This is a genomic window from Paenibacillus sp. HB172176 (assembly GCF_011947265.1).
Lineage (GTDB): Bacteria > Bacillota > Bacilli > Paenibacillales > Paenibacillaceae > Pristimantibacillus.
Map to the genome: position 1 here is coordinate 548,727 of NZ_JAATHD010000001.1, position 45,010 is coordinate 593,736.

Below are 45,010 nucleotides of genomic sequence, written 5' to 3' on the forward strand. Positions count from 1 at the left end.
AGGAAATTCAACTGGGCGTGCTCATGGATCAGGAGATTGAATCGCAGATCGAAGCGGCGAAGCGGCGAGGAGAATCCGAGGATAAGATCCGGTTTATTACGGAGGAAGTGCTGTTCCCAATGCGCCAGCGCGTGATGGATTTACAGCAGATGCTCGTCGTGAACCAGCAGGGCATCATGGCGATCGAAGTGGTGATGCGGAATAATAAGGAATTGATTCGCGGCGTTGATCGAGCGCGGAATGTGACGGTGTCCGCTCTTAAGATCTCTGTCACCGTAGCCAGCGCGCTCTACAACCAGCGCATTGTGCTGAAGAAGATTGAATTGCTGAACCAAACGACGGATGGGCTGATCAGCGGCACTTCCCGCATGTTGAAGGAGCAGGGAGCAGCCATTCACAAACAGTCGCTGGAGAGCAGCATCTCGGTGGATACGCTAAAGCAGGCTTTCACGGATGTGCTGTCGGCGCTGGATTCGATCAGCACCTACAAGCAGGAGGCACTCCCCCGCATGAGGGAGACGATCATGCAATTCAAGGAGCTCGCCGACAGCGGCGAGCAGCAAATCAGACGTTTGGAGAAGGGACAGCTGCTGGGGTTGTGATTGAATTATGATTGAATCAATGATAGATTCTTGATTTGAATGTTCGTTTGATTCAAAATTAGATTCGTTATATAATATAGAAAAGTGTTATGGGAGGGTTTTTATGATTGAGAAGAAACAGTTAACGGTTAGACTTCCGAAGTCTGTCATTGAATATATACAGGAAAAAGCAAAAAAAGAAAAAAAAGCATTGAACGACGTGATGACTGATATTACGGAAGAATATATGAAATGGCATGAGAGCGAACAATTGCTGCAGGACATCTTCGTCATACGGGAACGAGTGAAAAACGAATATGGCGTACACCCTGATTCGACAGAGGAGATTAGAGACCTCCGGGATGGTGACAGATGAATAAAGTATGTTTAGATGCGAATATATGGATTAAAGTACTGACAGAAGAACAGAATTCTCCTCAAGCAGAAAAACTTGTGATTCAATTATTTCGTGAACGTCAAGAAATTATTGCTCCTTCCATCATGAAGGTGGAGGTTGGAAGTATTTTGCGTAAGAAATGGAGCAAGAAGCTTTTGTCAAATGAAGATTTACAAGAATTATGGAAGAAGTTTGAGTCATTGCCCATAACGTATGATGAAGATAGACGGATTTATGAACGAGCATGGCATATAGCTGAAGAAAATCGTTTAATCCATCTTTATGACGCAGTTTATTTGGCGATTTGTGATCATATACCATTTTGGACAGCGGATGCAAGATTAGTTCGATCCGTTTCAACAACAACAGCTCAAATTCAATTATTGGAGTAATGGTGATGCATGCGAACTTTATTTCATCAAAGTACCAGCGACAAGCTGCTAAGAAGAGCTTTGTCGGTGGTTTTTTTATGCATAATATAAATTGACAGTAACTATCATTTGATATACACTTTCATTATATTAAATGGCGGAGGTCGTATCGTTATGGAAATGAACGCAGGCGCTGACCTGAAAACAAAGGAACGGAAAAACAACAAAGTATTGATTGTAGTCGGCCTTATTATCGGAATTATTTTCTCGGAGCTGGATGAAACGGTGGTCAGCACGGCGATGCCGTCGATCATTCGGGATTTGCATGGCTTGTCGCTGTATGGCTGGGTTGCGGGCATTTATATGCTGACGATGACGGCTTTCATGCCGATACTAGGCAAGCTGGCGGATCTGTATGGCCGCAAACGGATTTACATGCTTAGCATGGGTCTGTTTATCGCGGGTTCGATGCTTAGCGGATTTGCCCACTCGATGACGACGCTTCTCATCGGAAGGGGCATCCAAGGCATGGGAGCGGGAGGCTTGGTGCCGCTTGCGATGGTCATCTTCGGCGACACCTTCACTGTGGAGCAGCGAGCCAAAACGCAAGGGCTGTTCGGAGCGGTTATGTTCATCCCGCAATTGCTTGGTCCGCTCATTGGCGGATATTTCACGCAGCACATCTCTTGGCATTGGATCTTCTGGGTGAACATTCCGGTGGGATTGCTGGCCGCAGCCGTGCTCTCGGCGGGATTATCGGAGTCGAAGGGAAACAAAGACGCAAGAATTGACTGGGCAGGCGCGTTCTTGCTTGTTGCCGCGATTATCGCGTTTCTCGTTACTCCGGTGCTTCACGAGACGGAGGGCTATGGATGGAGCTCGCCCGTTCTGATCGGATTATGGGCGCTCGGAGCGATGCTGCTGGCGATTTTCGTCATGGTAGAAAGGAAGGCGAAGGAGCCGATCCTTCCGATGCATCTCTTTCGGAATCGGACGTTTACGATGCTATCCTTGATTGTGTTCACGTTGGTCATCGGAATTATGGGGCCTTTCATCTTGTTCCCGTTCTTCGCGCAGAATGTGCTTGGATTAACGCCCATCGCATCCGGTTACATGACTTTGCCGCTTATGGCTGGCGCGGCGATTGCAAGCGTCATCTCGGGGCGGCTCATAACGAAGATATCCTACCGTCTCATCTTCATCGTGTCCATGATGCTTCCGGCAATCGGGTTCTATCTGATGACCGGTGTAGATGCGGCAACATCTGTAATCGTCATATGCGGTTATTTTGCCATACTGGGTCTGGGATTCGGAGTGTTGTTCAATAATAATCTGATTGTGCAGGAAACGGTCGAGAAGGAGAACAGCGGCGTGGCGCTGACTTCGATTACATTATTCCAATCCTTCGGCTTAACGATCGGCGTGAGCGTCTTCGGAAGCTTGCTTGCGGGATCTATTCATTCAGGCATGGAAGATTTGGAGGCTGGCATTCCTGCGGGCAGCGTTGCCGAGCTAGGCGATGTCGCGCAAGGAGGAATTCCGGCGGGCTTGGACGCCGCCATCGTAACGCAGGTTAAAGATGTGTTCTCTGATGCCTTCCAGCATCTCTATTGGATTGCCTTCCTGTTCGCTTTGCTCGTTGTATTCTTATGCTTCTTCCTGAAGCGGGAGGTGCTGAGCACAGCATCTGCGGAGGAAGAGAATGCGTCTTCTCTAGAAGGTTAAAGCTCATACATGGTACAATGACTGTTGAGGTGAACATGCCATGTCTCCAGATCATTCTGCACCGGAGAAAATCGGTCTCCGCGAGAAGAAAAAACGAAAGACGCGCAAAACGATGCAGCAGCAGGCGATGCGTTTGTTTAAAGAGCAAGGCTACCATGAAACGACGATTGAACAAATAGCAGAGGCGAGCGAAATTTCGCCAAGCACTTTTTTTCGTTATTTTGCAACGAAGGAAGCATTGGTCATGCAAGACGAATACGATCCCATGCTCATACGGAATTTCATGGAGCAGCCGTCTGCGATGAATCCTCTGCAAGCTTTAAGAGCCGCGATTCATACAGGCTTGTCGACATTGAGCGAAGCGGAATTGGAGCTTGTGAAGCTCCGCATGGATCTTGTCTTCAAAGTGCCGGAGCTCCGGGCCGCCTCGCTAAAACAGATAAATGATTCTCTGGCGGTAATCGCTCGAATCGTTGCGGATCGTCAAGGACTTCCGAGAGATGATTTCGGCGTATTAACGTTTGCCGGCACCGTGCTAGGTGCAATTATGGCCGTGCAGCATCATTGCACGGAAAATCCCCAGGCGGAATTTTTGAAAACGCTGGACAGCGCCTTCGAGCAACTGGAGGCGGGGTTTCCTGAATTGTTGAAAAATTCGGGCGTTTAGCGGCACTTCTATTTCTGTTTGCGTTCGAACCTGCATAAGACCGACCAACTTCATGTTGGCCGGTCTTTTCTCTGTGAGGAATGCATCATGACGAAAATTCCAAATATCGTTATACTCTATGTAAGCGCAAGAGCTTGAATTTTATATGGAGGAGAGAATTTATAAAGTGCAGAATAACGGAAAGCAGTCCACTCCGTCCATGCTGTTCAGAAGCAGGGGCAATCATGATTCAGGCAAGGTATCGTTTATTGAATTGTTTTTTGATCTGATCTTCGTATTTGCGGTAACGCAGCTGTCGCATTCCTTCCTGGAAAACTTCACAATGGAAGGCGCGGTCAGATTGGCGCTTATCACAATGGCGGTCTGGTGGGCGTGGATCTTCACGGCCTGGGTCATTAATTGGCTTAACCCGGATTCGCGGCCTGTTCGACTGATGCTTGTTGCGCTCATGCTGGTCGGACTAATCATGTCGTCCTCGATAACCCAAGCCTTCGAGCATACCGGTCTATATTTCGGAGTCGCTTACGCGCTGTTCCAGGTTGGCAGGACCGCATTTACCGTATGGATGATGCGAGGCGGGGCGGATGAATTGCGTATTAATTTCATCCGCATTCTCGGCTGGTTGACTCTGTCGGGAGTGTTCTGGGTCGGCGGAGGTTTTATGCATGACTCTTGGCGTCTCGCGCTGTGGATTATCGCGCTTGTCATCGAGTATCTCTCGCCGTCCATGGGTTTCTGGATGCCGCGGTTGGGGCGCACGCCAACCCAGGTATGGAATGTGGAAGGCTCTCATATGGCTGAGCGCTGCGGCTTGTTCATCATTATCGCGTTGGGCGAATCAATCCTCGTGACAGGTTCAACGTTCGTGAAGCTGGAGTGGGATATTGAGACGCTGGGCTCCTTCGCCGTCGCGTTCATCGGGACGGTAGCCATGTGGTGGATTTACTTCGAATCGCTGGCCAAGACGGGGCATCATTATATCGCCCATTCCAGCGATCCGGGGAGGGTGGCGAGATCGGCGTACACCTATACCCATTTGCTGCTTGTGGCAGGCATCATTCTGACCGCCGTCGCCAATGAACTGATGCTCTCGCATCCTTTCGGGCATGTGGATGGAGGAATGGCGGCGGTCATGCTCGTCGCTCCGGCGCTTTATTTGCTAGGAAATATTCTATTCATGCGGATCGTTGCCGATGTGGTGCCTATGCCATCCTTGGTCGGACTAATCGTGCTTGCGGGCATCGGCGTGTTCGCGCGCGAACTGACTCCATTCGTGCTTTGCCTGTCTACTTCAGCGGTATTGACAGCGGTGTCGATATGGGGAAGCGCGCATGCGAATCGGCTGTGCAGCCGCATTCCGCAGGCGGCGCATGCTCAGAAGTCGTGAGACGGAGGGCGGCAATTATTTTTTTGCAAAAAAATGTTCCATTCTTGTCGATCTTAGTGCTGTTCGTACGTCGTCTATATAGAAGCGGAGAAAATCGCTTAACTTGAAGGAGGAGATTACGCATGCGATTCATGATGATTGTTAACGCGACAAAGGATTCCGAGGCAGGGAAGCCCCCAACGAAGGAATTGATTGAAGCTATGCAGCGTTATAATGAAGAACTGGTGAAAGCGGGAGTGCTTGTCGCGGCTGACGGGCTTCATTCGAGCTCGGATGCGATTCGCATCACATATCCCGAGCCTGGCGGCAAGCCGAAGCTGATCGACGGGCCGTTCACCGAAGTGAAGGAGATGATCGCGGGCTATACGCTGATCGAGGTGAGATCAAGGGAAGAGGCGATCGAGTGGGCGCTTCGGATGCCGGATCCGCATGGCAACGGAGAAGGTCAGATTGAGCTGCGGCAAATCATTGAACCGCATGAAATGATGGAGGATTCGGAGACGCTGGCTAAGGAGCTTGCCATGCGTCAGGAGATCGAAAGGACGAAGGGCTAATGACGGTTTCCGCAGCAAAGCGAACAATCGAGGCCATCTGGCGAATGGAATCCCCCAAGCTTATTGCCGGACTTGCGCGTATGGTGCGCGATGTCGGCCTGGCGGAGGATTTCGCTCAGGATGCGCTGGTCATCGCCATGGAGAAGTGGCCGGAGCTCGGAATTCCCGATAATCCCGGCGCATGGTTGATGACGGCCGCCAAGCGTCGCGCGCTCGATTATTTGCGCAGAAGCAAGCTGCGGGAGCGGAAGTATGAAGAGATCGGCAAGGGCGGGGCCATGTTCGCGGAGGATGATATCAATCTGACGGCGATAGACGGGGAGATCGACGATGATCTTCTTCGGTTAATCTTCACGACCTGCCATCCAGCCTTGTCGCGAGATGCGCGCGTCGCTCTAACGCTGCGGGTGCTTGGCGGTTTGACAACCGACGAGATTGCGCGCGCCTTCCATGTTGCCGAATCAACGATCGCCCAGCGCATTGTTCGGGCGAAGAAGACGCTCAGCGCGGAGAGAGCGGGCTTCGAAGCGCCGACGGGCGAGGAATTACATGCAAGACTCGCAGTTGTGCTCGAGGTAATCTATCTCATGTTCAACGAGGGCTATTCCGCGACTTCAGGAGGGAGCTGGATCAGACCGACGCTCTGTCAGGAAGCGTTGAGACTCGGAAGAATACTGACGGAGATTGCTCCGAGAGAGTCTGAGGTTCACGGCTTGACCGCCTTAATGGAAATTCAATCCTCGAGATTTCGGGCGCGAACCGATGCCGAGGGCAATCCGGTTCTGCTGCTGGATCAGAATCGGGCCTTATGGGATCATCTGCTCATCCGGCGCGGACTAGCTGCAATCGAGAGAGCGCAATCGCTTGGACAACTGCTGGGCCCCTATGCGCTGCAAGCATCGATTGCCGCTTGTCATGCAAGAGCCGGCACTGCCGAAGAAACCAATTGGCCGCGTATTGCAGCGCTCTACGAGGCATTGCTGCGGACCCAGCCTTCGCCGATTATCGCGCTGAATCGGGCAGTTGCAATTGGCATGGCTTTCGGTCCCGAGTATGGTCTCCAGCTTGTAGACGAGCTTTCGAACGAACCTTCGTTGATAGTGTATTCTCAGCTCCCCAGCGCGCGGGGAGACTTGCTCGCCAAGCTGGGGAGAATGGAGGAGGCTCGGGAGCAATTCGAGCATGCCGCCTCGCTGACTCGCAATGAGCGGGAGCGGCAGCAGCTCGAGAAGCGAGCGAAGGCATGCGCGGCACTTGAGGAACATGGCGAAGGAGGGAATCCATCCTGAGATTTCTCATACTATTAAAAGCATCGCAGCGCTATGAAGCGGGTTTGCGACCGGGCAGCTCGTATCAGACGGATATGACCGTATATCTTGAGCGCTTGAAGGCGGCAGGCAAGCTGCTGGATCTAGGACAGCTTGAGCCAAGCTCGTTCGGCATTCGATTGCATCCATCGGAGGGAGAGTCGCAACGATTGGAAGCAGGACCTTTTGAGAGGGGAAACGATGTGCTCGCGGGCTATATTCAGATTGAAGCTTCGTCGATGACCGAAGCGATGAAGTGGGCGAATCGATTGCCGCTTCCATACGGCGGAACTCTGGAGAACGAAATTGAAGTGCGTCAGTTGAAGGAAGAAGTTTCGGCAAGCGGAGCCTTATATTCTAATAAGAAGGAATGATGAGAATATGAAAGCACAATTAACCCCTTATTTGATGTCAAACGATGCAAGAAAACAGGCGGAGTTTTATAAGAATGCGCTTGGAGGAGAGATTGTTTCCGTCATGACGCATAATCAGACTCCGGGCATTCCAGAAGAGCTTAAGGATAAAGTGATGCATCTGGTGCTAACGGTAGCGGGCGGCAATACCTTGTTCTTCTCTGACTCCTTCGAGGGAATCGAGGCAAGCAGAAGCTTGAATCTGTCGCTTGGGTTTCAAGACGAAACCGAGGCAAGAAGCGCGTTCGCGAATCTTTGCGAGGGCGGAACAGAGAAATTTCCGCTTCAGTTGCAGCCATGGGGCGCTATGTATGGTGAAGCGGTGGACAAGTTCGGAGTAACCTGGATGATAGTAACGCAATAACGCAGCTGATGCCGGAGAACAAACCAAGGAATAACAAGGGGAGGGATACCGCTATGAGCGGAGAAGTAACGACATTTATTGAAGCAATTGATCAGCCATGGCAGGCGGAGCTTTGTACGGAGCTGCGGGAGATTGTCCTGCAGGCTATCCCCGAGGCGCAGGAGCGCATGCAATACAAAAAGCCGCATTTTCTGAAAAACGGCAAATACGCAGCGGTGATCTCCACCTCGAAAGCGGCTGTCAGCTTCACGATCTTTCACGCGGACGGGCTGACGCTGCCCGAGGGTCTGTTCGAAGGGCCGTCGGAGCGCAAGACGATCAAGCTGAAGCAAGGTCAAACGGTTGAGGGGGAGCTGCTCGTCTCACTGCTTCGTCAGGCTTCGGCCGCTCTTTAGCGAGCACTCGGTACCAAGCGTCTTCTTCGGCATCCTTCTTTCTATCCCGATACGTGCATTCTGCAAGCTTCCCTGTTTCGCAGCTGCCCCTGTCAGGGTACTGAGAGAAGAGGAGGGATGCGAGATGCCTTGGACGAAGGATGATTATCCGGACTCGCTCAAAAATTTCATGGCGCCGATCCGTTACAAAGCAATCGAAATTGCAAATGCGCTCCTGGAGGATGGTTATGAAGAGGGCAGAGCCATATCGATCGCAACGGAGCAGGCGAAGGAATGGGGCGAGAATCGCGACAAGAAAATCCGCAAGGATTCAGCAGAGTGAGAAAGCCCGAGAGTTAAGCTGAAGCTCAGTCAGCTGCTCTCGGGTTTTTGTTTGTCTGCGAAATCAGTCACTATGACCCTTTGAATTCCCGAAAGCCCGCAGGATGGACGAATTGTACCCCGAAAAACAGGGAAGATGTACGCAATATTCGCAGTTGTACCTGTCTACCGCCGCTGATGGTCACTATAATCAAACCTGTAGAAAGCGCTATCATTTCGAAGGGATGGGGATTATGAATTACAATTCAAAGCGGGTAAGAAAAAAGTGGCTTAGCCTTGCATTAGCTTTTGTGGTTATTGCGCAGCTTGGCTTCATCGCGCCTAAAGCGGGCACGGCGCATGCGGCGGATAACGGCTTGGCCGATAAGCCGTATATGGGCTGGAGCAGCTACAGCATGCAGGTATACGACGGTCCTTCGGGCAACTGGATTTCCGAAGCGAAGCTGAAGCAAATGTCCGATATTATGCATGAGAAGCTTCAGTCGCACGGCTATAACTATATTAATATCGACGCGGGCTGGAACGGCAGCATGGATGAATACGGCAGACCTGTGCCGAGCGACGTTCATTATCCGAACGGGTTCGAGAATCTGATCGATTACATCCATAATAACGGCCAGAAGGTTGGTATTTACTTAATTCCGGGCGTCTCGCCAACGGCGGTTGAGCAGGATCTTCCGATATACGGAGCCCCGGGCTGCACAATTGGGGATATTGCTGTGACGCCGTATAAGTACGCGGATTATTGGAATTTGGGCTACAAAATCGATTTCAGCAATCCTTGCGCGCAAAAGTATATCGATTCCATCGCCGACGAAATCGCCGCATGGGGCGTCGATTTCGTCAAGTTCGACAGCGTGACGCCGGGCTCCGGGCATAACGACGAATCCATCGATGCCCGGGATGACGTCAAAGCCTGGTCGGAGGCGCTGAGCAGACATCATATCTGGCTTGAGCTGAGCTGGGCGCTCGATCATAATTACGTCGACTACTGGAAGCAATACGCGAACGGCTGGCGGGTAGACTGGGATGTGGAGTCCTATGACCGCGAGGTAGGCATGACGCAGTGGGCGAATATTGCCAGACTGTTCCCGGACGCGGCATTATGGTGGCGGGATGCGGGACCTGGAGGCTGGAATGACTTCGATTCCTTGAATGTCGGCAATGGAGCGACCTCTGGACTGACCAAGGATGAACGTCAAACGGCGATGACGCTGTGGGCAGCCTCGTCGGCGCAGCTCTACACGGGAGACGACTTGTCCAATCTTGACGATTACGGCCTGTCCATACTTACGAATGACGAGGTCATTGCCGTCAATCAGGCCGGCAGACCGGTGCATCCGGTTTCTACGGCAACAAGTCAGCAGGTGTGGTACGCCAATAACGGCGACGGCACGTATACGGTCGCTTTGTTCAATCTGGGCAGCAAAGGCGCGAATGTGAGCGTGGACTGGAGCGACATCGGTCTCACGGGCTCTGCCTCCGTTCGCGATTTGTGGAGTCATAAGGAGCTTGGCTCGTATGCTTCCGGCTATGGTCCCGTCTATCTCGAGCCGCATGCTTCGCGCTTGTTCAAGGTAACGGCCGCAAGCGGAGCGTCGCTTGTCAATGATGACGATACGGGGATGCGCTATACGGGTGACTGGACAAGAAACGGCGGCAATGAGCTTGTACATGATTCGCAGGATCTTGTGGTAACCGTCGCAGACTCGGCCTCATCGGGTCAATCCGGTTCGAGCGGTGAGAACGGGGAAGAGTCGCAAGGATCGGGCGCGAACGAAGGAGAGGTGTCCGTCACCCATTCGGTCTATATTAACGACAGCGATCCCGCGATTCAGTATTCGAACAAATGGGGCTACAGCAGCGGCAGATCCTTCGGCGATTTCGAGAGCGATGTGCATTACGGCGAGCCGGATAACGGGATCGAGCCTGAATTCTCGTACACCTTCGAAGGAACGGGCATAGAGCTATTCTCGGAGCAAGGCTCCAGCAACGGGAAAATAGACATTTATCTCGATGATCAATTCATGGAAACCGTGGATGCGAACGGCTCGGAGCAATCGGGTCAATATTCCGTCTACAGTGTGTCCGAATTGATGCAAGGAGAGCATACAATCAGGGCGGTTCGCAATCCCGGCGGACAATATTATCTCATTCTGGACGCCTTGAGGGTGGAAACGGACACCTTGCTTGGTGAGCCGTCTGCAACCAGCTTCGATAAGGATTTGCCAGCCGACATAGCGCTAGAGCTGCCGCTTGGAGGAAGCTCGCTGACGGGCATTAAGAATGGCGATACTGCGCTCTCGTCTCCGCAGGATTATGCGATAAGCGGCAATACGCTGGCGATTAAGAAGGAATACCTGCAGCAGCAGCCGTCCAGCCAGACGACGAAGCTGGATTTCAGCTTTGCCGGCGGCGATTCGCAAAGCTTGTCCATTGCGGTAACGGGGACATCCATCGCTCCGTCCTCTGCCAGCTTCGACTTGAAGTCAACCGCTCAGACTAATATTTCGGTTGCTGTAACACTTACCGACAGCAACAGCCTGACGGCGATTAAGAACGGAGAAGAAGCTCTCGCGGAGGGCGAGGATTATACTTATTCGAACGGAACAGCTACCATTCTGAAAAGCTATCTTGCCGAGCAGCCTGTCGGTATGACGAATTTGACATTCGAATTCGAGCTGGGCGCTTCCCGCACGCTGGCGATTACCGTTATCAATACGGCTTCGCCGGGACGATTCGCCTACATCAATGATGACGATCCTGCGATCAAATATACCGGAAGCTGGAATCGCAGCACCGGCAGACCGTTCGGCGATTACAATTCTGATGTGCATTATGTCGAGAATAACGGTGATTTCTTCACCTATACCTTCAATGGCACGGGAATCTCTTATGTGACCGAGCTCGATCAAGGGCAAGGCGAGGTCGACATCTACATCGATGGAAGTCTTCATGGAACGGCGAACACCTATGAAGCGAACGCGCATAACCTGGCTCAGCAAACGGTATACACGGTTGAAGGGCTGACCCCGGGCTATCATACCTTGAAGGCGGTCAAAAAGTCGGGACAGTTCATGCTGCTCGACGCGCTCAAGGTGCAGCTTACTGAATTAATCGACATATCCGCTGCTGATTTCTACAAAGAGCCTGCGGAGCAGACGGATATTACAGTCGAGCTTCTGGGAAGCGTCGATAGCTTCAAGGGCATCTCGAATGGAAGCTATTCACTTGTTGAAGGAACCGATTATGTCATTGCGGGCAATGAGATAACGATTAAGAAGGACTATCTGGCCGCGCAGCCTGTTGGCGATGCGACCTTGACGTTCAGCTTCAAAGGCGATTTCGGCGACGATGTTCACGCCGCGACGGATAATGGGGATTATTACAGCTATACCTTCCGCGGGAAAGGGGTGGAGCTGCTTTCCCCGACCGGCCCGAAACAAGGCGAGATGGACGTTTATTTGGACGGGGAGCTTCAATCGACGGTAGACGCTTACTCGTTGACGCGCGGCGTTCAGCAAAGCCTGTTCCAGGCGCAAGAATTGTCTTCAAGCGGAACCCATACCATTAAAGTGGTCAAAAAGTCGGGCGATGTCATGCTTGCAGACGCTTTGATATTTGATGTTGTCGGCCAATCCGACACCAGCACGAACCCGCCTTCGGGCAACGGCGGATCAGGAGGCACGGGAGATGCGGGAAGCGTCGGGTCCGGGACGGTGAATGTTGTTCATTCGACTCAGCCGGACGGCACCGACAAATACGAAGTCAATCCTTCGAGCGGAGAGACGAAGTCGCTGATTGAAAAGCAGAAAGCTGCAGGCGCCAAATCTGTCGTCATTGCCATACCGGATAAGGGAGACGGAAAGTCTCTGACGGATGTGACGCTGGACACGGAATCGTTGGCGCAGTTGGCGGACAGCGGTCTGGCTGTTGACATCGATACGGCGAAAGCGAAGCTATTCATCCCGAACGGGTCGCTTCATGACTTGGGAGAAGAAGTATACTTCCATATCAGCGGCATTGCTCCTGACGACCAAAGCAGCGAGCTGGAGCAACGGGCGAACGGGACGGCTATCATAACGGCAGCGGCGGGCGGCAAAGAGGTGACCTTGATCGGCCAGCCTATGGAAATCGAGTCGAATCTGCAGAATCGCGAAGTTACGCTCGTATTGCCGCTTGGAGAGGAGCTAAGCGATGCCGAGCTGAATCAGCTTGGCGTCTACATCGAGCATAGCGACGGAACGAAGGAATTCAAGAAAGGCGTCATTACATCCTTCGGCGACGGTCAAGGCATTCGGTTCACAATTGATAAATTCAGCACCTTCGCGGTATTCAAGGCGGATGGCACAGTGTCCGACTATCCTCATGAATCGTATATCGAAGGATACGAGGGCGGTCTGTTCAAGCCGGAGAACAACATTACCCGTGCAGAGATCGCAACGATTCTGTCCCGAGTCGTGAATCGCGATGCGAATGCGGACAGTTGGACATACAGCGATGTTGCCTCGCAGTATTGGGCGGCTGAAGCCATTGCAGCTGTGACGAAGATGGGCTTGATGCGGGGCTATGAAGACGGAAGCTTCAGACCTGAGCAGGGAGTTACTCGTGCGGAGATGGCGGCAATTGCTGCCGGCTTCGGACTGAATGAAGCGCAGGCTGGAAAAGGTTTTACGGATATTGCAGGCCATTGGGCGGAGGAAGACATACTGGCTGCTCAGGGAGCAGGATTGATCCATGGTTATACGGACGGCAGCTTTAGGCCGAATCAAACGCTGACCCGCGCCGAAGCTGTAACGATTATCAATCGTGTGCTGGGAAGAGGTCCGCTCTATGGCATAGAGCAATCGCCATGGAAGGATGTCGCGAAGGATCATTGGGCGATTAGAGATATTGAAGAGGCTTCAATCGCTCATAGCTTCGAGGCGAGAGACGAGGGCGGAGAGTTGGCTGTAGACTAAAGAACAAACCGAATCTGTTGATAGAAGATAGAGAAAGGACCTCATACTCCCGAACAGGGGGAATGAGGTCCTTCTTGTAATCCATTTATCCAATGGATCGCATGCGGTCATCCTTGTCCTTGACGGATTCCTCTGTCGGCTTCTTCTTCATCGTACGGATGCCGATGAGGGCGATGATCACCGCGAGACCGATTGGAAGTATAAGATGCAGAGAGCTGAAGTTCTCCTCGATCCAGTCATGCGCAGCTTTGTCTCCGACAATCATCTCGCCCGAAGTATATCCAAGCAGCGCAGCGCCTAGCAGCACGATGATCGGAAATCGATTCATCAGGCGCATGAGCAGTTGACTGCCCCAAATAATAAGCGGTATGCTGACTGCAAGTCCGAGCATGATAAGAAGCAAATTGCCGTCAGCCGCGCCGGCTACAGCAAGCACATTATCCAGGCTCATCACGAAGTCGGCTATAATAATCGTGCGGATTGCTTCGCTTATGCGGCTGCTTGTCTTGATTTTCTCGTCTTCGTCATCCTTCTTCAGAAGGTTGATCGCAATATAGATCAGCAGCAATCCTCCGAGAATTTGGATAAAAGGAATTTTCAAAAACCAAACCGCGACGAAGGTAAGGATAACGCGCAGACCGATCGCTCCAAAGCTGCCCCAGAAGATCGCTTTCTTCTGCTGATGGGCGGGAAGAGCGCGGCAGGCGAGCGCAATAACAACCGCATTATCTCCGCTTAGCACGATGTTGATAAGCATGAGTTCGAGTAGGGCGAATATAAATTCACTTGCATTCACTAGATCTGGCTCCTCCTTCTTGTTGCCGATAAATCCTGCTTTTCATTCTGACCGCTTTTATTTTGTCGTCCTCATTTAGAGGTTGTCTTTTTACAGCATACCACTTGGGCATTTCTTTGTCATGCAAAGAAAACGGTTGCAGGAAGCATGTATGAAAATTTTTCTTCCTATTAATACATCAATAAAGAGATAGGATCATTTGAATTATCGTGCGCTATTTCGCCTATTCTCATTCATCCTTATATGAAAAACAAAACGAAGCAGCGACGCTTCGTGTTCGTTCAATAGAAAAAGCCGATCGCTTAAACGACCGGCTTTCACCAAAAGCATCCCATTAACTGATCATTGCCACCGCTTGCTGCATCGCTGCGGCAAGTCGGTCCCGAATCAAAACTACTTCTCCGATGATGATAAGAGCAGGATTCTTCACCTTCATCGATATGGCGCGATTATGAATATCCCCCAGCGTTCCGGTGATCACGCGCTGCTTATCGGTCGTTCCTTGTTCAATTAATGCGACGGGAGTGACGGACGGCTTGCCATGCTTCAGCAGCTCCAGACTGATCTGCTCCAATTGCCCGACGCCCATATAGACGGCGAGTGTATCCACGCTATGCGCCAATAAGTCCCAGCGAACAGGCTCATGATCGCCGTTGCAGCGATTGCCCGTTACACAGGCGAAAGATGCTGCCACGCCGCGATGCGTTAAGGGAATATCGGCGGAAGCTCCAGCTCCAATGGCGGAGGTGATTCCCGGGATGGTCTCATACGCCATTCCCATCGAGACCAGCTCCAAAGCTTCTTCGCCGCCCCGTCCGAATACATAAGGATCGCCGCCCTTCAGTCTGACGACAATATGTCCTTGCGAAGCATAGTGGATAAGTGAATCGTTAATGGCCCTCTGAGTCATCGCATGAGCGCCGGGCAGCTTGCCGCAATAGATAAGCTCGGCGTCGCCCTTGGCATGCGAGAGCAGCTCGGGGTTCACAAGCCTGTCGTACAGAATTACATCAGCGGTTTGAATGCAGCGAAGCGCCTTGAGCGTTATTAATTCGGGATCGCCCGGCCCAGCGCCGACCAGGTAGACCTTGCCTTTGTTCGTCGTCAACATGCGTATCTCCCTTCTGAGCCATTATTTCGAATTGTTTATATTTCCTAGACGGAAATATAAATCGATCCGTTCTCCGGGTCAACTTCGGTCTCGTAGGTGTTCACGCAGCCTTCATCCGGAGCTTGAACCTTGCCGGAGTGAAGGTCGATTTTCCAGTCATGCAGCGGACAATGAACCGTTGTTCCACATACCATGCCCTCCGAGAGAAGCCCCTGCTTATGGGGGCACAGATTCTCTACGGCCAGCACGCTGTCGTCGCTTAAGCGGAAGACGGCGATTTCGGTTCCATCAAGCTTGATTCGGCGAGAGCCGAGCACATCGATTTCATTTAAGGTGGCTACCAATACTTTTGTTTTCATGTGAGGGCCTCCTAGCTATTTTGCGGCTGCAAATTCGAAATGGATTCAAAATTTTTGCGAAGCTCTTTCGTTTCAACGATTTTTTTCCATGGATCGGTTTGCAGGCTGATTGCCTTCTCGATGCGTTCTTTGAGCACGAGTCGATCCTCTTGCTTCTCCAGCGCCTTCTTCACAAAATCAAGACCGACTCGCTCGATCCATTGCGCGGTTCTTTCGTTCCATACCGCATTCTCGCGATAGAGCTGCAGGAAGGCGGAGGACCATTCCATCACTTCTTCCTCCGTCTTGACGACGGTGAGCAGATCGGTTGCCCGAACCTTCACGCCGCCGTTGCCGGCTACATGAATTTCCCAAGCGCCATCAATGGCGACTACGCCGACATCCTTGATTGTGGCTTCCGCGCAGTTGCGGGGACAGCCGGATACGGCAAGCTTGACCTTGGCCGGCGTGTTCAGCCTCTCGAACGCCTTCTCCATCTGGATGCCCATAGCCATGGAATCCTGCGTGCCGAAGCGGCAGAACGTATTGCCAACGCAGGTCTTCACGGTGCGAAGCGTCTTGCCGTACGCATGACCGGAATTCATGCCGAGGTCCTCCCACATGCCAGGCAAATCTTCCTTTTTCACCCCAAGCAGATCAAGCCGTTGACCGCCGGTGAATTTTACTAACGGAACCTGGTATTTCTCCGCAACCTCTGCGATCTTCTTCAAGTCGGCCGGAGAGGTTACGCCGCCGTATACCCTTGGCACGACGGAATAAGTGCCATCCTTCTGAATGTTGGCGTGATAACGCTCGTTTGTAATTCTCGATTCCTTCTCGTCGACATAGTCTTCCGGGAAGAGCATGCCGAGATAATAATTGAGGGAAGGTCTGCATTTCGAGCAGCCTTCGGGGTTGCTCCATCCCAGCACGTTCATGACTTCCTTGGTCGTCTTCATGCCGGTGCGCTGAATTTCGGCGACAATTTCATCCCGATCGAGCGTCGTGCATCCGCAGATGCCTTCCTTCACAGGCTCGCCTGCCTCATCGCCGGCATAGAGGTGAAGCAGTCCCTCAACGAGCGGCTTGCAGCCGCCGCAAGAGCCGGATGCCTTCGTGCAGGCTTTGATGGAGCTGACGGTATTGCAGCCTTTGTTCTGAATTGCGTCTGCGATTGTTTCCTTCGTTACTCCGTTGCAGCCGCAGATGATTTCATCCATGGGCAGGGCAGCCAAACGTTCCGCAGGATTCGCCTGAGCGGCGCCTCCGCCCGGAGCGAAGCCAAGCAGGAGCTCCTTCTCGCGGCCCTTGATGGACTCACCTTTTTTCATCGTGGAGAAGAGCATCGCTCCGTCCGTCGTATCGCCGTACAACACGGCGCCAATCAGCTTGCCGTCTTTCATAATCAATTTTTTATAAGTGCCTTCCAGTTCGTCCTGGATCTTCAGAGCTTGCGTTCCCGGTTCTTCGATGAATTGGCCAGCCGAGAATACGTCACAGCCTGATACCTTCAATTTAGTAGAAGTAACAGAGCCGTGATACCCGTCAGTTGCCGATCCTGCCAGATGCTTGGCAAGGACAGCGCCTTGCTCGTAAAGCGGTGCGACCAATCCATAGACGATGCCGCGATGCTCGGCGCATTCGCCGACGGCATAGATGTCGGGCACGCTGGTTTCCATGAGGTCATTAATGACGATGCCGCGATTCACTTCAATGCCGGAGTTCTTCGCCAGCTCGACATTGGGCTTGATGCCGACGGCCATGACGACGAGATCGCCTTGCACGGAAGTGCCGTCCTTGAAGGCAAGGCCCGTAGCGCGTTGCTTGCCGGTAATGGCGACCGTGGATTTCTCCAGCAAGAAGTTCATGCCTTGCGCCTCCAGCTCCGCTTGCAGCATTTTGGAAGCTGTCTCGTCAAGCTGTCTCTCCATCAAATAAGGCTGAATATGCACAACGTTAACTTCCATGCCCAGATAGAGAAGTCCGCGGGCCGCTTCCAGACCCAGCAAGCCGCCGCCGATGACTACCGCCTTCTTATAGCTCTTCGCGGCATCGACCATCGTCTCGCAATCCTTGATATCGCGGAAGGCGATGACGCCTTCCTTGTCCGCTCCCGGAAGCGGAAGCATGAACGGATTCGAACCCGTCGCGATAATGAGCGAGTCATAAGCGACTTCAAGGCCGAGATCTGTTTTCACTGTCTTGCTTTGCGAATCAATGTACGTCACGGTCTGACCGGTATGAAGCGATATGTTGTTGTCCTTGTACCAGTCCCAGTCGTTCAGCACAATATCCTGCATGTTGGCTCCGCCTGCTAATACGGATGACAGCATGATTCGGTTGTAGTTGGGATGCGGCTCGGAACCGAAGATCGTAATATCATAAGCTTCCTGATTTAATTTTAACAAATGTTCAATGACTCTTACCCCGGCCATGCCGTTTCCGATGAGTACCAGTTTTTTTCTGTGTGTCATGTTATCTCTCCTCTCGCTTGCCTGAAAATATAGAAAGGCCTGCCTAGTAAACATGGGTGCAGTGGAATCTCCCATGAATGCTAAAAGCAGGCCTCTTTGCCGCTTTCATACGAATACGACATTGTACTCGCGAAAGAAATATTTGAATGTTGTAGAGTTAATATACCGCGGATTTAAGTTTTGTGTCAACTTATCTTACATAAAATCTTTTTATAATTTGGCAGTCGACAGTTTCTTGACGTTTGTGTTATAAATATTCACAACAAGATGGAGAGGAATTGGAGATGCGAAACTTGATGATTGATGTTAGGAATGCAGGGAGGGGAGTGTTCGTTCATGCGATTCTTGTTATTGATTGAACGCGGCATCGCCACGAACGAGTCGCAAGGCAGAACGTCGCAAGCTGCCGACAAGACACTGTCGCCAAAGCATGTATTGCAGTCGCATGGGTATGAAGTGAAGCTGCTGAAGTATAACGATCCTCCGGAGAAGAGCATGGACGGCGTCGACGCCATTGTTATGAACTTGCCGCTGAGCGAGGCGGAGGGCTGGCGGAAGAAGCTGGTTGGCCACAAGCCCATGCCGCTCTTGTGGTGGTGCAGCGAACGCACCGCAATTGCCTCCAATGCATTTTGCGAGGATGATATATGCGTGGACGGCATCCTGACCCGGGACATGAGCAATCAAGCGGTGGAATGGGCGCTTCATATCGGAGCGAAGCAGAGCATGGAGCGCCAGCAATGGCATATTGAGAAGAAACAATTGGAATCCCGTCTGGAAGAGCGGAAATGGATTGACATGGCGAAGGGGATTTTGTGCAAAATCAAAAATGTATCGGAAGCGGAAGCATATGAAATGCTGAGGAAGCAAGCGATGAATGAACGAAAGCGCATGGTGGATGTAGCAACCTCCATTGTGAAGGTCTATCAGCTGCTTCAAGATCAAAAATAGGGGAGGGCGTACAGATGATAACGCAATTACTGAAGGAAGTAGGCCGCGGCAAGCGGGGCGCCCGGGATCTCGAAGGAGAAGAAGCATCCCTGGCAGCGGATCTTATTGTCAATAGGAAGGCGACGCCGGCGCAGATCGGAGCCTTTCTGATCGCAGAGAGAATCAAGATGGAAAGCGTCGATGAGCTGGAGGCTTTCGTGCTGGAATGCCGCAGCCAGGCTTATCGGGAGCCTATTCATCAAGGACTGGATTGCGCAGGGCCCTATGACGGACGCAAGAAATCATTCTATGCGACCTTCCCTACCGCGTTCTTGCTCGTATCGGCAGGGCTGCCGATTACCTTGCATGGAGCGCCGTCCCTGCCGCCCAAGTGGGGCTTGACACTTCATGATTTATTGAATGAGCTCGATATTAAGGCGGATCGGCTGCCAAGAGAGCAGCTTATTCGGACAGCCCGTGATACTGGCGTGCTCTACGTACCTACGGAGGAGTGGTGTCCGCCGCTCGGCAAGCTGCGCGGCATCCGGGAAGAGCTCGGCATGCGCACCGTTCTGAACACAGCCGAGAAGCTGATCGACTTCTCCTTGTCCCCTTATCTCGTGTACGGGGTATACCACAATACCGTGTTCGAGAGAATGTCCAAGCTGATGTCGAATCTGAAATACAAACGGGCATTGATCGTTCAAGGCGCGGAAGGCTCTGAGGATGCGTTCATCGATCGTCCTACCCGCACCTACCTTGTGGAGAATGGCGAATCCGAGCTGCATGTCTTAAATCCGGACAGCTACGGCGTGCAGACCCAGCTGCCCGAAATCGAATGGACAGCCGAGAGGCAAGTGATTGTCGCCGAGGAAGTGCTCAGCGGCGAAGGCCATATGGCCTTCGCCAATCAGGTGATGCTTAATGCAGCCGTTCGATTGCGCCTTGCTGACAAGGTTGATTCCATCGAAGAAGGGTTGTATACATGCAAATCCTTGCTCGACAGCGGCAAGCCGCTGGAGCTCTATCGACGCTGGAGAAACTCGCTTCGCAGCGGCGTGAAGACGGTGTAGAGGAGCTTGGCGCGAGGTTCACGGGGCTTGCTGCGAGATTGCTATCACTTGGGAAAGCCTATTGAAGGGCGGGATCGTCATTCGTCATTCCAGACCCGGCTTTCATCGAAGTCCCTTGCATACGAATCATCACGACAGCGCAACCTATGAGCTGGAGGTGTATGGGATGGCAGCGAAGAGCAAGTCGGGCTTGCAGAGCGGAGTCAGCGACAGGCAGGCGATTAAGGGAAGCCAAACGCGCGAGTTCGATCACGAATTCGCGAATGAACCGTTGACCGAAGCCGAGAAGCTGAACAATAAGAAAACGAAGAAACGTCAATAGGCAAATCCTATGAGCGCGCGGATGAATTTCACCGCGCGCTTTTCCTGCACGCCAGAACTTATAAAGTTTCGGCCAGGGGTCTTCCGCCTGGCACTGATTACGATAACAACACGATCCAAGGCAGCTATCCACTTGCAGTGTTGGTGACCAGCGTTGCAGCACCATCCCAGGCAGCTATCCACTCAGCAGCGTTGATGACCAGCGTTGCAGCTTCCAAAACAGCACGGTACCGCGTATTTGTGCTGATTAACTCTTTGACAAGGAAATAGTTAGTTTTTTTATATGAAAAATTCGTGGTTTACATTGCATATAGCGCGGCCTCCAATTTCTCTCGCAATGCAGCTGAAATCGGGGTCATTGGAAGTCGCAACTGATCGCTGTCAATCAAGCCGTTCTTGGCAAGCAGCCATTTGATCGGCGCGGGATTAGGCTCTTCGAACAGCAATGCGATGAGTTCCGTAAGCGAGTCAAATGCGGTCCTGGCTTCCACGAATGAGCCTTTCTGAAACGAATTCCACACTTCTGAGAAAATCTCCGTGTTCACATTGGCCGAGGCCAGAATGCCGCCGCTGGCTCCAAGACACAGCTTCGTATAGAAGAAGGAGTCGTCACCGCAAAGAATCGGCTTTGATTCATGGCGCGTAAGCTCCGAGATCAACTCGATGCCGCCGCTGCTGTCCTTCAGACCAATCACGCCGTCCAAATCCATGATGCGGCGCATGGTACCCACGCTCGTGCGAATACCTGTACGCGATGGAATCTCATAAGCGATAACGGGGACGCCGACCGATGAGATTTGCCGGAAATGCTCATAGATCCCTTCCTGAGACGGTCTGCTGTAATAAGGTACAACAACCAGCGCGGCGTCTGCGCCAAGCTTGCCTGCAAGCTCTGTTCTTCGAATGCTTGAGGCCGTATCGTTCGTTCCGGTTCCAATGACGATAGGCATTCGTGGAGATTTTGCAGGACTTAAGCTCCTTGTCGTTGCACTTAAGCTCCTTGCCGTCGCACTCAAGTTCCTGGTCGTAGCAGCCTGTTTCCTCGTCAATTGAAAGAGCGATTCCACCTCCTCCCACGCGACAGTCGGACTTTCGCCGGTTGTTCCATTTACGACAAGCCCCTGAATATTTTCTTGAAGCAGCTTGCCGATATAGCGCTCATATGAAGTTAAATCCAGCTTTTGATTAGGCAAGAACGGTGTTATGACAGGAATGAACAGACCTTCTAAAGCGTTGGCGTCAAGCATACAGGATCCCTCCAAGTGATTTGTTATCGCTAACGTAACATAGAATTAGTCATCGACGTTAGCTATAATAGTTGATGAGTCATATCAATAATATTGATGGGGTGACTGCCATGGATCTGACCTACTTTCATACCTTTCGAACGGTTGCCAGACGACAAAGCTTTACCCGGGCAGCCGAGGAGCTTGGCTATGCGCAATCCAGCGTAACCACGCAAATTCAGAAGCTCGAGAAGAGCTACGGCGTTCAATTATTCGAGCGTCACAGCAAGGGACTCCGTCTGACAACGGCCGGCGAGGAGCTTCTTCGAATTACGGTTCAAATGCTCGATCTGTATCAGCAATCCAAGGAAAAGCTGACAAAGCAAGGAGGGGGAACACTGCATATCGGCACGATCGATTCCCTTGCAGCGTATTATTTGCCGCCGATTATCCAGCAGCTTCGGGAGCGGTATGAAGAGCTGACCATTCAGCTCCTGCCGGGTATGGAGAATGAAATTGTGAGCAAGGTGAAGGAGGGAGAGCTCGATATCGGCATCATACTTGAGAGAGAGCCTTCGGACCCCGCCCTTCACTGGACGGCTATTCGCGAAGAGCGGCTTATTGCAGTCGCGGCGAAGGGGCATCCATTGGCAGGCCTGGAACCTATTATGCTGCGGGATTTGGACGGCATGGAATGGATTATGGCAGAGGACACCTGCAACTATCGCATGATGCTGGAGAAGGTGCTGAACAAGAACAACATTGCCTATCAGGTTGGTTTGGAGCTGGGAAATCCGGAGGCGATCAAACGATATGTGATGTCGGGCACAGGAATTGCGCTGCTGCCGCAAATGGCGGTGGAGGAAGAAATTCGGAGAGGGGATCTGGAGGCGCTGCCATTCTCGCATGGGGATATTAGTCTGCAGCTGCAGTGGTTTGTCCATCCGAACAAATGGATTTCCCATGCGTTGCAGGCATTCATCGACTCGCTAAGGTGAGGTCACAATCGTGAAATCGATTCGCTGTCTTCTTGACCTTTAAGGTTTATTACGATAAACTTCTCAGTGAGGTTTATTTAAGTAAACCTAAACGGGAAGAGGTGAATTTCTTAATGGAAATGTACAAATTGTATGATGCTGAATATAAATTCGCAAGCTTGATCTGGAGCAACGAACCTATTAATTCGACAGAGCTTGTGAAGCTCTGCCAAGAGCAGCTTGGCTGGAAAAAATCAACCACTTATACCGTTCTGCGGAAGCTGTGTTCGAGAGGAATTCTGCATAATGAAGCTGCTGTTGTGACGGCCTTGGTGAAGCGCGAGGAAGTTCAGGAATTTGAAAGCGAAGCGCTTATCGACAAATCATTCGGGGGATCGCTGCCGACCTTTCTCACGGCGTTCTTAGGGAAGAAGAAGTTGTCCGCCAAAGAAGCTGCTGAACTGAAACGGATTATTGAGGAGGCAGCGGAATGAACGAGCTGACGTCGCTCTTCATTATGATTCTAAACATGAGCATCACGGCAACATATGTGGCTGTCGGTGTTATGATGATTCGATTGCTGCTGCGGAAGCTGCCGAAGATCTACTCTTACGCGTTGTGGTCCGCCGTCCTGTTTCGTTTGGTGACACCGTTTACGATTACTGCGGCGATTAGTTTATTGGGATTCCTGCATGGGAGCGATCAGGGCAGCAACGGTGAATTCGTCTATGTTCCGCAGAGCATCGGAATGATGTCAGAGCCGCAAATACATACCGGAGCAGGCAGCACAGTAGACAGCTCAGTCAATCAGATATTGCCTGAACCGCAAATAACGAACAGTGTGAACGGGATGCAGATTTTTATGAGCGCTGTGAGCTGGATTTGGTTGATTGGCGTAGCAGGACTGCTCGTGTATCATGTTGCTTCCTACTGGCGGTTGACCCGTATGCTACGGACGGCGACGAAGGTGTCCTCGACCGCCAATCGAATCTTCGAATCGGACCGCATTCAATCGCCATTCGTGCTTGGTTTCTTCAAACCGGCGATCTATGTGCCGATCGGAATCGAAGAGAATGAGCTGAGGCATATTGCTGCGCATGAGGAGATTCATATTCGCAGACGTGATTATTGGGTAAAGCCTATTGCTTATCTGGCAGTCATTATGCATTGGTTCAATCCGCTGATGTGGCTTTCCTTCGCTTTGATGAGCAAGGATATGGAGATGAGCTGTGATGAAGCGGCTGTAAGGAAATTGGGCTTGGAAGAGAGAAGAGACTATTCTCGAACCCTCCTATCTTTAGTTGTGAAGAAGCATACTGGGCTTCGAGGAATTCCACTGTCTTTCGGAGAACATCATATCTCATCAAGAATCAAGAGCTTACTTCGTTATGAGTCGCCAGGTTCTAAGGCTGCTGCAATTGGTGTGCTGGCGGTCGTAATCTGTATCATCATGCTAATCGTAAATCCAGGGTCGACAGAACCATCTGACGATAACGGTCATCCCGGAACAGCATCGTCTAGTAAGGACGCGCAGAATGCAGTACGCCATTATCAGATTGACGAGCTTCTTTCCAATCAGACCGACTATATCGGCGACAACAGCAAGGTTGCGGCCTTGATCGCTTCCTTGCCTGCGGTTCCGGGGATAGAGCGAGGTACTTTCTCTTTGCAGACAGAGCAACAGCCTTACGAGCTTACCATTCATTATAAAATAAACCAAGACGAGTTTTCAGATCAGCGGCGTGGAGCTGCCGAGATCGAGGTTTACCGCAATGCAGTCATTCTGTTCAGCTTGATTGGGAATGCTGGTCAGATTAACAATGTAATCTTGTATGATGATGAAGAATCTAATGGCAGCATTCAACCGGCAAGCAGTCAAATCAGCTATACGAGAGAACAGATCGAAAAGTTGTTATTTCAAGATGTTAGAGTACTTGCAGAAGACAAACCGAAATTCACAGAATTTCTGCGGCGGGTTTCACAATTAGGCCGAAGGGATGGTAGTTCTGAATGGTCTATTCCTGTCCAGCAATCGATTATTCCGCTGACGAATATCCTTATAAATAATCCTCCCGGAAGTCTATATTTCGTTAGAGTGGAACTGACAGATGGAAGCATCCCGGTTGCGGATGGATGGGATTTCGCGGGGAACTTTCAACTGAGAGTGAGGAATCCGGCTTTATCAAAACTTGACAATACAACTTCAATATACACCCAGTTATCAAATGATTTCGACCAAGAAATCCTGCAATTTGCCGATCGCTTTGATCTCCTATTTGCGGATTATAATGGGGATGGTGATCTGGATTTCACCTTAGGTCAAAGAGTCAGTGATGAGAATAGCGTATACCAGCTGTACACCTTGTCTGACAAGGGCGAGATCATGAAGTTAGAGACAGAGGGCGCATTGCTCCTTCATGGAAGGAATCCTTCCGTGAAGTTTGAGAAAGCGGGCAACACGGGCTTTATCGTGGACATCTACGATGAACAGAGCCAAACGTATCAGAAAAAGCAGTTTCATTGGAATGGCGCTAAGTTTGTTTTATATGCGGATAGTTAATATTCTTTGAGCTGTAAGGGATGAGAATAGAAACTCAGAACTGCATAAGCCGCAATTTCCAATTGACGCCTCGAAGTCCCCCTGCTATAATGATTGGCAATTAAAGATTTCCAGCGATGACCGAAGACATGATTTCCTTCAAGGGCTGTTCAGAGAATGAGGTGAGTGGTGCGAGCCTCTGCAGCGACCGGATGGAGATTACCCCTTCGCAGCCGTGATGTTGAACCCGAGAATTGCTGTGATTCCGGAAGTATGCATGACCGATTTATCCTCGATACCGGATACTCAATAAGGATTTGCTTGACCGCGCTAGGTCTATGACTATGACATATGACACCCGGCAGCAAATCGAATGAGGGTGGAACCACGAGCTGAACGCACTCGTCCCTTGGTGGAGAGCTGCGTTTTTTTTGCGTTCAGAAAAAATCTGAGGAGGTTTTACTCGTGGGTATCAGAATTACACTCGGAGACGGTCGGATTCGGGAATACGAAAGCGGGATTTCTCTTGGCGAAATTGCCAGCTCGATCAGCTCGAAGCTCGGGCGAAATGCGGTGGCAGGCAAGCTGAATGGACGAATTACGGATTTGCAGAAAGGGGTAATAGAGGATGGGAAAGTCGAGATTTTGACGCTCGAGAGCCCCGAAGGACTTGCTATTCTGAGGCATAGCGCGGCGCATCTGTTGGCGCAAGCCTTGAAGCGAATCTACGGAGATAATGCGGTGAAGCTTGGCATTGGACCCGTGATTGATGGCGGATTTTATTATGACATCGATATGGAGCGGACGGTATCCGTAGAGGATCTGGCAGCTGTCGAGAAGGAAATGAAGAAGATCGTTCAAGAGAATCTGCCCATTTCGAGAAGGGTCGTGAACCGGGAGGAAGCGATACGCCTCTTCGAGAAGGCGCAGGATCCGTACAAATTGGAATTAATTCACGATTTTCCTCATGATGCGGAAATTTCGATCTATGAGCAAGGCGAGTTCTTCGATCTATGCCGCGGGCCCCATCTTCCTTCAACAGGCAGAATAAAAGCCTTCAAATTAATGAATGTTGCGGGAGCCTACTGGCGCGGCGACTCTGACAATAAGATGCTGCAGCGCATCTATGGCACTGCTTTTCCCAAGGAGAGCGAGCTTGCGGAGCATTTGCGATTGCTGGAGGAGGCGAAGCAGCGTGATCACCGCAAGCTGGGAGCAGAGCTAGGATTGTTCATGTTTTCCGAAGAAGCTCCCGGGATGCCTTTCTATCTTGGGAAAGGGATGACGATCAGGACGCAGCTGGAGAATTTCTCGCGAGACGTGCAACATCAGCATGGATACGAGGAAGTGCGCACGCCATTGATGATGAACAGCCGGATGTGGGAGCAATCGGGGCATTGGGATCATTACAAGGATAATATGTATTTCGCGCAGGTGGACGACGAAACATATGCGCTCAAGCCGATGAATTGCCCCGGCCATATGTTGATGTACAAGGGCAGTCTACATTCTTACAGAGAGCTGCCGATTCGCCTGTCGGAGTTCGGCCAGGTGCATCGGCATGAATATTCGGGCGCGCTCAGCGGGATGATGCGCGTGCGGACGTTCTGCCAGGATGACGCTCATCTCTTCGTCAGCCCCCGCCAGATTGAAGCGGAAATTGCCGGCGTAATGGCATTGATCGATGAGATGTATGCGGTATTCGGTTTCGACTATCGCATCGAGCTGTCCACGAGGCCGGAGGATTCGATGGGCTCATCCGAGCTGTGGGATCAGGCGGAGTCGTCGCTGCGAAGCGTACTTGAGGCTCGGGGCATCGACTATCGGTTGAACGCTGGGGACGGAGCTTTCTACGGGCCTAAGATCGACTTTCACATACTTGACGCTTTGAAGCGGAGCTGGCAATGCGGCACGATCCAGCTGGATTTCCAAATGCCGGAGAAATTCGATCTGAGCTATATCGGCGAAGATGGCTTGAAGCATCGTCCGGTTGTTATCCACCGCGCCATCTTCGGCTCGATCGATCGGTTCATGGGCATTCTGACGGAGCATTACAGCGGCGCCTTCCCGGTATGGCTGGCTCCTGTTCAGGTGAAGGTGCTCCCTGTATCCCAACATGAACTGGAATACGCTCTGCAAGTGAAACAAGCGCTGCTCCAAGCGGGCATTCGCGTCGAGGTGGACGCGCGCGGAGAGAAGCTTGGCTACAAGATCCGCGAAGCGCAGCTGGAGAAGGTTCCCTATATGCTTGTGCTCGGAGAACAAGAGCGCATGGCTGGAATCGTATCTGTCCGCAAGCGCGGCGATGGCGATATAGGACAGTTGCAACTGAATGAGGCGGTAGAAGCGATTAAGGCGGAAGTCGCCGCCAAAAGGTAGACGAATCGGGCTCGCACGGAACCGAGATGTTCTTCTGAAAAGAGAATAAGTTCGTCTCTTCCTGCGAAGAGGGGATAGTGTCCGCAAGCTCCGTGAATAGACGAAGGGGTACATCAATCAACCAGAATTTAACATTACCCAGCCTGCCCAAGGAAATAAAACAATCCGATTAATGTGATGGATAGGATCATCCAACAAACGCACCTGTTCTTCGCGATTTAGCGCGGTCTGAGCAGCGTTGAAGCCGCTGGCGGATATCAGCTTCACCGGCACTTCATCCGATGCATAGCCTGTAGGCTTGATCGGCAAGGAGCCGATGTCCGCAATGGTTTTGATCATTTCAAGCTCTGCAGTCACCGTTACAGGATGCTGCGTATCTTCGACGATGATGCGCTTTACGGCCTCATCGAAATTGCCGCCTTGGGACAATAGCATATAGCTGAACGGAGCATCCTGCCTGGATGATTGCGCGATGCTGTAATAAGAACTGAGGCCGACGGAAACCGCGCTAATGGTAACCGCTATGAGCAGCGCGATCATGGTGAATATCCGGACTGAAGATCGTTACGAATAAGATCAGAATGATGGATGCTTGCGTGAAGATGGAGAGAACGCCTGTAGTCGACTTAATACTCGCTTGTATTTCTGGACTGAACTGCAGGGAAGTGAAGGTGTAGAAGATGACTACGCTAAGAATCATGGAAGCGAAATAAACCAGGTAATGCTTGGCGTTGCCAATCATATTTTTGCGAAGCAGGCTATACATGCTCATTGACGGCACCTCCGAATACGACGAGCACATCGAGAAGCTTCTTGTAAAATTGTCTCCGTGAAGCATCGCCTCGCGCGAGCTCTGTGAACATACGGCCGTCTTTAATGAACAAGACGCGCTGACAATAGCTTGCGGCAAACGCATCATGCGTCACCATCAGAATAGTCGCCTGATCTTGCTCATGCAAATTCTTGAAGCTTTCAAGCAAATCGGTCGAGGATTTGGAATCCAGGCGCGATCGTGAATCGGAACAAGCTAATGAGAAGTTTGTGGGAGGACGAAAGCTTTGTGGACGATAATACATTGACCGTTAATATTGCAAGATTGTGAAAGAAGCTGGAGGAAATCGGGAAGCCGAATTTCATTTTAACCCGGAAAGGCCAAGGGTATATGATCTTATGAGTTTTTGGGGATATCTCTGGGACAAAAGATTTTTTATTATCGTTTATTGCGCTTTGCTGCTGTTTGTTTCCTTGTGGCAACGAATGATGTCACAGTGATTAGCAATCTGTTGTATGTGAATGTGATCGGTTTGATTTTGGGAGGGAGCTACCTCGTAATCGGCTTCTATTACAGGCGAAGCTTCTATTCCGCTATCCCTGCGCTAGGACAGCTTAAGCCGGATGAATGGATCGCCTCCTTGCCGACTGCGCAAAGCTATGCCCAGAAGCAGCTCCTTGATCGTATGGTCAGTTCGCATGGCCTGCATATGCAGCAGCTCCAGAAGCTGATCGACGAGAAGAGGGAGCATCAGGAGTATATATTGTCATGGATTCATGAAATGAAGCTGCCGATTGCCGCCGGGCGATTGCTAATCGTCAATAGCGAGGGGAAGTCGACAGATTATATTGCAGATCGATTCGAGGATGAGCTGTCGGAGATCGATCACTTTGTCGAGCAAGCGATGTATTACTCCCGCATCGATTCTTTCGCGAGCGAATATCTGATCGCCGAAGTATCACTGCAGAATTCGACCCTATCATTTTACAATTTATGCTATAATAGTACAGGCACTATAGAACGGTTTGCAAGGGCGGTCGGCTAACTCTCTGTGAAGGGAGGGATGCCCATGGAGGTTAAAGATGCTTTAACGTTAATGATTGGCTTTAGCACGTTTGTTATTTTGTTGCGGACGCTAGTTGTGATGATCGTTACAGCATTTAACCAAAAGAAATAGACCGCCCATCTGCCAGGTGTACGGTCTATCTCTGATCGCAATACCGAAGCCGACCGCCTTTGAAGCGGACTTCTGTGCTACTGAGTCGTGTTGACGCACGACTCTTTTATTAGTTTTATTATAACGTTAAGTAATTATACATGCAATATTTTAACCAAACGTATCGATAGTTAATCTCCGCACGACTTCTCTCTCATTTCGCTCCACTTCCATAAAGCCTAAAGATTCATATAGCTTCTCAGCTGCAATATTCTCACCTCGATGTCCCAGATAAATCGTGTCGCAGTCATGCTCTGCTTTCATGAATGTAATGAGCTCGCTTATGCCGGCTCTGCCGCAGCCTCTGCCCTGACGCTTATGATCAATCATATAAGTCATGATCCAATAGGAGCCGTTATCGGGATCTACGGCATATACAGCTAATCCAATGACCTGCTGACCAGAATAGAGCGCAAGAGGCTTGAATCCGCAATAAGCCGACTCTGCCAGCCAGTAGACGGCAGGTATGGGGTAGAAATGCTTCTGCTCTGCGGTTACCTCTAGTTGATTGACGGCATACCAATTCTCATGATTAATCTGGCCGAGGAGCTTCGCTTCAATATGCTGAAGTCGCTCAAGAGCACCTGAGTAACGGGGATATTGACTAAGAATACCGGCAGTGAACTGACATACATCTTGCCAGGTGCGGTGAGCAATGCCGGGAGACGGCTGATAGGCTTCCGAACAGAGATGCAAGGTACCCAAGGACTTGCCCCATAACAGGATGTGGCTGTCTTCCATATCTTCCAGCGGAATTTGTTTGCCTGGAGCTTTGCTGATCACCACGCCATAGTAGCAGCCTTGTTCCGTATTAACCGACTCCGTATCATTTCCGTGCAGGGATAAGATGGGAGAGACGTCATTGCCATCTTCCTCGAATCTGTACAAGTTCAAATGAAAATTATAGTGCTGGCAGCAAGTTCAAAAAAGCTTTCGCAGCGGAAGATAGGGGCATTCCCTTCATAGTAGCGATGCCGATATGCCGTTCCGGGAGCGGCGGATCGAGCGGGATCTCTACCAATTGTCCTGCTGCCAGCTCCTCCTCGATGAATTCACGGATCACGAAAGCGAGTCCGAAGTTTTTCTTGGCGAAATCAACGAGCAGTTCGATGCTGCCAAGCTCGAATTCGGGACGAAGCTGGACGCCTTGCGAATAGGCATATTTCTCAATGTAGGTGCGTGTGCTTCCTCCTGCTTCGAGCAACAGAAGCGGATGCTTCGAGATTGCTTCGAGCGAGACTGATTCTCCAGCTTGAGTTAGATGTTCATAGGCTGCTCCGCCAACAAGGCAATCCTGAATGACTGCGCTCTTGCGAAAATAAACCTGCTTATCCTCTGTCGGCAGACTGACAATGCCGAAATCGATTTTACCGGCTTTCAGCAGCTCCATTATTTCTGGCGTTGTTCGATTGGTCATATGCATTCGAATGCCGGGGCAGCTCACACGGAATTGCTCCAGGAATGGCATGAGATAGTATTTGGACAAGGTGTCGCTCGCCCCGATATGAATTTCGCCGCTAGTTAATTGATGCAGCTCCGCGATGGCCTTCTCTCCTTTCTCGATATGATAGAAGGCTTGTTCGATATATTGCAGCAGTACTTCTCCCTCTGAAGTGAGCTGAACGCCTCTGGATGTCCGAGCGAACAACGCTCCTCCAATCGAATCCTCCAATTGTTTGATGGTATGGCTGACAGCGGGTTGTGTAATGGACAGCTGAGCTGCAGCGCCGGTCAAGCTGCCCGTTTTGGCAATCCAATAGAAGACGCGATACCATTCCAGATTGATGTCCGATTCCATGGTATTACCTCCGTTTATATCTGTTATTATTTATATTCATTTTTCTAATATCTATTGCCTACATTATAATACAATTGTTAGCTAATACAAGTTCGGGGAGGCCATGAATATGACGGTGACGGCTATTGTGGGAGCAAATTGGGGCGATGAGGGAAAAGGGAAGATGACGGATGTGCTGGCTGCGGAGGCTGCCTGTGTTGTCCGATTTCAAGGAGGCAGCAATGCGGGTCATACGATTATGAATGATTTTGGCAAGTTCTCGCTTCATATGCTGCCGTCCGGCGTTTTCTATCCGTCGGTTAAGAATGTGATCGGGCCAGGTGCGGCATTAGATGTGAAAGCATTGCTGACTGAATGGAACGAGCTTGCAGAGAGAGGTGTCCCTGCGCCTGAACTATATGTGTCGGAGCGAGCGCAGGTGGTGTTGCCGATCCATCGCCTGCTCGATGAATTAGAAGAAGAGAGATTAGGCGAGCGCGGGTTTGGCTCGACGAAGCGGGGGATTGCTCCATTTTACGCGGATAAGTATGCGAAGCTGGGCATTCAGGTTGCGGATTTATTCGATGCGAAGAGACTGAAGCTTAGGCTGGAGCAATGTCTTGCTCCCAAGAATGTATTGCTTCAGCATCTCTACGAGCGTCCGCCCGTCCGGATAGAAGAGATAATGGAGCAGCTGCAAAGCGAGGCGAAGCTGTTGCGCCCTTATGTAAGCGATACGACCTTTATGCTTCAAGAGGCGGCAGGCAAGGGGGAATCGATCCTGCTTGAAGGACAACTGGGCGCGCTTCGCGATCCCGATCACGGCATCTACCCTTTCTCGACCTCATCCTCAACCTTGGCTGGCTTCGCATCAATCGGCGCTGGAATTCCGGCTTCCTCCATAACTAAGGTTGTCGCTGTTGTCAAAGCGTATTCAAGCTGCGCGGGCGCCGGTCCGTTCGTCTCTGAGATTGACGGAGCGGAAGCGGATGAGCTGAGGCGCAGAGGCGGAGATGCCGGGGAATACGGGGTAACAACCGGCCGTCCACGCAGAATGGGCTGGTTCGATGCGGTGGCAACGAGATATGGCTGCCGCATGCAAGGCGCGACGGAAACGGTGCTGACGAACCTGGATGTGCTGGGCTATCTGGATGAGATACCGGTGTGCGTCGGCTATGAGCTGAAAGGCGGTATTCGCACGGACAGATTCCCTGTAACGGCCAAGTTAGAGGGAGCGAAGCCGATATGGAAGAGCATGCCGGGATGGCGCAGCGACATTTCGCGCATTAGCAGCTATGAGGCTTTGCCCGAGCAAGCGAAGCGCTATATTCGGTTTGTGGAAACCGAAATCGGCATTCGAATCGCGACGGTTTCCGTTGGTCCGAGGCGCGAGCAGACGATTAACTGTCCTTAAGTTTTTTGCAAGCGAATGCTTGGTTTATCAATGCCGCCGATTCTTGCCGCTAGCCGCTAGCAGCGTCTCCGATCTGGAAGCAGGCAAGTTAGCTCTTGCCCGTCCGGGGCTGGAGGCGATTCGCCTGGGCTTGTCCCTGGTCATCGCAACAGCCATTACGGCAACTTCTTCATCAACAGCGAGCATAAGACGGGCGTCGGGAGCATTCGGATCTACGGCCTACGATAATTACATGGAAGGCCTGACGTTCAACGCAATCCATATCGACGGCGGAGAGTTCGACGCGGGGCCGGATGAAACGGGAGCGCCGCTGGTCTACAACGTCGATCCTCTGCTCGTTCGCGGAGAGGACGGCCTGATACATTTGTCATCGGTCAGTCCGACTTCACTAATCCAGCATTCTCTATTTCACCATCCCAATCTGATCCGTGTTGTCCTCGCTCTCCAGAAGCTCAATCGAACCTTGTGAAACCTTGTACACCCAGCGGCCGATAAGCTCCTTATCGTTAATGGTCATATTCCATTGCTTGGTTAAGGTAATGATGTACGTTCCCTCATCCTCGGCGGCATCCGCACGCGTGGTCAGCGTTCCGCTTACCTTGGTGCCGGGAGCGGGACCTCCGGTCATCGTTTCGATCGTTTTGAATTGCCCGACAGAGGGGAAGTCGGGGTGTTCTTTCAGCACAGCCTCCGCCGCCGATTCTTCATCGAAGCTAGTGCCTTCCTCGCTTGAAACGGGAGTATCCTCGTCCTTAATGTCTTCCGGAGCTGCTTCGGCATTCTCCGAATCGGATAATTCTCCATTTTCCGAAATAACGTCAGTCCCTTCCGCCGACCTGTACTCTACGCTATGAAAGCTGCAGGCTGTCAACAGCGCTGTAAGACTGAGCAGAAGCATTATTCTGATCATACGGGTTGCCTCCTTCGCTACTACCACTTTAATTCCTGTTAACTTCACAGACGATACTATTCGCAGAAAGGTTTCGAATTTCCATGATATGGATTGCGGCGCAGAGTAACTTTTTCCAAAATAGCAGCGTCTCATTATTGGGAACCGAAGCTCGTACAGTTGAAATTAAGATTTAGATTTGATGACGTTTGATGAGGAGTCGACGCGCTTATAAAAATAAAATCAAACATTTCGCATGCTTCAATTGTGTTACTAGTGAAGGGGGGAACGACGGCCGCGTGAATACCTTGCAGCGTACGGGCAAGGAAATCACCCCAATCTATCATCGTCATGTCGACACGGTGTACAAGGTTTGTTATATGCTGCTTCGCAAAACCCATGATGCGGAGGAAGCGACGCAAACGGTGTTTCTCAAGCTCATGCAGTCCGAAACCCGGTTTCGGGATACGGAGCACGAGAAGGCATGGCTCATTGTGACAGCCAAAAATCACTGTAAAAACATGCTCGGTCATTGGTGGAGACGTCTGCTGGTGACCATGGAGGAAGTCGATCAGAGAAAGCTGTCCAGGAATGATCAGCATGACGAGACATTGGAAGAGGTGCTTTCCCTCCCAGAAAAATATCGAATGCCCTTATACTTATTCTATTACGAAGGCTATGCAACCAAAGAAATCGCCAAGCTCCTCTCGATCAAGGAAGCGACGGTCCGCACTCGGCTGCATATGGGAAGAAAGCTGTTGAAGCTACAGATAGGCGGTGAGAGCGATGAATGAAGACGAGCTGCTGGAGAGCATTGGCAAGATTATTCCGACCAGCGGGCAGCGGGAGAAAATGCTGGAGCGCATCCTGACGGAGAGTCGCACGAATGCAGTTGCAGACGCAGGCGGCAATAAGCGCCGCGGCTTCGCTCGCCTTTCTGTCAGACTCATTCTTCCATCCGTATGCGTCGCTCTGCTCTTGCTTCTAATCGGCGTACCCCTCCTCACCAAGGAAGAACCGCTTGCGGAAATTCCGCAGCTCACTCCCATGCCGGCGACTCTGGCCGCGCCGCTCAAATCCGTTCGGGGCGAGCTGCCGGGTCTGCGGAAATTTCTGAATTATAACGGATTCAGATATGAGTTCCTCGATAACGGCGACGCATTTAACCTATCCGGAGCGGAGCTCGGGGAGAAGCTTGGAACGCTTGATTATGATCTTAGCCGGACCATGTCGAGTCCAGGGAGCGCGGCTCTCCAGAGCCGGAACTTCGCGACAACCTTCCAAGCCGGCGGAATGCTGTATGCGATGAAGAGCTATGATCCGGCATTCCGGCTTGCCGTGGAGAAGGATGGCAGCTATTACGTTGCGCAGCTCGCAGGCAAGGCGGATAACAGCATCATGGATGCCGCTGAGCTGATGAAGCATGCGGATTTGAATCGCCTGACGAAGCAAGTGGAGATTTATAACGGCAACGGCGCGACTTTGCTGCAAAGGGTTGATAGCCGGAAAATGATCGAGAGCTGGATACGAGAGTTAAGCAAAAGCGAGGCGGCGATTGACCTGACGGACACGCAACAGGAAGCGATAGCTAATGCCGAGCATGAGGGCGGCTCTTATCAGCTGAAGTTTCAGCTTAGGGACGGCACGTCGATCCGGATGATTGTTTTGCCGAAGCTTGGACTGATTACGATCGGCAATGGGAAGTATTATCCCACAGAATCTTTGCTGGAAAACTTTCGCCAGCTTGTATCAAACTAATACGAAGGGATGATGATGATGAAAAAAACGATAAAGCATACGATCGTCGCATTGACAGCTGTGTCTTGCATCGCAGGAGGAAGCACGGCGCTGGCGGCAGGAGGATCCGGGGGGCAATCCTTAATCGTAACCCGAACAACAGCACAGAATATTATGCCAATCTCCGCGCCGATCGAAGGCGTAGTGCCGATCTCAGCTCCTGTAGGAGACGGAACATCGGTTACGGAATCGGTCTATGAGATCGCCCAGCAGAATGAGCTGCCTCCGGTGCTCGTGCATGGCACGATGGGGGAAGCGGAGGGGAGCAGAATTCCCGTGATGAACGTCAATGAAGAAGGGGAATCGACGCCAAGCATCATCCTGGGCATTTCGGACGACACTTTGATTCTGAACGCGGTAACCGGCTTGCCGATGAAGCAAAGCGATCTTCGCGAGAATGAAGCGCTGTATGCGTATGCGGGTCCCATTATGACGATGAGCATGCCGCCTCAATCTCATGCCGTCCTGATTCTTGCCGGCATTCCGGCGGATTTTGCCGTCCCGGCTTTCGGTGAGGTGGACAGCGTAACGTTCTCGGAGGACGGAGCGGCAACCGTGAAGACCAACGACGACAATACGTATACGGTGACTGAGGATACGAAGCTTACGCCATATTTGACGAAGAATATCGTTACGGTTCGGAACATTCAGCCGGGCACGAAGGTGCTCGCATGGGGAACAGCTGCCGATGAATCGACAGGCGGAGCCGGAGCCGTTGTGCCTTCGAAAATGATGCTTTTCCCATATGCGTACCAAGGCTATGCCGAGGTTGGTCTTGACGGTATCTCCATGAATGGCGAGGCTGTTCAATTGGAAAAAGGAGAGATGCCTTACGTGGAGAATGGCAAGCTGATGCTGCCGTTCCGCAAATTTGTCGAAGCGGCGGGCTATACGATTGATTGGAACGCGGAGAGGAGCGGTATTGCCGTGCTGTCCGGGGAGCAAGAGCTCTACGCGTATACCGCTGGCGGGACCGAAGTGAAGCGCGCGGGCGAGGAAGAGCCTTATATGCTGCTCGAAGCGGCAGTCGTGCATGACGGCGTCTCCTTCATGGCGGCGGATGATCTGCTGAGGCTGAACAATGTGAAGCTGGCGAGATAACGACTCTAACTGCATGTTCATGATGTGTGTTATGTTCAAAAGGATAAATGAACCTTATGTCCGATTTATGGAGATGAGGTTCTTTTTTTACACCAGAATTTATAAGCTTTCGGGCAAGGGGCTTTGATGGAGCCAGGTGGAATGCTAACGAAACTTGATAACGTTAAGTCCATAAAAAGGAAACCTATTCAAATCTAACGAAGATCTATCGTCTTATTTCATCGTTTCGGGTTGAAATCATGCTCGCTTTGGATGAAAAAACGATACCGATCTTCGTTATATTCGTGTAGACCTGAGATTCAAGCGTATTACCGTTATGAGTCTTCGTTAGAATCCCATAGTTGGGGAGAATCCAATGCCATAAAATTTCCATCAGAAGAATGGCAAGTATACAGGGAGCACAACGTTACAGCGATCTAAGTACGGTGTAGAAGTTTCACCTTATGCCGTTCTTTGTCGAGCGGAGACAGGAGTCGCAATAGCTTATGGAGAAGTAGTGGTGAGAGGAGGTTGTCTAATGAATACGAATGGAGAAGAATGGTCTGATCGAACTCGGCAATGGGTGATAAACGCCGTTCATCCAGAAGCGCGGCTGCTGTCCGCTCGCAGGCTTCAAGGAGGAATCTCCTCGCTCGTCTACCTCATTGAGCTGGAAATCGGAGATAGTAAGCGCGAAGTTGTCTTGCGCCAGTTCGATAATGCCGATTGGCTTCGGAGCGAGCCGGATCTGGCGTTGCATGAGGCGATGGCGCTCCGGCAAGCCGCGATCTGCAGCGTCTCTCCTACGCCGCAGCTGCTCGCATTCGATGAATCGGGCGCTTCGAGCGGCTGCCCCTCCGTGCTTATGACCAAGCTGGAAGGCAAGGTCGTTCTGGAGCCGAAGGATCTTTCGCATTGGGTGGATGGCATGGCCGAGGCGATTGCTCTGTTTCATCGCGCATCCGGTACTGGCAATCAGCCAAGAGCGGATCAAGACAAATACGCCATGCCGTTCCGATGGAATTATGCCCCATACAGCGATGCAGCCTTGCTGGATGCATCGGCATGGTCGGTGATTCCATCAAGCTGGAAGGAGGCTTCCGCCATTCTGCGGAAACCCGCACCCCGGTATGAGAAGCTGTTCATCCACCGCGATTTTCATCCTGCTAATGTACTGTGGTCAGGCAACAAGGTTAGCGGAATCGTGGACTGGGTCAATGCTTGCACAGGCCCCGCCGGAATCGATGTTGGACATTGCCGAGTCAATCTCTCGCAATTATATAGCGTTTCGCTTGCCGATGAGTTTCTTGCTTGTTATATCCGGCATGCGAAGGAAGCTTTCGACTATGATCCCTATTGGGATTTGGCCACTCTGGCGGATTTCTCGGGCGAACCTCCGAACGTATACAAGGGCTGGACGGATCTTGGCGTAACCGGCTTGACGGATGCGCTGATGGGCGAGCGTCTGGATCAATATTTGAGGAGCGTGCTGAAGCGTTTGTAGCGTTCCGCCCCGAGCATTGTTCACTCGGCAAAGGAAATGACGTGAAACATTAGAGCTTGCCGATTCGTATACGTACATATGGATGAAATTCCTGCATATGGATTCATAGAGGAGGGATGAGCTTGGCAGGAGTGAATACTTTAGTTGTTGGCTTCTTATTTATTCTCTTAATCTTGTTTCTACTCAACATTGTGACGAGCATTTGGGCTTACAACGATGCGAAGCGACTCGGCAAGAGCAATGAATATGCTTTGTTGATCTTGCTTGGAACCTTATTCTTCCCGGTAATGGGCTTGATTGTGTATATCGTTATTCGCAGAGCGTAATCTACAATATTCACGGGGGGAATCGCGATTGCTGCAACAGTACAATGATCAGTTGGCGGAATTGAAATCGAAGCAACGGAAGAAGCAGAGCTGGGAGAAGTCCGAGAAAACGTTGAAGGAAGAATTGAAACGGAAGATTCACGAACGGGATCAGTGGGAATGGCAGCTTCGTCAGGAAGAACGGGATGTCGAGCAACTGAAGGGAATGAGCGTCGGCGCGTTGTTCTACAGCTTGATCGGGAAGAAGCAGGAGAAGCTCTCCGAGGAAGAAGCCGAGGTTCTTGAGGTGAAAATGAAGTACGAAGAGGCCGCTGGCACGGTCGAGGATTTGGAGCAGGAGTTGTTCGCCGTGAAGGAAGGTCTCGCAGAGGTTCGCTATGTCGAGGGCGACATAGAGAGAGTGATGAGCGAGAAGGTGCGTCATATTATGGAGGCGCATTCACAACTAGCGGTACAACTGAAAGAACTATCCGATCGAGAAGCCTTGGCGAAAGCGAATGCGAAAGAGCTTAGAGAAGCCGTGCAAGCCGGACGATCCGTCCAAGCGTCGCTGGAGAGAGCGGGGGAGAAGCTGAAGTCGGCGGCCAATTGGGGAACCTACGATATGCTTGGCGGCGGTTTTATCGCCACCTCCGTGAAGCATAGCCGTATTGACGAAGGAAGGTCGGCCGTTCAAGCCGCGCAGCATGGCATGAGACGCTTCCAGAAGGAGCTTCAGGATCTGGAGCGAAATGTCAATGTCACCATCGACATTGGGGACATGCTGAAATTCGCCGATTATTTCTTCGACGGCTTCTTTACCGATTGGATGGTTCAAGGCCGGATTAACAACGCCGCAAGGCAAATTGACGACAAGCGAGATTATGTCCAAGGTATCGTTGCCAAACTGGAGATCGAGCTTCGCAAGGAAGAGTCGCGTCTCGCAGAGCTTCAGCGCAAGCAATCCTCCTTAATTGAAGGGGCATAGTGTAAATAACCAGGGAAGCCGCCTTAACGATTGCGTTGAGGCGGTTTCCGTTTGAGCCAGTTCTGACCGCTACATGCGTTTCTGAATTTGGCAATTAGACAAATGTCCACTGAATAACAATCTGTCGAAAGGTGAATTTTAAAGGAAGTGACTCCAAATTCATCTTACCGAAGGGATTGAAAGCATTGGCAACTGTACTCTACATTACCGCGCATCCCCATGACCATCAACAGTCTTACAGCATGGCTGTCGGCAAAGCCTTTATCGATGCGTATAGGTCGGCACATGGAAACGACGAAATCGTTCATCTCGACTTGTACCGTATCGACGTGCCGCATATCGATGCGGATGTGTTCAGCGGTTGGGGCAAGCTTCGCGGCGGTCAAGAATTCTCGTCTTTGACGAGGGAAGAAAGCGCCAAGGTGGCGAGATTGAATGAAATTAATGAGCAGTTTGTGGCCGCGGACAAATATATATTCGTCACGCCAATGTGGAACTTCTCGTTCCCGCCCGTCATGAAGGCGTACATTGACGCCAACTGCATTGCCGGCAAGACGTTCAAATATACGGAATCCGGTCCCGTCGGATTGCTTGGAGGGAAGAAGGCTTTGCATATTCAGTCGCGCGGAGGCGTGTATTCCGAAGGACCTGCGGCGGAGATCGAGTCCGGACATCGCTATATCGGCATCATTATGAATTTCTTCGGCATAACGGATTTCCAGGGGCTGTTCGTCGAAGGTCATAATCAATTCCCGGACCGCGCTCAGCAGATTAAGGAAGAAGCGATCAAGAAAGCGGGAGAACTGGCTCCATCCTTTTAAGCGGGTCAAGCATGTTCGGCTAATGTGCAGCTTGGATAAATGGAATTATGCAGCGGCTTAACGGATCCTATTAGATTTCGTTGGGCCGCTGTTTATTTGGTTTTGAAAAACTCTCCCTAAGACGAGTTCTCAGAAAGAAAGGTGCGATTGAATTTCTCAAGCAATTCGCCGAATAACTGCTGCTCTTCGCTTGGCCAAGTTTGCGTAAGCTCCGCAATGCGCCGCGACCTTGCCAGCCTGGTTTCCGCCAGCAGTTCGGCTCCCAGCTCCGTTATATGCAGGGAGTACGCTCGTCCGTCCATCGGATCGGGGATGCGATAGACATATTTTTTCTGCTCCAGAACGGCCGTTTGCCTGCTGACCGTCGAGATATCGAGACGGAATTCCTCGGCGAGCGCTTTAACGCCTGCAGAGCCGTGTGAAGAGATTTGATGGAGAAGCAGATAGGATGCGCGATCCAGACTTCCGAACTTTCGCGAGGAGGTTGCGGAAGTGACGCGTCGTATGAGTATGGCAAGCTGAAGCTCAATGTTTTCTGCGGGCTGTTTGGGCACGTGATTACCTCATTTTTTTGGAATAGATGTATGATGGGGCGCCTCGTTCTCGTGGAAGGTTCCTACTTGGCAGTGAGAAGCATTCTTAATGTTTCTACCATAGTAGCATAAATCGGCATCATTGTGTAATTTCGACGGGGGGAGATAACGTTATGAAAAGGGGAGGATTGGCATACACGCCCTATGGAGCTTATGTCAAGTTGACATGAGAATTATGCGAGGTATACTACAATTATATAGTTGCATCATACAACTTGTTGAGGGGATGAAGTTCGTATGCTTGCAGAGATAAATAAACGGTTGGAGAGCAAAACCAAACTGGAGGAAATTTCGTGAAGGAAGGCAATCCTGTGAAGGTTAATTTTTGGAGCATTATTTTTGCGGTTTTTTTCGGCAATTTCATGGCGGTGTTGAGTACGACGACCATTAACGTAGCTCTGCCAGTATTCATGGATGAATTCGACGCCCCGCTCGATACGGTGCAATGGATGATGTCCGGCTTCATGCTTGCGACTGGCGTCATCGCGCCGATTATCGCGTTCGTGGGAGATCGTTTGAGCTATAAACGATTGTATGTTTATGCGCTTGGGGGCTTCACGCTGGCTTCGCTGCTTTGCGTGTTCGCATGGAGCATTGAATCGCTTATCGCTTTCCGAATTATTCAGGGCATATTCAGCGGCGTGATGCTGCCGACTACGATGACCATTATCTATCAGGTAATACCGAAGGAGAAGCAGGCGGTCGCCATCAGTCTATGGAGCGTCTCCGCCATGCTGGCTCCGGCTTTCGGGCCGACCATCGGCGGATGGCTGACGGAATCATTCGGCTGGGAATCCCTGTTCTTCATGAATGTTCCGATAGGAGTCATTGCAGTTGTAGCAGCGCAGATCTTTATTCCGCATTATCGACTTAGCAAAGGCGTGAAGCTGGATGTAATCGGCTTCGCCGCCGTCATTATCGGCACCTCCGCGCTGCTGGCATCGTTCAGCGAAAGTCATGCTTGGGGATGGCTGAATGCGAAAACTCTCTCACTGATGCTGCTCGGAATCGCGGTCCTTATTTTCTTCGTGTTCCGCACGCTGCGCGTGAGCGCGCCGCTGCTGAATTTGCGCTTATTCAAGGTTCCGCGCTTCACCTACAGCTTGATTCTCAATTGCGCGATTACGATCTCTCTGTACGCTGGGACATTTCTCATCCCGATCTATATGCAGAAGATTCAAGGCAGCAATACGATGCACACCGGTCTCATCATGCTGCCGGGAACCGTGGCGATGGCGGTCATGTCGCTGATCATGGGGAGGCTGTACCCTAAGGTCGGTCCGTTCAGGCTAATCCTGTCGGGCGTGCTGCTAATGGGAGCGGCGACATGGGCATTGACAGAGCTCGATCTGACAACGGGCATGTTCTTCATCTCGGCCTGGATCGCCATTCGCTATATTGGCATCGCCATGTGCAATATGCCGGTGACAAACGCCGCGATGTCGGCTATCCCAAGCGAACTGTCCGGGCAAGCCTCTGCTGTCATGAACTGGATCAGACAAGGGACGGCCGCGCTTTCGGTCAGTATCTTCAGCACGATTCTGTCGTCGAGAACCCTCGCCCATCTCGGCGAAGAAAGCGGGAGCGATGCGCAGGCCCAGACACAAGCATTATCGCTTAGCATTCAAGAATTATTTTGGATTGGCACGGTTTTGGTCGTGATTTGCATCCCGCTCACCTTCCTGCTTCGCAAGAAGCGGACTGAAGCCAATGAGGCGCAGATTACAGCCAAGGCTTAGAGCGGCTGAATGCAGAAATCGCGTTAATTATCGATTAAGGCTGACAAGCCACTATCATTATGGAGTTATTTGTTTAAAAATACCGCGTCCTCCACATAAGAAGGCATGCTGCCTCTTCAGGAGGACGTGTTCTTCTTTTTGTTGCTTTCGGAAAGCGGTCGAGCTACAATTTAAGTGTTATTGAGAATGGTTCTCGACAATTAAGTTTGAAGTGGATAGGGGGGAGCAATCTGAGCCATCACTATGAGGAGCTGGCAGAAGCCTTTGAGCAAGCGCCGTTTCAAGTGCATCATGTGTACCGAACAGAATTGGAAGCGAATCACAGCTATCGCGGACATATAGAACGACCAACGACGAAATGCGCGCTCATTATTGCGTTGAGCGGACAAGCACGCTTCTCCTTCCACGGTGGAGAGGAGAGCTATGAGATGTTCCCGGGCAAGGTGCTTCTGGGCGGTCTTCATGTTCAGTTAGAGATTGCTGTCGGCGACGAGCCGTTTCAATATTTTCTTGTTCATTATCTTCCAACGGAGCTAGAAAGCGCAGAGGCAAAGTTAATATCGAAGATATCGTATTTGACCTGTCCGATTGACGGGATGACGCTGCAGCTTCAAGAACAATGCGCAGAGGTCGCTGCATCTCCCGGCGTAATGGGGAAGCTGGAGAAGAAGGCGATCTTCTTCAGGTTGATTTGCCATGTCCTTCAATCGGAGCGCGTTCTGCAGAATCGGGAAAGCGCGACGAAGATGGACGATGCGATTCAGTTCATCAAGCAGCATTATATGGAGCCGCTGACCTTGACGCAGCTTGGTCTGAGGTACGGTATGAAGGCAAAGTATTTCTCCTACTTATTCGCGAAGTATGTTGGAATCAGTCCCATCGATTATGTGATCATGCAACGAATGGACAAGGCGTATGAATGGCTGCTGACGGGCCGAGTATCCGTCGCCGAGGCGGCGAAGCATGTTGGCTATGCCGATTCTTATTATTTCAGCAGATTGTTTAAGAAGCATAAGGGCCTGCCTCCCAGCAAGGTTGGCATGAACGGCAAGAGAAATCGTCCATCCTGATTTCGGGCAATTATCTATTTGCATGCTATGCAAGTAATGATATGATCGATATCGATAATGAGAATCGTTATCGATGTTTCGTATTTGAAATAATTGTATTCGAAACGCGATAAGCGACAGAGACAGGAAGGATGTCAATTATGATGAAGAAGCGGTATGCTAACGGGGGGATGGCCGCGTGCTTGCTTTGCCTGGCGCTGCTGGTATCGGCATGCGGAAACGCAGGGAACAATACGAACAATCAGAACGGAGCGGCTCAATCAAGCTCTAGCGCCAAGCCGACAGGTGAACAAGGCTCGCCAAGCCCGAAGTTCCCAAGAACGATTCAAGATGCCGGGGGAGAGGTCACGATCGAAGAAGAACCGACAAGGATTGCGGTCGCGCATTGGGGCTACAGCGATTCGATACTCTTGTTCGATCTGAAATCTGTTGCTCTTACTCTGCCGTTCACTAAGGAACAATCGGTTCTGGAGACGGATCAATATAAGCCGTATGTGGACAAAGTGAATGAGTTGGAAATCGTCGGAGAGAATACGGAAGTGAATCTGGAAGCACTGTTAAGCTATAATCCCCAACTCATTATTGCCGGCAATGATACAAACAGCGCCATTATCGATCAACTGAAGAGCATTGCGACAACGGTTGTTATCGATGAGAGCGAGACGGATGTGTGGGGAGACTGGCCGTCGCTCGTAACGAAGCTGGGCGAAATTCTCGGCCAAGAGGAGCAAGCGGCGAGTTATATTGCCGAGTACAAGGAGCAAGTGGCAGATGCGAAGGAGAAGCTTGCCGATCTGCAGGGCAATGTGGCGTTCGTCCAAGTTCGGGATAATGTCGTCTATTTGCAGGGCAAGAAGTATTTGACGCAATATTATGATCAACTGGGATTGAATGCTCCTGAAAGCGTGATTATAGAAAATGGAGCCGAAATTTCCCTGGAGGGCTTGAGCAAGCTCAATCCGGATCATCTCTTCCTTGGTTATTTCAATTATGAAGATCCGTCGCTGCCCGCATTGACAGACGAATGGGAGAAGTCGGCGGTATGGAAGAGTCTCAGCTCGGTGCAGAACGATCAGGTTTACGGCATAAATGGGCAATTGGCGCTTGGCTATGGACCTATTGGCAACACCTATGGCTTAAAGGCAATTACGAACGCCCTGCAATAACAGGTTGCCGTCAACGGCAAGAGATGAACCCCTCAAGCTTCAGCGGATTGCTGAAGCTTGAGGGGTTTTCGGTGAGGCCCTCTGGCTGGTTTTAAAGGACATCCGCGAGGCTGTCGATTAACTGTGAATTAACTGTGAACCAGGCTGCAATGCTGATTTTCAGCTCTGCCGCTTCCGATGGCGCTCCGACTGGCGCTCTAGCGCAGATTTTCAGCTCTGCCGCCTCGGAGGGCGCTCCGACTAGCGCTCTAGCGCAGATTTTCAGCTCTGCC

At 51.2% G+C, this 45,010-nt stretch carries 46 protein-coding genes and 2 pseudogenes (1 of these 48 running past the window's edge); 35 read left to right on the forward strand and 13 right to left on the reverse strand.

Annotated elements, in window-relative coordinates; translation table 11 throughout:
• The 13 genes from HFP08_RS02050 to HFP08_RS02110 all read left to right on the forward strand — a co-directional run.
• Window positions 1-602 carry the 3' portion of a toxic anion resistance protein gene (locus tag HFP08_RS02050; RefSeq protein WP_168118838.1) on the forward strand. Its footprint begins 538 nt before the window's first position, so 602 of the gene's 1,140 nt are visible here — the last part of the coding sequence; its start codon lies beyond the left edge, outside the window; its stop codon occupies window positions 600-602.
• A 103-nt stretch (window positions 603-705) separates the two neighbouring features.
• Window positions 706-957, forward strand: coding sequence for a hypothetical protein (locus tag HFP08_RS02055; RefSeq protein WP_168118839.1), 252 nt, complete (start codon window positions 706-708; stop codon window positions 955-957).
• Window positions 954-1,370 (forward strand): type II toxin-antitoxin system VapC family toxin, encoded by a 417-nt coding sequence (locus HFP08_RS02060; RefSeq protein ID WP_168118840.1) that lies wholly within the window; start codon window positions 954-956, stop codon window positions 1,368-1,370. Before HFP08_RS02055 ends, HFP08_RS02060 begins: the two co-directional genes overlap by 4 nt.
• Before the next feature lie 153 nt (window positions 1,371-1,523).
• Complete coding sequence (locus HFP08_RS02065; RefSeq protein ID WP_168118841.1) at window positions 1,524-3,074, forward strand: MDR family MFS transporter; 1,551 nt, start codon at window positions 1,524-1,526, stop codon at window positions 3,072-3,074.
• Window positions 3,075-3,114: 40 nt separating this feature from the next.
• Window positions 3,115-3,741: an acyl-CoA-like ligand-binding transcription factor gene (locus HFP08_RS02070; protein WP_168118842.1), complete on the forward strand. Its 627-nt coding sequence runs from the start codon at window positions 3,115-3,117 to the stop codon at window positions 3,739-3,741.
• A 145-nt stretch (window positions 3,742-3,886) separates the two neighbouring features.
• On the forward strand, window positions 3,887-5,128 hold the full coding sequence (locus tag HFP08_RS02075) for a low temperature requirement protein A (RefSeq protein WP_168118843.1): 1,242 nt from the start codon (window positions 3,887-3,889) through the stop codon (window positions 5,126-5,128).
• Window positions 5,129-5,250: 122 nt separating this feature from the next.
• A complete protein-coding gene (locus HFP08_RS02080) occupies window positions 5,251-5,682 on the forward strand; it encodes a YciI family protein (protein WP_168118844.1) in 432 nt (143 codons plus the stop codon).
• Window positions 5,682-6,971 carry an RNA polymerase sigma factor gene (locus tag HFP08_RS02085; protein WP_168118845.1) on the forward strand — a complete coding sequence of 430 codons (1,290 nt, stop codon included), beginning with the start codon at window positions 5,682-5,684 and terminating at the stop codon, window positions 6,969-6,971. The genes HFP08_RS02080 and HFP08_RS02085 overlap by 1 nt, the downstream gene beginning before the upstream one ends.
• A gap of 8 nt (window positions 6,972-6,979) precedes the next feature.
• Window positions 6,980-7,363: a YciI family protein gene (locus HFP08_RS02090; RefSeq protein WP_277345819.1), complete on the forward strand. Its 384-nt coding sequence runs from the start codon at window positions 6,980-6,982 to the stop codon at window positions 7,361-7,363.
• Window positions 7,364-7,370: 7 nt separating this feature from the next.
• Complete coding sequence (locus HFP08_RS02095; RefSeq protein WP_168118846.1) at window positions 7,371-7,766, forward strand: VOC family protein; 396 nt, start codon at window positions 7,371-7,373, stop codon at window positions 7,764-7,766.
• 53 nt (window positions 7,767-7,819) lie between these two features.
• Window positions 7,820-8,161, forward strand: coding sequence for a DUF1801 domain-containing protein (locus tag HFP08_RS02100; RefSeq protein WP_168118847.1), 342 nt, complete (start codon window positions 7,820-7,822; stop codon window positions 8,159-8,161).
• Between the two features lie 124 nt (window positions 8,162-8,285).
• Entirely contained in the window at window positions 8,286-8,483 is a 198-nt protein-coding gene (locus tag HFP08_RS02105) for a DUF2188 domain-containing protein (protein ID WP_168118848.1), read from the forward strand.
• 232 nt (window positions 8,484-8,715) lie between these two features.
• Window positions 8,716-13,443: a X2-like carbohydrate binding domain-containing protein gene (locus HFP08_RS02110; protein WP_240941005.1), complete on the forward strand. Its 4,728-nt coding sequence runs from the start codon at window positions 8,716-8,718 to the stop codon at window positions 13,441-13,443.
• 85 nt (window positions 13,444-13,528) lie between these two features.
• Here HFP08_RS02110 and HFP08_RS02115 read toward each other — a convergent pair whose 3' ends face one another.
• The 4 genes from HFP08_RS02115 to nirB all read right to left on the reverse strand — a co-directional run bounded on the left by HFP08_RS02115 (window position 13,529) and on the right by nirB (window position 18,162).
• On the reverse strand, window positions 13,529-14,200 hold the full coding sequence (locus HFP08_RS02115) for a TerC family protein (RefSeq protein WP_168118909.1): 672 nt from the start codon (window positions 14,198-14,200) through the stop codon (window positions 13,529-13,531).
• Between the two features lie 373 nt (window positions 14,201-14,573).
• Complete coding sequence (gene cobA, locus HFP08_RS02120) at window positions 14,574-15,350, reverse strand: uroporphyrinogen-III C-methyltransferase (RefSeq protein ID WP_168118850.1); 777 nt, start codon at window positions 15,348-15,350, stop codon at window positions 14,574-14,576.
• A 44-nt stretch (window positions 15,351-15,394) separates the two neighbouring features.
• Window positions 15,395-15,709, reverse strand: coding sequence for a nitrite reductase small subunit NirD (nirD, locus tag HFP08_RS02125; RefSeq protein ID WP_168118851.1), 315 nt, complete (start codon window positions 15,707-15,709; stop codon window positions 15,395-15,397).
• A gap of 11 nt (window positions 15,710-15,720) precedes the next feature.
• Window positions 15,721-18,162, reverse strand: coding sequence for a nitrite reductase large subunit NirB (gene nirB / locus HFP08_RS02130; RefSeq protein ID WP_168118852.1), 2,442 nt, complete (start codon window positions 18,160-18,162; stop codon window positions 15,721-15,723).
• 336 nt (window positions 18,163-18,498) lie between these two features.
• Here nirB and HFP08_RS02135 point away from each other — a divergent pair, with 336 nt between their 5' ends.
• The 3 genes from HFP08_RS02135 to sspO all read left to right on the forward strand — a co-directional run bounded on the left by HFP08_RS02135 (window position 18,499) and on the right by sspO (window position 20,487).
• The gene (locus tag HFP08_RS02135; RefSeq protein ID WP_168118853.1) at window positions 18,499-19,113 is read left to right on the forward strand and encodes an ANTAR domain-containing response regulator; all 615 of its coding nucleotides are present in this window, start codon (window positions 18,499-18,501) and stop codon (window positions 19,111-19,113) included.
• Window positions 19,114-19,127: 14 nt separating this feature from the next.
• Entirely contained in the window at window positions 19,128-20,165 is a 1,038-nt protein-coding gene (locus HFP08_RS02140; RefSeq protein WP_168118854.1) for an anthranilate phosphoribosyltransferase, read from the forward strand.
• A 61-nt stretch (window positions 20,166-20,226) separates the two neighbouring features.
• Window positions 20,227-20,487, forward strand: coding sequence for a small acid-soluble spore protein O (gene sspO / locus HFP08_RS29575; RefSeq protein WP_346768708.1), 261 nt, complete (start codon window positions 20,227-20,229; stop codon window positions 20,485-20,487).
• Window positions 20,488-20,785: 298 nt separating this feature from the next.
• Here sspO and dapA read toward each other — a convergent pair whose 3' ends face one another.
• Window positions 20,786-21,733: a 4-hydroxy-tetrahydrodipicolinate synthase gene (dapA, locus tag HFP08_RS02150; protein WP_168118855.1), complete on the reverse strand. Its 948-nt coding sequence runs from the start codon at window positions 21,731-21,733 to the stop codon at window positions 20,786-20,788.
• A gap of 110 nt (window positions 21,734-21,843) precedes the next feature.
• On the opposite strand from dapA, the gene HFP08_RS02155 reads away from it, so the two are divergent.
• The 4 genes from HFP08_RS02155 to thrS all read left to right on the forward strand — a co-directional run bounded on the left by HFP08_RS02155 (window position 21,844) and on the right by thrS (window position 27,607).
• On the forward strand, window positions 21,844-22,710 hold the full coding sequence (locus tag HFP08_RS02155) for a LysR family transcriptional regulator (RefSeq protein WP_168118856.1): 867 nt from the start codon (window positions 21,844-21,846) through the stop codon (window positions 22,708-22,710).
• Window positions 22,711-22,823: 113 nt separating this feature from the next.
• Window positions 22,824-23,183: a BlaI/MecI/CopY family transcriptional regulator gene (locus HFP08_RS02160; RefSeq protein ID WP_168118857.1), complete on the forward strand. Its 360-nt coding sequence runs from the start codon at window positions 22,824-22,826 to the stop codon at window positions 23,181-23,183.
• On the forward strand, window positions 23,180-25,249 hold the full coding sequence (locus HFP08_RS02165) for a M56 family metallopeptidase (protein ID WP_168118858.1): 2,070 nt from the start codon (window positions 23,180-23,182) through the stop codon (window positions 25,247-25,249). Before HFP08_RS02160 ends, HFP08_RS02165 begins: the two co-directional genes overlap by 4 nt.
• Before the next feature lie 444 nt (window positions 25,250-25,693).
• Window positions 25,694-27,607 (forward strand): threonine--tRNA ligase, encoded by a 1,914-nt coding sequence (thrS, locus tag HFP08_RS02170; protein WP_168118859.1) that lies wholly within the window; start codon window positions 25,694-25,696, stop codon window positions 27,605-27,607.
• Window positions 27,608-27,724: 117 nt separating this feature from the next.
• Here thrS and HFP08_RS02175 read toward each other — a convergent pair whose 3' ends face one another.
• The 3 genes and pseudogenes from HFP08_RS02175 to HFP08_RS02185 form a co-directional block, all read right to left on the reverse strand.
• Complete coding sequence (locus HFP08_RS02175; RefSeq protein ID WP_168118860.1) at window positions 27,725-28,147, reverse strand: hypothetical protein; 423 nt, start codon at window positions 28,145-28,147, stop codon at window positions 27,725-27,727.
• Window positions 28,116-28,379, reverse strand: coding sequence for a hypothetical protein (locus tag HFP08_RS02180; protein WP_168118861.1), 264 nt, complete (start codon window positions 28,377-28,379; stop codon window positions 28,116-28,118). Before HFP08_RS02180 ends, HFP08_RS02175 begins: the two co-directional genes overlap by 32 nt.
• A pseudogene (locus HFP08_RS02185) lies at window positions 28,366-28,611 on the reverse strand (bacitracin ABC transporter ATP-binding protein); the annotation flags it as partial. The pseudogene HFP08_RS02185 and the gene HFP08_RS02180, both read right to left, overlap by 14 nt.
• On the opposite strand from HFP08_RS02185, the pseudogene HFP08_RS02190 reads away from it, so the two are divergent.
• From HFP08_RS02190 to HFP08_RS29135, 3 genes and pseudogenes are all read left to right on the forward strand, one after another.
• Window positions 28,605-28,781, forward strand: a pseudogene (locus tag HFP08_RS02190) (winged helix-turn-helix domain-containing protein); the annotation flags it as partial. The pseudogenes HFP08_RS02185 and HFP08_RS02190 overlap by 7 nt on opposite strands.
• Before the next feature lie 94 nt (window positions 28,782-28,875).
• Window positions 28,876-29,424, forward strand: a complete 549-nt coding sequence (locus tag HFP08_RS02195) for a hypothetical protein (RefSeq protein WP_168118862.1) — start codon at window positions 28,876-28,878, stop codon at window positions 29,422-29,424.
• Between the two features lie 24 nt (window positions 29,425-29,448).
• Window positions 29,449-29,556, forward strand: coding sequence for a putative holin-like toxin (locus HFP08_RS29135; RefSeq protein ID WP_240941006.1), 108 nt, complete (start codon window positions 29,449-29,451; stop codon window positions 29,554-29,556).
• A gap of 150 nt (window positions 29,557-29,706) precedes the next feature.
• On the opposite strand, the gene HFP08_RS02200 is transcribed toward HFP08_RS29135, so the two are convergent.
• Both HFP08_RS02200 and HFP08_RS02205 read right to left on the reverse strand, forming a co-directional pair.
• Window positions 29,707-30,489 (reverse strand): GNAT family N-acetyltransferase, encoded by a 783-nt coding sequence (locus HFP08_RS02200; protein WP_168118863.1) that lies wholly within the window; start codon window positions 30,487-30,489, stop codon window positions 29,707-29,709.
• 7 nt (window positions 30,490-30,496) lie between these two features.
• Window positions 30,497-31,393, reverse strand: a complete 897-nt coding sequence (locus HFP08_RS02205; protein ID WP_168118864.1) for a LysR family transcriptional regulator — start codon at window positions 31,391-31,393, stop codon at window positions 30,497-30,499.
• 109 nt (window positions 31,394-31,502) lie between these two features.
• On the opposite strand from HFP08_RS02205, the gene HFP08_RS02210 reads away from it, so the two are divergent.
• Together HFP08_RS02210 and HFP08_RS02215 are read left to right on the forward strand one after the other, a co-directional pair.
• Complete coding sequence (locus HFP08_RS02210; RefSeq protein WP_168118865.1) at window positions 31,503-32,786, forward strand: adenylosuccinate synthase; 1,284 nt, start codon at window positions 31,503-31,505, stop codon at window positions 32,784-32,786.
• Window positions 32,787-32,805: 19 nt separating this feature from the next.
• Window positions 32,806-33,255, forward strand: a complete 450-nt coding sequence (locus HFP08_RS02215; RefSeq protein WP_168118866.1) for a hypothetical protein — start codon at window positions 32,806-32,808, stop codon at window positions 33,253-33,255.
• Here the strand turns inward: HFP08_RS02215 and HFP08_RS02220 are convergent.
• A complete protein-coding gene (locus tag HFP08_RS02220) occupies window positions 33,190-33,696 on the reverse strand; it encodes a hypothetical protein (protein WP_168118867.1) in 507 nt (168 codons plus the stop codon). The two genes, HFP08_RS02215 and HFP08_RS02220, sit on opposite strands and share 66 nt — an antisense overlap.
• Before the next feature lie 278 nt (window positions 33,697-33,974).
• On the opposite strand from HFP08_RS02220, the gene HFP08_RS02225 reads away from it, so the two are divergent.
• From HFP08_RS02225 to HFP08_RS02255, 7 genes are all read left to right on the forward strand, one after another.
• Window positions 33,975-34,469 carry an RNA polymerase sigma factor gene (locus HFP08_RS02225; RefSeq protein ID WP_206109157.1) on the forward strand — a complete coding sequence of 165 codons (495 nt, stop codon included), beginning with the start codon at window positions 33,975-33,977 and terminating at the stop codon, window positions 34,467-34,469.
• On the forward strand, window positions 34,462-35,433 hold the full coding sequence (locus HFP08_RS02230; protein WP_168118869.1) for a hypothetical protein: 972 nt from the start codon (window positions 34,462-34,464) through the stop codon (window positions 35,431-35,433). Before HFP08_RS02225 ends, HFP08_RS02230 begins: the two co-directional genes overlap by 8 nt.
• A gap of 18 nt (window positions 35,434-35,451) precedes the next feature.
• The gene (locus tag HFP08_RS02235) at window positions 35,452-36,573 is read left to right on the forward strand and encodes a stalk domain-containing protein (protein ID WP_168118870.1); all 1,122 of its coding nucleotides are present in this window, start codon (window positions 35,452-35,454) and stop codon (window positions 36,571-36,573) included.
• Window positions 36,574-37,090: 517 nt separating this feature from the next.
• On the forward strand, window positions 37,091-38,056 hold the full coding sequence (locus HFP08_RS02240; protein ID WP_168118871.1) for an aminoglycoside phosphotransferase family protein: 966 nt from the start codon (window positions 37,091-37,093) through the stop codon (window positions 38,054-38,056).
• A 116-nt stretch (window positions 38,057-38,172) separates the two neighbouring features.
• The gene (locus HFP08_RS02245; RefSeq protein WP_168118872.1) at window positions 38,173-38,382 is read left to right on the forward strand and encodes a PLDc N-terminal domain-containing protein; all 210 of its coding nucleotides are present in this window, start codon (window positions 38,173-38,175) and stop codon (window positions 38,380-38,382) included.
• 28 nt (window positions 38,383-38,410) lie between these two features.
• A complete protein-coding gene (locus tag HFP08_RS02250; RefSeq protein WP_168118873.1) occupies window positions 38,411-39,349 on the forward strand; it encodes a hypothetical protein in 939 nt (312 codons plus the stop codon).
• 185 nt (window positions 39,350-39,534) lie between these two features.
• A complete protein-coding gene (locus tag HFP08_RS02255) occupies window positions 39,535-40,170 on the forward strand; it encodes an FMN-dependent NADH-azoreductase (RefSeq protein WP_168118874.1) in 636 nt (211 codons plus the stop codon).
• A 116-nt stretch (window positions 40,171-40,286) separates the two neighbouring features.
• On the opposite strand, the gene HFP08_RS02260 is transcribed toward HFP08_RS02255, so the two are convergent.
• A complete protein-coding gene (locus HFP08_RS02260; RefSeq protein WP_168118875.1) occupies window positions 40,287-40,724 on the reverse strand; it encodes a MarR family winged helix-turn-helix transcriptional regulator in 438 nt (145 codons plus the stop codon).
• Window positions 40,725-41,056: 332 nt separating this feature from the next.
• On the opposite strand from HFP08_RS02260, the gene HFP08_RS02265 reads away from it, so the two are divergent.
• From HFP08_RS02265 to HFP08_RS02275, 3 genes are all read left to right on the forward strand, one after another.
• Window positions 41,057-42,502 carry an MDR family MFS transporter gene (locus tag HFP08_RS02265; protein ID WP_240941008.1) on the forward strand — a complete coding sequence of 482 codons (1,446 nt, stop codon included), beginning with the start codon at window positions 41,057-41,059 and terminating at the stop codon, window positions 42,500-42,502.
• A 206-nt stretch (window positions 42,503-42,708) separates the two neighbouring features.
• Complete coding sequence (locus HFP08_RS02270) at window positions 42,709-43,572, forward strand: helix-turn-helix transcriptional regulator (RefSeq protein ID WP_240941009.1); 864 nt, start codon at window positions 42,709-42,711, stop codon at window positions 43,570-43,572.
• 140 nt (window positions 43,573-43,712) lie between these two features.
• On the forward strand, window positions 43,713-44,738 hold the full coding sequence (locus HFP08_RS02275) for an ABC transporter substrate-binding protein (protein WP_240941010.1): 1,026 nt from the start codon (window positions 43,713-43,715) through the stop codon (window positions 44,736-44,738).
• A gap of 91 nt (window positions 44,739-44,829) precedes the next feature.
• On the opposite strand, the gene HFP08_RS02280 is transcribed toward HFP08_RS02275, so the two are convergent.
• On the reverse strand, window positions 44,830-45,010 hold a 181-nt coding region (locus tag HFP08_RS02280), incomplete at its 5' end, for a hypothetical protein (protein WP_168118876.1).

Bases quoted from the DNA above. Each gene is read 5' to 3' on its own strand.
- HFP08_RS02110 (WP_240941005.1), top strand. From the start codon at position 8,716: ATGAATTACAATTCAAAGCGGGTAAGAAAAAAGTGGCTTAGCCTTGCA.
- HFP08_RS02105 (WP_168118848.1), top strand. From the start codon at position 8,286: ATGCCTTGGACGAAGGATGATTATCCGGACTCGCTCAAAAATTTCATG.
- HFP08_RS02240 (WP_168118871.1), top strand. From the start codon at position 37,091: ATGAATACGAATGGAGAAGAATGGTCTGATCGAACTCGGCAATGGGTG.
- HFP08_RS02205 (WP_168118864.1), bottom strand. From the start codon at position 31,393: ATGGAATCGGACATCAATCTGGAATGGTATCGCGTCTTCTATTGGATT.
- HFP08_RS02245 (WP_168118872.1), top strand. From the start codon at position 38,173: ATGAGCTTGGCAGGAGTGAATACTTTAGTTGTTGGCTTCTTATTTATT.
- HFP08_RS02210 (WP_168118865.1), top strand. From the start codon at position 31,503: ATGACGGTGACGGCTATTGTGGGAGCAAATTGGGGCGATGAGGGAAAA.
- HFP08_RS02220 (WP_168118867.1), bottom strand. From the start codon at position 33,696: ATGATCAGAATAATGCTTCTGCTCAGTCTTACAGCGCTGTTGACAGCC.
- HFP08_RS02135 (WP_168118853.1), top strand. From the start codon at position 18,499: ATGCGATTCTTGTTATTGATTGAACGCGGCATCGCCACGAACGAGTCG.
- HFP08_RS02075 (WP_168118843.1), top strand. From the start codon at position 3,887: ATGGAGGAGAGAATTTATAAAGTGCAGAATAACGGAAAGCAGTCCACT.
- HFP08_RS29135 (WP_240941006.1), top strand. From the start codon at position 29,449: ATGGAGGTTAAAGATGCTTTAACGTTAATGATTGGCTTTAGCACGTTT.
- nirB (WP_168118852.1), bottom strand. From the start codon at position 18,162: ATGACACACAGAAAAAAACTGGTACTCATCGGAAACGGCATGGCCGGG.
- HFP08_RS02275 (WP_240941010.1), top strand. From the start codon at position 43,713: ATGATGAAGAAGCGGTATGCTAACGGGGGGATGGCCGCGTGCTTGCTT.
- HFP08_RS02165 (WP_168118858.1), top strand. From the start codon at position 23,180: ATGAACGAGCTGACGTCGCTCTTCATTATGATTCTAAACATGAGCATC.
- HFP08_RS02140 (WP_168118854.1), top strand. From the start codon at position 19,128: ATGATAACGCAATTACTGAAGGAAGTAGGCCGCGGCAAGCGGGGCGCC.
- HFP08_RS02175 (WP_168118860.1), bottom strand. From the start codon at position 28,147: ATGATCGCGCTGCTCATAGCGGTTACCATTAGCGCGGTTTCCGTCGGC.
- HFP08_RS02070 (WP_168118842.1), top strand. From the start codon at position 3,115: ATGTCTCCAGATCATTCTGCACCGGAGAAAATCGGTCTCCGCGAGAAG.
- HFP08_RS02085 (WP_168118845.1), top strand. From the start codon at position 5,682: ATGACGGTTTCCGCAGCAAAGCGAACAATCGAGGCCATCTGGCGAATG.
- HFP08_RS02235 (WP_168118870.1), top strand. From the start codon at position 35,452: ATGAAAAAAACGATAAAGCATACGATCGTCGCATTGACAGCTGTGTCT.
- HFP08_RS02180 (WP_168118861.1), bottom strand. From the start codon at position 28,379: ATGAGCATGTATAGCCTGCTTCGCAAAAATATGATTGGCAACGCCAAG.
- HFP08_RS02055 (WP_168118839.1), top strand. From the start codon at position 706: ATGATTGAGAAGAAACAGTTAACGGTTAGACTTCCGAAGTCTGTCATT.
- HFP08_RS02160 (WP_168118857.1), top strand. From the start codon at position 22,824: ATGGAAATGTACAAATTGTATGATGCTGAATATAAATTCGCAAGCTTG.
- HFP08_RS02100 (WP_168118847.1), top strand. From the start codon at position 7,820: ATGAGCGGAGAAGTAACGACATTTATTGAAGCAATTGATCAGCCATGG.
- HFP08_RS02115 (WP_168118909.1), bottom strand. From the start codon at position 14,200: ATGCTTATCAACATCGTGCTAAGCGGAGATAATGCGGTTGTTATTGCG.
- HFP08_RS02155 (WP_168118856.1), top strand. From the start codon at position 21,844: ATGGATCTGACCTACTTTCATACCTTTCGAACGGTTGCCAGACGACAA.
- cobA (WP_168118850.1), bottom strand. From the start codon at position 15,350: ATGTTGACGACGAACAAAGGCAAGGTCTACCTGGTCGGCGCTGGGCCG.
- HFP08_RS02080 (WP_168118844.1), top strand. From the start codon at position 5,251: ATGCGATTCATGATGATTGTTAACGCGACAAAGGATTCCGAGGCAGGG.
- HFP08_RS02065 (WP_168118841.1), top strand. From the start codon at position 1,524: ATGGAAATGAACGCAGGCGCTGACCTGAAAACAAAGGAACGGAAAAAC.
- HFP08_RS02095 (WP_168118846.1), top strand. From the start codon at position 7,371: ATGAAAGCACAATTAACCCCTTATTTGATGTCAAACGATGCAAGAAAA.
- dapA (WP_168118855.1), bottom strand. From the start codon at position 21,733: ATGCTTGACGCCAACGCTTTAGAAGGTCTGTTCATTCCTGTCATAACA.
- HFP08_RS02060 (WP_168118840.1), top strand. From the start codon at position 954: ATGAATAAAGTATGTTTAGATGCGAATATATGGATTAAAGTACTGACA.
- HFP08_RS02230 (WP_168118869.1), top strand. From the start codon at position 34,462: ATGAATGAAGACGAGCTGCTGGAGAGCATTGGCAAGATTATTCCGACC.
- nirD (WP_168118851.1), bottom strand. From the start codon at position 15,709: ATGAAAACAAAAGTATTGGTAGCCACCTTAAATGAAATCGATGTGCTC.